Origin of the sequence: Kitasatospora kazusensis (assembly GCF_039529945.1) — a bacterium.
GTDB lineage: Bacteria > Actinomycetota > Actinomycetes > Streptomycetales > Streptomycetaceae > Kitasatospora > Kitasatospora kazusensis.
Genome location: NZ_BAAANT010000014.1, coordinates 54,557 through 108,965, shown reverse-complemented (window position 1 = coordinate 108,965; position 54,409 = coordinate 54,557). Strand labels below are relative to the sequence as shown.

Genomic DNA, 54,409 nt, shown 5'->3' with positions numbered 1-54,409 from the left:
CGGAGCAGAGTCCGGGCGAGCGCCCCGGTGGTGAGGCTCCGCCGTCCTACGACGAGGCGACTTCGGGTTCGTCCGCCGGCGCGGGTGCGTCCGGTTCCGGTGCTGCGCCGGGTCTGGGTGCCGTGGCCGGCGCGCACCTGCCCGGTGCGGTACCGGGTGGCGGGGGTATTCATCTCGACGGGGCGCGCCTGGCGGGCGGACCCGCCCCCAGCAGGACGCCCTCCGCAGACCACGCCCCCGGTTCCCCCGACGACCTGTCGGGCGGACAGGCGCCCGGTACCGACACTCCGCCCGCCGCCGCACCGTCCGCCGGCGGGGCGGTTCCGCCGATGATGTCCGGCGCTGGCGGCGGTTTCACCCCCGGCCCGGTCCGTTCCGGCGGGCGCCCCGGCGCCGAACCGCACCAGTCCCCGCCGCCCGCGCCCGCCGGCAAGCCCGCCCACAGCCCCTCGTCCGTCTCGACCCCGGCCACCGGCGGCGCCAAGCTCGGCCCGGTGCGCCCGCGCGGCGAACGCGCAGGCACGGGTGCCGGTGACGGCGTCCACCCTGCCCCCAAGCCTTCCGAGTTCAGCGGTGCCGGTCGCGAGGAGGCGCCGCCTGCGTACACGCCGACGGATGAGCCTGCCCCGGTGGAGAAGCCCGGGCACGACGGCGCGTCCGCTCCTGAGCACCGGACCGAAACCGAGAGCGGCGACAAGAGCGGCATCGCAGCCCCGCACGACCACGACCCGTCCACGGCCCACGACCAGGACACCCCCCACACCGCCCCCGACGACACCCCGCACCACGAGAACGACAACACGTCCGGGCCGCACCACGACCAGGACACCTCCCCGCACCACGAACCCGAACCCGAACCCCGCCCGGAGGCGGAACCCCACCGCCCCGCCACCGACGACCGCCCGCTGGGCACCGAAGGCGGCCTCACCGAACCCACCCCCGAAGACCACGAACGCATCAAGCTCGCCGTCCCCCTCAACGAGGACGGCACCCCCCAGCGCCACCCCGACCCGACCGAGGGCAAATGGCTCGCCGCCATCAACGGCGACGGCCCGGGCACCTCCGGCCGCAACAACAACTGCGTCGACGCGACCCTCGCCCTTCTCGACACCTTCCACGGCCACCCCACCGCGGCCGCCGCCCGCACCCCCGACCACGACGCCAACGGCAACCCCTCCGACCTGGGCGAACTCGGCGGACGCGACCGCATGGAGAACAACCTCGGCGCGAAGTTCTCCGACCTCGGCGACGGCCCCGCCGCCTTCGACCGCCTGGAGGACACCCTCCGCCGGAACGGCCACGGCTCCTCCGCCGCCATCACCACCAGCGACGCCGACGGCCGCTCCCACTCCTGGGGCGCCGTCAACCACAACGGCAAGATCACCTACGTCGACGGCCAGACCGGCGAGAGCAGCGACAAGCCCCTCCACAACGGCGACAACGGCGTCTTCGCCATCCCTCTCACCCCCGACCGCCTCCCCACCGAGCCCACCCCCCACGCCGACCCCAACCACGACCCCGCCAACGACCGCCGCGCCCCCGAACGCCCCGGTACGGCGGAGCGCCGCCCCGGCTGGAACGTACCTGTCGATCCGGCGTACGAGCGGACACCTCAGGACTACCTTGCTGACGGCGGAGAACGCTATCTCTATCGGGCGATCAGGATCGAGCCGCAGTGGAAGAAGAGCTACGACGGTCTGAAACTCGTCGAGGCGGACGGTTCCGTGGGTACTCCGGAGGCATATCAGCGGCTGACGGGATGGGACGGCCAGACGAACATCGGTCCGGGCGATATGGCGGCCACCGCGACAGTCGCCTTCCATGTGTCCGGCGAGAATGCCGCCACGCAGTACATCTCGTTCAGCCCCAATCTGGAAAAGTCCCTCTACTATTCGGCGAACGATTTCAAGAAGGGGATGGACGGGGAATCCGGAAATACGGTTCGGCCGCTCGACAAATGGGCGCCGGTCATCAAGATCGATGTCAACCAGTTGAATGCCGGGAACAAGTTGATCGATCTTTCGAGGGATGATATCCGCAACCTCACGGATCTTGCGGAGAAGCCGTTGATCGCAGAATTGGCGAAGGGGGACCGGGAAGTCCTGGTCGTCGGGGAGATCCCGGGCGCCGCCGTGGTCGAAGTGCACGGCGTTGAGCCGCGAATCGAGGGAATGACCGCCGCGGAAAAGGGCCGCTTTCTCGGTGATCTCAGGAGTAGGCCGCACGCCGAAGATCCGCGCCGGGCGGCTTGGGAAGCCGCGTTCGCCGAAAAGGTGCCGCCGCATTTCGCCAGGCACTTCGAACCCGTGATTGTCGACGAGCCGCCCTATGTGCCCTATGTTCCGCTGGCCGAGAAGAGGAAGGCCGCGAGGCAGGAAGCCGAAATGCGCAATGCCGGGGCTCAAGGCGGCTCGGCTTCCAAGGCCAAGAAGGCGAAGAAGGCCAATACCTCCATGCTGAGCTTTGACTTCGACGAGTGATTTCCCGGCATGCCGATCGGATGTGTCCGGGCCCGGTGTGCGCAGATGTCACCCCGGGGTCCGGCGCCCGACGTTGGGTCCCGGGGTGCGCATCAGCGGCCCGGCGCACGGACATGCGTAGGCGACTCCTGATGATCAAGGTCCTTGATCATCAGGAGTCGCATCCGTCCGAAATCATCCCTGATCGACGCTCTGACGCGACAGCTGCGAAAGGTCGAGGCTAGGCTTCCAGGCGGCCCTCGGGGCCGTCCTTGCCTTCACCCATGATCCTGGCGCCGACAAAAACCGCGCCAAGGGCGATTGCGGCACCAGCGATCCCAAGCGCCCGCTTGATCTCGGCTTCGTCCTCGTTGGCCATGCCCTGGCTCCGGTCCGCCCGCGCATCGGTTGGTGGATGCCGTCCCGGGGCAGAGCGCACGTCCTCAGTTCACCCACAGCACCATGCACCGCTTGAGCGCGTCCCGCTCCAGTTCCAACTCCTCGATGCGCTTGGCCTGTTCGGTGTCGCGGCGACGGAGGCGGAGGAGTTCCTCGCGTTCCGAGGTGCCCAGGGTGCCGTCGCCGGCCGCCTTTCGGGCTCGGGAGACCCAGGTGGCCAGGGTGGTTTCGTTGATCCCCAGTTCGCGGGCGACCTCTGCGGCCGGTCTGCCGGAATCGCTGACGATCCGTACGGCTCCCTCGCGGAACTCGGCGTCGAACTTCCGCTTCTTCTCAGCCATGACTCCCAATTTCCCCTCCAGTCATGGCCCTATGCTACGAGGAGAAGCCTCTTCCACACCGGCTGTCCGCCAGACTGCCTCCGGTGATCCGTGCTGTTGCCGGGTTGCCCGGTTACCGGGGGAAGGCGCGCCGGGCTCGCCAGGTGGTGTGCTCCCGGGAGACGGTGTCCTCGGCGTCGCCCGCCAGTGCGGCCCAACGGGCCTCCGCCTCGGGGCCGCCGAGGTCGAGGTCGGACAGTCGCCTTTCGACCAGGTCGAGTTCCTTGGCCGCCAGCAGGTAGGTCGAGGCCAGCGGCCGGAGTTGCTTCAGCTGGGTCCAGGCGATGACGGCCGCCGCCGCGGCGGCGCAGACGCCGAACAGGTGGACGGAGAGGGCGCCGCTGGCCTGGGCGACGGCCGCCGCCCCGCCGACGATGATCAGGGCCGCCGTGCCGAGCCCCCAGGACGCCGACTGCGACTCGTACGCGGCGGCCCGGTCGCGGTACCAGTTGCGCTGGCCCTCGACCCGGGAGCGCAGGTAGAGGTTGCGGCGGACGGACAGCGTGGCGGTCCGGAGCCGGCGCATCTCCCGGGTGATCTCGGGGACGGTTCCGGGCGGCAGGACCGCCTCGTCCTCGAAGGCGGCCAGGACCTCGCCCACCTGCCGCAGGTAGTCCTCGTCCGCGTAGGCGGAGTCCGCCTCGCCCTCGAACGGCCGCGCCCGGACGGCGTACTTCCAGGCCAGTGCTTTCACCGACTCGGCCGCCGCCCGGGCCTCGTGCCAGCGCCGCTGCGGGTTGACCTGCCGCAGCCGGTACCAGTAGTACCCGGCGGCCAGGAAGGCCGCCACCGACAACAGCGGTGTGACGTCGCCGTCGCCGCTGTGCCGGGGGCCTGGGACGGCGGCGACGGCCGCCGCCAGCACCAGCAGGGCGATCTGCCCCCGGTACCAGCGCACGGTCAGCCGCTGCCCCTGCACCGACGCCCGGTCCGCCGTCCAGAACGGTTCGGGCAGCAGCTCTGCCTCGTCGACTCCCGGTGGATCCTCTCGTACCATCTGCCAACGCCCCCTCGCATCAGACCCGGACAGTATGCCCACCGTCAACTGCCTTACGCGGGTCGCTGGTTGCCAATCCTGGTCCGGGCGAAATCCGCGGGGGTCAGTCCACGCAGGGGATGCCGTTCCCGGCCTTCACGGCGGGCCCCTGCATCGGCAGCGTGGCGGCCGGGTCCGGGGCGCTGTCGGACGAGGAGCCGCTCTGCCCGCCCGAGGGCGCGGAGCCGCCGCTCGTCTCGGGACCGGTGTACCCGGTGCCCAGGGTCACCACGATGTGGCCGGCCGGGACGGCGGCGGAGGCGGTCGCCGTCACCCCGTACCGGGTGGCGGCCAGCTCGGCGCCGCTCTTCGCCCCGGCGCCGTACGTCACGGTGGTGGACTTGGGATGCCCGGCCGGCGGTCCGACCCGCCCCTCCTTGAAGCCCAGCGCGATCAGCGCCTTGGACTCCTCGGCCGCGGCGCCCTGCACGGTCGAGGCGTTGTACACGTCGACCGTCCCGGAGGGCTTGTCGGCCGGGGCGGCGGGTGCGGGGGAGTCCGGGCTGCCGGAGGGGGCGGCCGCCGGAGCGGCCGGGGTCTCGTGGCCGAACAGTTGCTGGACGATCCGCTTGATCAGGTCGGGATTGACCGTGTTGACGGCCTCGCCGCCGATCGTCTTGAAGCCGGAGATCGGCAGGGTGTTGAACTCGACGTTGCCACCGGTCAGGTTGGGCGCCTGCTGGGCGAAGTCCAGGATGTTCCACTGGTTGTCGATCACCACGTCCTTCTGCACCACCCCGAACAGCTTCTGCATCTGGCCGAGGTCGTTGAAGACCCCCTGCTGCTTGAGCTTGTACTCGACCGAGGAGATGAAGGCCTGCTGGCGGTGCGTCCGGTCGAGGTCCCCGTTGGTGAGGTTGTGCCGCTGCCGGACGAAGGAGAGCGCGTCGGCGGCGTTGAGGGAGTTCATCCCGGCGGGCAGCTTGAGCCCGGTGCCGCCGCCCTCGTGGTTGGCCGTCCGGGAGACGATCGGGTCGCTGACCGGGTGGTTCAGGCAGACCTGGATCGGCTCCAGCGCCTTGGCGATGTCGTAGAAGCCGATCAGGTTCACCTCGGCGAAGTGGTCGATCGGGATGTCGAGGAACTGCTGAACGGTGGCCAGCGTGGACTTGCGGCCCGCCTCCCGGCTCTGCCGTTCCAGCTCGGCGTGCGAGAGCTTCTTCCCGGCGAGCTTCTGCTCGGCGGTGTCCTTGGCGATCCCGTACGCCTCCTTGATCTTGTGCATCCTCCCGTCGGCGCCGGCGGTCTGCACGTAGTCGTCGCGCGGGATGGAGAGCGCGGTGACCTTGCCGCCGTTCGCCGGGATGTGCATCACCATCAGGGTGTTGGTGTTGTAGCCGCCGATGTCGCTGCTGCTGCCCGCGTGCAGCTCGTCCGAGACGACGTTGTCGGGCAGCGGGTTGCCGTTCATGTCGTTGCGGCTGTCCAGGCCGATCAGCAGCAGGTTGACCGACTTGTCCAGGTGCGGCGGTGCGCTCTTCTTGGCGGTGTCCAGGGCGCTCGACGTCGTCAGACCGTCGTTCAGGCTCTTGTACGCGTACCAGGTGAAGCCGGTGGTGCCGAGCACCGCCAGCGAGACGCCGCAGGCCACCGTCCGCCCGGCCAGCACGATCGGGGGCGTCCGGCGCTTCGGCGGGCCTCCGGCGGGTCGGGGCCGGCGGGTCGTCCGCCCGCCGTCCGGTCCGGCCGTCCGGTCGCCGCTCCGGCGCTGGTCCGGCCGGTGTTCGTCCCGGTGTTCGTCCTGGTTGTCTCGTCGGTTGTCAGCCACGACGGCCCCGCCCATCCCTTGCGATCCTGATCAGTACGACGAGCAGTGCGGCCGCGACGGCCGCCGCCATCACCGGGAATCCGTGGATCGCCCAGCCGGCCGCGCCGGTGGCCAGTGCCTTGCCCTGGTACTTCGAGCCGTGCACGAGCAGTTCGGCGCCCGCCGTCACGCCCAGTACGACCACCGGCGGCGCCGTCGCCACCCACCACCAGCCCGGCCGGCCGCTCACCAGGGCGGCCAGGGCGCTGCCGAGCACCGCGCACACGGCGAACGCGGTACCGATTCCGGACCCGACGGCCTCGTCCACCGCCGCCCCGAGCAGCGGAAGCCCGACGGCGAAGAGCGCCGCCGTCCCACGGCCCTTGCGCGGCGGCTCGGTACGGCGCTGCGCGCGCCCGTCGCCACGACGGCCCGCCGCGCGGCCGGCTGCCGGGCCGGCCCCCGCCGGCTCGCCGCCCCCGCCGACGGGCCGGTCCCACGACGGGCGGTCGGACCGGCGCTGTGCCGGTGCTGGGAGCGCGCCGTCCGGAGCGCCCCGGCGCCCTGGTTCCGGGCTGCGGTCAGCAGTCCCCGCCCTCTGGCCTGACATGTCGATCACCCTTCGCCGCGGCCGGAACGGCCGTGCCCACTGCGGAGTGGAACCGCCCGGGCAGGTTGCCCGCGGCGCACACAGGAACAGCGCCTCCAGAGCCGCTGCCCTCGCACGGGTGCCCTGAAAGCTATTTACTTTCTACATGAGTGTAGAGACTAGCCCGATCATGCCGAAGGCATCCCCCTGTCGTCACCAGCGAGTCTCTACAGCACTGTAGAGGCTGGGAAGTCCCAGGGTAGACTCGCGCCTCGGCGAACGGGAACCAGAACGGGAACCACCAGGAACCGCCCGGGAGCCGGCACGGCCTCCGGAGCGGGTCCCGGGGCGCGCGGCGGCCACCGTTCGGTGAGCGGCGGCCGGGCGTAGGCAGCCGGTGGCCGGACGCCGCATGCCGGAAGTCGGCACGACCGAGAGGAGACGCCCCCATGGGCGAGGACACGGACGGTGCGCAGCAGCGGCCGCGCACTCGCAGGCGAGGGCAGGGCGAACTCGAGTCCCAGGTGCTCGCGCTGCTCCAGCGGGCCGAGGCCCCCACCACGGCGGGGTGGCTGCAACAGCACCTCGACGGCGATCTCGCCTACACCACGGTGGTGACCATCCTCTCCCGGCTGCACGCCAAGGGAGCCGTCCACCGCAACCGGGCCGGCCGCTCGTACGTCTGGCTGGCCGCCGCGGACGAGGCCGGACTCGCCGCCCTGCGGATGCGCCGCGTGCTCGACAGCGGCACCAACCGGGACGCGGTGCTGGCCAGCTTCGTGTCGACCCTGTCGCCGCACGACGAGCAACTGCTGCGCACGCTGCTCAACGAGGCCGGGCCGCAGAGCGACGACCACCCGCCGCGCACCCCGAAGGACTGAGCCGATGGGTGTCTTCTTCTTCCTCCCGCTCGTCCTGCCGCTGACCGTCCTGCCGATCGCCCGGCTGGCCGGAGCGCACCTGCACCCCCGCAGCGTCACCAGGCTGCTGGCCGTCGTCGGCGGTGTCCTCGCCGTGTGCAGCACGCTCTGCCTGGTGATGCTCGTGGTCGTCGGCACCGCCCAGATCCCCGGCAACCCGCTGCCCGACGGCTGGTCGGACCCGGACGTACGGGCGGCCGTGCCGTACGCCGAGTTCTCCGGAACGCTGGCGACCGCCGCGCTCGCCGTCGTCGTGGTCGGGTGCGCGCGAGTCCTCGCGCAGCACATCCGGATCAGGCGCCAGGCACGCCGGGCACTCGGCGAGCTGTCGGCGGTGCCGGAACTCGCCGTGCTGCCCGACGCGATCCCCTACGCGTACGCGCTGCCCGGCGCACCCGGCCGGATCGTGGTCTCGACCGGCATGCTCGCCTGCCTGGACCCGGACGAGCGGCGGGTGCTCGTCGCCCACGAGCGCGCCCATCTGACCGGTCGGCACCACCGCTTCCTGCTCACCACCCAGGTCGCCGCCAGCCTGAACCCCTTCCTCCGGCCGCTGCGCGCCGCCGTCGCCTTCAGCACCGAACGGTGGGCCGACGAGGAAGCCGCCCAGGTGGTCGGCGACCGCCGGCTGACGGCCCGGGCGGTCGGCAAGGCGGCGCTCGGCTCGCACAGCGGGCACCCCACCGGCGTGCCCGGCTTCGCCACGACCGGTCCGGTACCGCGCAGGATCGCCGCCCTGCTGGACCCGGCACCGCCGACCCGCCGCTGGCCCCCGGCCGGGACCCCGGCGGGCCTGGCCGCGTTGGTCGCCGCCGCCGGGACCACCGCATCCGCGCTCTCCGCGCTCAACGCCGCCGTCGCGCTGCTGCTCGTCCTGCGGGAGGCCACGCCGCTCTGACGGCATGCGCTGTCGCCGCGCCGGCAGCCGGCCCGCCGGCGCCGGCCCCGAGCAGCTCAGACCCGGGCGAGGAGGGCGTACCGCTCGTCGGTGACCGGGCCGCCCCACAGCTCCGGGTCCTCGCCGAGCAGCTCGATCCTGAGCTCGGCGACCAGCGGCCGCAGCACCGCCGACAGATCCTCGGCCCCCACCCCGCCCAGCCACGGCAGGACCTCGGCCCCGGCCACGTACGGGTCGCCCTGGCCGGACTCGCGCCAGCGGCCCTCCACCAGGACCAGCCGCCCGCCCGGGCGCAGGCGGCCGATCCACTCGCGCAGCGCGGCTTCGGGCTCCGGCAGGGTCCAGAGCAGATGACGGGCCAGCAGCACGTCGAACCGTTCGCCGCCGGTCGGGGGCGATGCGGCGTCACCCACCAGGAACCGGGCCGGCCGGTTCGCCTCGGCCAGCTTGGCCCGGGCCCGCCGCACCATCTCCGGCGCCAGGTCGACGCCTGTCACCCGGTGGCCCGACCGCGCCAGCAGCAGCGACAGCGAACCGGTGCCGCAGCCGACGTCGAGCACGTCGAGCGGCCCGGACGGCACCCAGGAGCCGAGCCGCCGCTCCCAGGCGAGCCGGGTACGGTCGGCCCGCAGACCGTGGTCGGGCTCCTCGTCGAAGGACGGCGCGGCCGCGTCCCAGTACCCGGCGATGCCGGCCGCGGTCCCGGTGGTGGCGGTGAGGTCAGGGGTATCGCTCATGCGAGAACTCTGGCAGCCGCCACTGACAGGCCCGGGTCAGGCCCGGGTCAGGTCCGGGCCAGGCCCTGGCGGCCCGGCCGGGACCGAGAGCGGCGAGGATGCGCCGGAGCCGCAGGGCGGCGTCCAGCCCGGCCGTGGGCCGTTGCGCGCCGAAGCGATCTTCAGCCGCCCGGCTCCCTCGGTAGAGTGGCCCGACACCCGCAGCGAGAGGCACCCGTCCATGGCCAAGAAGCCCACCGAGCCGCGCAAGGCTCTGCTCCAGCTGACCGGGGTGAGCCGTACCTACGGCGAACGGCAGGTGCTGCAACCCGTCACGCTGAAGCTCTCGGCGGGGGAGTGCGTCGCGCTGCTCGGCCACAACGGCTCCGGCAAGTCGACCCTGCTGCGGATTGCGGCCGGCCGGGAGCTGCCGACCAGCGGGAAGGTCACCTTCGACGGCCTCCCGATGGACGAGGGCGACCCCCGGATCCGGGCCAGGGTGGCGGTGGTCGGCGACACCGTGGCCTGCTACCCCGACCTCTCGGTGCGTGAGCACCTGCTGCTGGTCGCCGTCGCCCACGGGGTCGCGGACGCGCGGGCGTGGATCGAGCACGTGCTGGCCGACCGGAACCTGGCGGACCGGGCCGACGCCCTCCCCTCCGCCCTCTCCTCCGGTCAGATGCAGGCGCTCCTGCTGGCCTGCGCGATGGTCCGGCCGCGCGACCTGCTGCTGCTCGACGAGCCGGAGCAGCGGCTGGACCCGGACGCCCGGCGCCGCCTCGCCGAGCTGCTCAAGGCCGAGCTCGCCGACGGCGTCGCCGTCCTGCTCGTCACCCACCACACCGACCTCGCGCTGGAGGTGGCCGACCGGGTGGTGGTGCTGGAGGACGGCCAGGTGGTGGCCAAGGGCGCCCCGCACACCGTCCTCGCCGAGGGCGCCCGCGGAGGCGTCCGGTGACCGGCACCCCGCTCGGCACCGTGGACCCGGACGGCCCGGACGACGGCCTGCACGACCTCGACCCCGCCGGTCTCGACCCCGACGGCAGCGACCCGGCGGACACCGACCCCGCGCCGGAGTGGACCGAGGACGACGACTGGACCGGCGAAGCGCTGGCCCTGCTGCGGACCCTGCGCGCGCCGCACCGGCGCACCCGCGCCGGCCAGATCGGCTTCACCGTCTACTGCGTGCTGCTCGTCCTGGTGGTCTGGGGCGTGACCCCGAGCCTCGGACTGTTCCTGCAGTCCTCGATGGGCGCCGACTACACCGGGAGCGGCCCGGCCGTGCTCGCCGCCCTCCCCAGCGGCATCGCGGCGGTCGCGCTGGCCGCCGTGCTGCTCGCCGCCCGGGACGGGCTCTGGCGCGGCCCGGTGCTCCCGCCCAGGGCGACGGCCGACTGGCTGCTCCCGCAGCCCGTCCGGCCCGGACGGGTGCTGCGGCCCTGGTTCTGGCTGTCCTGCGGCCTGGCGGTCGCCCCCGGCGTGGTGGCCGCGGCCGCCGGCATGGTCACCCTCGGGCTGACCGTGCGGACCGGTCTGCTCGCCGCCCTCGGCTGGTGCCTGCTCGGCGGGATCTGCGTCCCGCTGCTGGCCACCTGCGCGGGGCTGGCCGTCGAGCTGAACGACCGGGTTGCCGTCCTGGTCCGCCGGCTCACCCCGTATCTGACGCTGGTCGTGCTGCTGCTCGCCGCGCAGAGCGCCCTCGCCGTGCAGGGGCACCGGATCCCCTGGCTGGAGCGTGTCGAACTCTGGTCCGGCCCGTGGGGTTGGGCGGGCCTGGCCGCGCTCGCGCCGACGCCCGCCGCGCAGCCGGGGGCCTGGGCGGGCGCCGTGCTGCTGCTGATCCTCACCGGGGTCTGCGCCGTGCTCGCCGACCGCGCGTGCGGAAACGTCCAGCCGGCCCGGCTCCGGGAGCGCGCCCGGACGGCGGCCGGGGTGCTGGCCGCCCTGCGGACCGTCGAACTGCGGGCCGCCCGTCTCGCCGTCACCGGTTCGGCGCCCGGCGCCGCGCCGCGCCGCCTGCGCCTGCCCGCGCCGCGCGCGCCCTGGCAGGTCGTCCCGTGGCGCGACGCGCTGGCGCTGCTGCGTTCCCCGGCCCGGCTGGGGCGCGCCGTCCTGCTGGCCGTACCCGCGACGCTGCTCGCCTTCCTGGTGCACTCGGCCACCGGTGTGGCCTCCTGGGCCGGCACCGCGCTGGCCCTGGTCTTCGGCTACCTGGCGGTCGCACAACTGCTGGAACCCGCCCGGATCGAGACGGACGACCCCCGGCGCGCCTCCTGGTCGCCCTATCCGTTCGGCGAGCTGATGCTGCGGCACGCGATCGTGCCCATGGTGCTCGGGGTCCTGATCGGCTCGGCCTGCGCGGTGGCCGCCCTGCTCTGCGGCGCGGGGGCGCAGGCCTGGCTCGCGGCGGCGGTCGTGCCCGCCATGGTCGGTGCCGCGCTCGTGAACGCCTGCCGTGGTGTGATCCGGCAGGACCTGATGCTCGGCTCCTCGCAGGCCCCGGGCTCGGGGATCGGGCCGTTCCTGTTCGCCGCCTGGTACGCGGCCGGACCGGCGGTCGCGGTCGCGGTCCTCACGCTGCCGTTCACCCGGGCCTTCACCAGCGGTACGCCGACGGCGACGGTCAGCGCCGCGCTGTGGAGCGTGCTGGTCGGCGCCGCACTGCTCTGGTGGGCCCGGGAGCGCGCGACCAGGATGACGCCTCGGGGCCGGGCCGTCTGACGTCCTGCGGCACGTCCTGCCGTGAGGCGCGGACGGCCCGCCCGGGTCCGCGCTGAGCCGCGGGCCGGCTCAGCGCGGCCGGACCCGCGCGGCCAGCAGGGCGACGTCGTCCTCGGCGGCGTGCGGCGTCACCCCCGCCAGGACAGCGTCGAGCACGCCGTCCAGCGGGCCGTCGGCGGCCAGCCGCAGCGCGGCGAGCCGGGCGAGCGAGACGTCGATGTCCTCGCCGCGCCGCTCGACCAGGCCGTCGGTGTAGAGCAGCAGCACCTGCGCGGGGACCAGCTCGCGGACGGTCTGCTGGTAGCCGCCGAAGCCGGTGCCGAGCGGCGGCCCGGTGGGGACCTCGATCAGCTCGGTCGGCCGGTCGGCGGTGATCAGCGCGGGCGGGAGGTGGCCGGCGCTGGAGAACGTCCACCGGTTGCGGGCCGGATCGGCGAGGGCGAGCAGGCAGGTGGCCGGACGGGCCGAGTCGCTCGCGGAGATCACCTCGTCCAGCTGCCGCAGGATCCGGTGCGGCGGCAGGTCCATGGCGGCGACGTAGCGCAGGTTCGAGCGGTAGGTGCTCATGTCGACGGCGGCCTCGACCCCGTGGCCCATCACGTCGCCCATCACCAGCAGGGTGCGTCCGAACGGCAGGCGGACGGTCTCGTACCAGTCGCCGCCGACCACCGAGCTGGTGCCCGACGGCAGGTAGCGCGAGGCGAGCTCCAGGTTCGGGTGCGGGCTTCCGGGTTCGGCCAGCAGGGCCCGCTGGAGCTCCACGGCGATGCCCTGCGAGCGGGTGAAGCGTCCGGCGTTGTCGATGCTCGTCGCGGCGCGCCGGGCCAGGTCCGCGATCAGCTCGGCGTCGTCCTCGGTGAATCCCCGGGACGGCCCCCGGGCCAGTGACAGCACGCCGACCAGCTGCCCCCGGGCGGTCAGCGGCACCGCCAGGACCGAGCCGATCCGTGCGGACCGGTACACCGCCTCGGTCGCCGCGTGCCCGGCGGCGCGGGCCAGCTCCTCGTCGGACCGGACGTCCGCGATCACCGGTCGGCCCTGCTCCAGGCTGCGTGCCACGGCGGAGCCCTCCCGGTAGCGCACCGGCCCGCCGAGGCCGAACGCCTCGGCGCCCGGACCCGGCCGCGCCGCGCGGGCCGCCGCCCGGCGCAGCCTCGGCAGGCCGGTGCGCGGGCCGCCCGGATGCCCGGCGGAATCGGACGGGAGCACGTCGACGGCTGCCAGGTCGGCGAGTGCGGGGACGGCGAAGCCCGCCAGTTCGGCGCAGGTGGTGTCGATGTCGAGGGTGCTGCCGATCCGCTCCGCCGCGGAATCCAGCAGGGCCAGCCGGGCGTGCGCCCGGGCCAGCTCCTGCCGCTGCCGTTCGAGCGGTCCGGTGGGCGCGGGCAGTACCAGCAGCAGCCCGGCCACCCGTCCGTCCAGCACCAGGCGCCGGACCCGGACCGGGGGCCCGCCCGGAGCGGTGTCCGGCCCGTCCGCGGCCAGCTCGCGCGGACGGCCGTCGGCGAGCACCCGGCCCAGCACCTCCCGGACCGGGGACGTCCGGGCCGGCTCCGCCTCGGGGCCGAGGAGGCCCGCGCGACGGAAGGCCGGGTTGCGGTACCGCCGGCGCAGCTCCGGATCGAGCAGCGCGATGCCGACGGGGAGGTGGTCGGCGACGGCGCGCAGCAGGTCGAGCCGGCCGGTCGCCAGCGCGGCGGCCGCCGGATCGGCCAGGGCGTCGGTGACGGCCTCCCGGTCGGAAGTCTCGGGGTGCACCGCGTCCTCCTCGATCGTGCGCCGGAACCGTGTCCATCCCATGGTCGCCCGGCGGGCGGTGCCGAGGCGATGGTGACACGTCCTGCGTTCTCCGGTGGCGGGTGGGGCCGGGTGCGGCCAAGGTGTTCACCGGGGGTCACCACCTTTGGGAGACGAAATGCCTGAAGTCACCACCGCGTACGCGCCCGGCACGCCCTGCTGGGTCGATCTGATGGCCAAGGACCAGCAGGCCGCGCTGGACCTGTACCGCGACCTGTTCGGCTGGCAGGGGCAGGTCGGCCCGCCGGAGTTCGGCGGGTACGCGGTGTGCGCCCTGAACGAGAAGCCGGTGGCCGGGATCGGCCCGGCGATGGCGCCGGAGGGGCAGCCCACACCGCCCACGGTCTGGACGACCTACCTCTCCACCGACGACGCGGACGCCACCCAGGCCGCGATCACCAAGGCCGGCGGCACCGTGATGGTGCCGGTGATGGACGTCGGGACGACCGGCCGGATGCTGGTCGCGGCCGACCCGACCGGGGCGGTGTTCGGCGTCTGGCAGCCGGGCGACTTCTTCGGCGCGCACGTGGTCAACGAGCCCGGCGCACTCACCTGGAACGAGCTGCACACCGCCGACATCCCGGCGGCCGCCGCCTTCTACCGGGCCGTCTTCGGAGTCGAGATCGCGCCGATGGAGGGCATGGACGAGGAGTACTTCGCGTACAACGTGGACAGCGCCGCCCGCGGCGGGGTGGCGAAGCTGCAGAACGACCCGCCCGGCACCCCGGCCCACTGGCTGACGTACTTCTCGGTGGACGACGCCGACAGCACGGTGGACGCCCTGGTCAAGCGGGGCGGCACGGTGCTCGTGCCGCCGTTCGACATGGTGGCGGGCCGGATGGCCGTCCTCTCCGACCCGCAGGGCGCGATCTTCTCGGTGATCAAGGCGAAGCCGATGTAGCGGCCGCCCTACAGCGACCGGGCTGCGCCCGGCGGGAACCGTCCCGCCGGGCGCAGCCCGCGTGTGCCGTCACCCCGCCGGGGACGGGAGTCAGTTCACCGCGCTGTTGTAGCCGTCCACGGCCGGCTGGAGCCCCTTGGCGGCGTCCGTGAGAGCCTGCTGGGCGGTCTTGGCCCCGCTGACGGTCTGCTCGATCGCAGTCTCCACGCTCTTGCGGGCCTGCGGCATCACGCCGAGCAGGCAGCCCGCCGTGGCCGGGGTGGGCTTGGTGGCGTGGAGTTCGTCGATCGCGGTCTGGAACTGCGGGTACTTGGCCAGCCAGGCCTTGTCGGCGGGCTCGTCCAGCGCCTTGGTGTTGACCGGGAAGTAGCCGGTGCCGGTGTGCCAGGCGGCCTGCTGCTCGGGCGCCGACAGGAACTTGACGAACTCCCAGGAAGCCCGCTGCTCGGCGTCCGAATGGCCGGGGCCGTCGATCCACAGCGAGGCGCCGCCGATCGCCGGGCCGCCCTGGTCGGTGGCGTCGATCTTGGGGAACGGAGCGGTGCCGACGGTGAACTTGGCGGCCTCGGTGTAGCCGCGCAGCACCCCGGTGGACTCCAGGTGCATGGCGACCTTGCCGGACTTGAAGGCCGCCTGCGCGTCGGCCGGGACCCGGCCGGTGTTCGCCGCGTAACCGCCCTTGACCAGGTCGGCCCACCACTGGACGGCCTGCGCGCCCTGGGCGGAGTCGAAGAGCACCTTGCCCGCGTTGCCCGTCCGGCCGTTGCCCTGGTCGCAGTAGAGCGTGCCGGACTCGGCGATCAGCTCCTCGACGAACCAGCCGTAGATCGCCGCGCCGAAGCCGTACCTGACGGTCTGTCCGCTGCCGTCCTTCTTGGTCAGCTTCTTGGCCATCTCGCCGAGTTCGGCCAGGTCCCGCGGCGGCTTGGCCGGGTCGAGCCCGGCCTCCTTGAAGGCGTCCGCGTTGAGGTAGAGCAGCGGCATCGAGGAGTTGAACGGCATCGAGGCGAGCTTGCCGCCGGCCGTGTAGTAGTTGCGGATGTTCGGGTCGATGTCGGCGATCGGGTAGCCGTCCTTGTCGACGAAGGCCTGAGCCGGCACGGTCTGCTTCGAGTCGATCATGAACCGGGTGCCGATGTCGTAGACCTGGACGAGGGAGGGCGTGCCCTTCTGCTGCACCGCGGCCTTGTACTTGGCGATCACGTCGTCGTAGGTGCCCTGGAACAGCGGCTTGACCTCGATCTTCCCCCGGTGGGCGGCGTTGAAGGCGTTCACCAGGGCGGTCAGGGCGGTGGCGTTCTGGCCGGTCATCGAGTGCCAGAAGTCGACGGTGGTCACGCCCTTGGCGTTGTCCAGCGCGGAGGCACCGGGCGCCCCGGCGGCGGGGGTGCCGGACGGGGTGCCGCTCGACGTACAGGCGGTCAGGGTCAGACCGGCGGCCACCAGGGCGGCTGCGCCCCGGATTCCCCATAGCTGCTTGCCCATGCTCGGTTCTCCTTCTCGGTGTCTCGTGGTGGTGCGAGGTCGCTGAGCCGGTGGTGCGAGGTCGTGGAGTCGTCGGTGCCGGGGCGGTGCGGGGCGGGGCCTGGATCGGTGCGGGCGGTGCCGGGCGGTCAGCGGACGGCGCCCGCGGTGAGCCCGCGGACGATGAAGCGCTGGCCGAAGACCACCAGGGCCAGGGTCGGCAGCAGGGTGAGCACCACCCCGGCCAACACCAGTCCGGGGTCGGCCACTTCGGCGTCGCGCAGGCTCTCCAGGCCGATCTGCAGGGTCTGCATCTGCGCGGTGCGGGTGATGATCAGCGGCCAGAAGTACTGGTTCCAGGAGGACAGGAAGACGTACACCGCGATCGCGGCCAGCGAGGGCTTGCTGAGCGGCACCAGGATCCGCCAGAGGAACCGCCAGTGGCCCGCGCCGTCGATCCGCGCGGCGTCGCGCAGTTCGGCCGGGAACTGCCGGAAGGACTGCCGCAGCATGAAGGTGCCGAAGCCCGAGGCCAGGAACGGCAGCACCAGGCCGAAGTAGGTGTTGCCGAGCCCCCAACCGGAGATCGTCAGGTAGTTGGGGATGATGACGGCCTCCCACGGGACCATCAGGGTCAGCAGGAACACCGCGAAGACGGCCGCCCGCGCGCGCAGCGGCAGGAAGACGAAGGCGTACGCGGCGAGCACCGAGGTGAGCAGCTGGGCCAGCGTGATGACGGTCGCGGTGAGGGCCGAGTTGAGGTACTGCCGGCCCAGCGGGATGGCGTGCACGGCCCCGGCGAAGTTCCGTCCGGTGATCGAGTGCGGTACCAACGCGGGCGGGTAGCTCGCGAGTTCGGAGGGGCCCATCAGGGCACCGGCGAACGCGTAGTAGACGGGGAAGGCGACGGTGACCACCGCGAGCGCCAGCAGCAGGTAGACGGCTATCCGGCTCATGCGTAGTGCACCTTCCGTTCCAGGACGCCGAACTGCACACCCGCGCAGGCGAGAACGACCACCAGCAGCACCACGGCCTGGGCGCTCGCGGTCCCGAAGTCGCTGGACCCGTACGCGAAGGCCTTCTCGTAGACCGAGTAGACGAGGGTGCGGGTCGCGCCGTCCGGGCCGCCCTTGGTGAGGATGTGGATCTGCCCGAAGCTCTGTAGGGCGTTGATGGTGGAGACCACGATCAGGAAGAACAGGTGCGGGCCGAGCAGTGGCACCGTCACCGAGCGGGCCAGCCGCCGGCCGGCCGCGCCGTCCAGGCGGGCCGCCTCGGTGATCTCCGGCGGGATGGCGCCGACTCCGGCCGAGAGCACCAGGACGTTGTAGCCGAGCGTCATCCAGACCGTGGCCGCGCCGACCGACAGCAGGGCGTAGCGCTGGTCGGTCAGCCACCCCACGGGTGCGGCGCCGAGGTGTGAGAGCAGGCCGTTGAGTACGCCGCTGGCCGGATTGTAGAGGACCGAGAAGACCACCGAGGCGCTGGCCACCGAGAAGGCGAACGGCAGGGCGAAGGCGGACCTGAGGGCGCGGACACCCCGGATCCGGCTCTCCAGCAGCAGGACCAGCGCGAGCGCCCCGACCACCCCGGGCACGACGGTCAGCAGGACGAAGAGCGCGGTGGTGACCAGGGTCTGGTGGAACTCGGAGGACCCCAGCAGGTCGGTGTAGTGGCGCAGGCCGACGTAGCGGGACGGGGCGCCGAACAGGTCGTTGGCGTGGGTGCTCAGGTACAGGGTGCGGACCAGCGGATAGCCGATGAAGAGGGCGAACACCAGTAACGAGGGCGCCAGGAACGCCCAGGCCAGAGCCTGTTCGCCCCGGTCGCGCCGGGTGTGCCGCACGGTCGGCATCGCGGGGCCGCCTCTCCTGGGAATCACGTACGCCCGAACCGTGTCCGGTCCGGACGGCGCACCGGCTACCTGGTGGCAACCGCGGTGTGGCGCCTGGATTACGCGTTCGCGTCAGGAGCCCCCCGGCCCCGATCCCTACCCGTGAGTACCGTCCCGCACCCTTCGTTCCGTCAGTTCGCGGCCGCCGGTCCGCCGCCGGTCCGCCGCCGGTCCGCTGCCGGCCGGTCGTCGGTCGGCGACCGACCGCCCTGGGGCCGTCAGGCGGCCGTGAGGGTGCGGCGCCGCTCGCGGCCGGACGGGGCGGCGGTGGCCGCCGGGGCGGCGGTCGGCGGGACGGCCAGGACGGTGCAGGCGGCCCGGGCCAGGCAGTACCGGCTCACCGAGCCGCGCAGCAGCCGGGCCAGCCGGCCGCGGCGCCCGGTGCCGACCACCAGCAGGTCGCCGTCCCGGCCGGCGGTCTGCACCAGGACGGGGCCGGTCTCGCCGCGGACCACCAGCGGCTCGATCCAGACGCCCACCGGGTTCTCGCCGAAGGCCTCGGTGAGCGCCGCCTCCAGCCGCTCGCGGGCGGCTTTCTCCCAGAGCTCGGCCAGCGGCGGGCACGGGTGGGTGCGGTAGGCGGTCTCGCCGCCGACGGGCGTCCAGGCCAGCACCGGGACGAGCACGGCGTCACGGCGGACGGCCTCGGCCCACGCCTGTCGCAGCACCGCCGGGCCGTGCTCCGATCCGCTGACTCCGACGACGACCCGGGTGGTGACGGCCATGATGTTTCGCTTCCTTTGAATCGTTGGCTATGGGTTCAATATAGCGCTTGATCTGTTGATCATTGCGCCGCATTCCCTTCGATAAGTAGACATCTGTTGCAGGTGGAGCGCCAGTTCCTTGACGCCCCGATAACGCGGCAGGGCCGGTTCCCTACGGATCCCTGACGCCGGAGCGGTCCTGCGCCTGCCAACGGCCCGCCAACGGCGTCCGCTGGTCCGTCGATGGTGCGCCGTTGGCGCGGCCGAGCAGTCTCGTGGTCGGAGGCGGTCCGGTGGCCGCAGCGCAGAGCGATGGAGGGCTGGATGGAAGCCGATCTGATGGGCAGCAGCACACCCGCTGTCCCGGACGTGGAGCACGACGGGACGGACCTGAGCGTGCCGCGCCTGTTCGAGGAGCGGGCCCGGATCACCCCCGAGGCCGTGGCGGTGAGCGATGCCGCCGGGCCGGTGACGTACGCGGAGCTGAACGCCGCGGCGAACCGGCTGGCCGGCCTGCTGGTGGAGCGGGGCGCGAGGCCCGAGAGCGTGGTCGCGGTCAGCCTGCCGCGCGGCCGGGAGCTGGTCACGGCGGTACTGGCGGTGCTGAAGTCGGGCGCCGGGTACCTGCCGCTGGACCCGGCGCTGCCGGCCGAGCGCCGGGCGTACCTGCTGGAGACCGCAGGGGTGCGGCTGCTGGTCGGCCCCGGCGGCGACGGTCTCGCGGAGGAACTCGACCCGGCGCACCTCGACCTGGTCTCCAGGCCGGACGCGAACCCCGCGCAGGCGCCCTCGGCGGACGACCTGGCCTATCTGATCTTCACCTCCGGCTCGACAGGCCGGCCGAAGCCGGTCGCGGTCACCCACCGTTCGCTGGCCCACCACGCGCGGGCGGTCGGCGCGTCCTTCGGGCTCACCGGGGCCGACCGGGTCCTGCAGTTCGCGAACCCGGGCTTCGACGTGTTCGGCGAGGAGGTCTACCCCACCCTGCTGGCGGGCGCCACCGTGGCCGTACTGCCGGGCCAGGTCCCCACGCCGACCGAGCTGGAGGCGTTCCTGCGCCGCGAGCGGGTCACCGTCGCCAACCTGCCGACGCCGTACTGGGACCAGTGGGTGCAGGACCTGCTGGCGCAGCCCCGGGCCGTCCCCGAGACGCTGCGGCTGCTGGTCGTCGGCAGCGACGCCGGGCACACCCGGACGCTGGACGGCTGGTGGAGCCGCTGCCGGGTGCCGGTCCGCAACGCCTACGGCCTGACCGAGACCACCATCACCGCGACCGTGCACGCCCTCGACCCCGGGCAGCTGCCCGAGGGCGACCGCCTGCCGATCGGCGGGCCGCTGCCCGGCACCGAGGCGTACCTGCTCGACGAGGACCTCGCGCCCGTTCCCGACGGGACACCGGGCGAGCTCCACCTCGGCGGCGCGCTGCTCGCCCGGGGCTACCCCGGCCACCCGGGGCTGACCGCCGAGCGCTTCGTGCCGGACCCGTTCGGCGGCCGGCCCGGGGCCAGGATCTACCGCACCGGCGACGTGGCCCGGCGGCTCCCGGACGGCGGCCTGGAATTCCTCGGCCGGTCCGACGACCAGGTGAAGATCCGTGGCCAGCGGGTCGAGCCCGCCGAGATCGGCGCCGTGCTCCGCGCCCACCCGGCCGTCCGCCAGGCGCACGTCCGGGCGGTCGACGACGCGGTGGCCGGGAAGGCCCTGGTGGCGTACGCGGTCGCGGACGGCGCCTCGGTGGCGGAGCTCCGCGCCCACCTGGCCAGGAGGCTGCCGCCCGCGCTGGTGCCCGCCTCGTACGTCCTGCTCGACGAACTGCCGCTGACCGCCAACGGCAAGATCGACCTCCGGGCACTCCCGGCGCCCCCGGTGCCTCCCACCGCCCCGGCCGCCGCGCCGGCCGACGGCCTGGAGCAGCAGATCGCGGAGATCTGGTGCGAGGTGCTGAAGACCGGCCAGGTCGGGGCCGACGACAGCTTCTTCGAGATCGGCGGCCACTCGCTGCTGCTGGTCCAGGTACAGCGTCGGCTCTCCCAGGTGCTCGGACGGGCCGTCCCCGGGGTCGCCCTGTTCAGCTACCCGACCGTCCGCAAGCTGGCAGCCCACCTCGGCACGGACGGCCCGGGCGCCGCCCCCCAGGACCGCGCGGACGAGCGGGACGCCGGCCGCGCCCGGCTCGCGCAGCGCCGGGCCCGAACCGGGGGCGCACGATGAACGAGAGCGACATCGGACCGGACAGCCCGCTGCTGGCCGTCGTCGGGATGGCGGGCCGGTTCCCCGGCGCGCGGAACCTGGACGAGTTCTGGAGCAACCTGACCAAGGGACAGGAGTCCCTCACCCGCTTCCCCAACACCTCCGAGGACTACCCCGACCACGTGCCCGCGCTGGGCGTGCTGGAGGGCGCGGAGGACTTCGACGCCGAGTTCTTCGGGTACTCGCGGCGCGAGGCGGTGATCCTCGACCCGCAGCACCGCCTCTTCCTGGAGTGCGCCTGGGAGGCACTGGAGGACGCCGGCTACGACCCCAAGGCCTGCCCGGGTCCGGTGGGCGTCTACGCAGGGAGCAGCCAGACCGGGTACTACGAGGCGCTGACCGCCCACCGGGGCAGCCTCGGGCCGGTGAGCGACTGGCAGCTCAGGCTGGCCACCGGCATCGACTTCCTGACCTCGCGGGTCTCCTTCAAGCTCGGCCTCACCGGCCCGGCCGTGACCGTGCAGACCGCCTGCTCCACCTCGCTGGTGGCGATCCACGTCGCCGCGCAGGCGCTGCTCTCCGGGGAGTGCGACCTCGCGCTGGCCGGCGGCGCGGCCGTGCACGTCCCACTGCGGATCGGCGAGTACTCGGAAGGCGGGGTGATCTCGCCGGACGGGCACGTCCGAGCCTTCGACGCCCGGGCCCGGGGCACGGTCGGGGCCAACGGCCTCGGCATCGTGGTCCTCAGGCGCCTCGCCGACGCGCTCGCCGACGGCGACCACGTCCGGGCCGTGCTGCGCGGCACCGCGATCAACAACGACGGTCTCGACAAGGTCGGCTACACCGCACCCGGCGTCACCGGCCAGGCCGAGGTGATCCGGGCCGCACAGCTGGTCGCCGAGGTGGAGCCGGACACGATCGGCTACGTCGAGGCGCACGGGACCGGCACACCGCTGGGCGACCCGATCGAGATCGAGGCGCTCACCCGGGCCTTCCGGGCCGGGACCGACGCCCGGGGCTTCTGCCGGATCGGCTCGCTGAAGACCAATATCGGGCACGCCGACGCGGCCGCCGGCGTGGCCGGCTTCATCAAGGCGACGCTCGCAGTGCAGCACGGGCTGATCCCGCCGAGCCTGCACCACACCGAACCGAACCCCGAGATCCCCTTCGCGCAGAGCCCGTTCGTGGTCAACACCGAGCTGCACAGCTGGCAGCCGGCGGCGCACCCCCGCCGGGCCGGGGTCAGCTCCTTCGGCCTCGGCGGGACCAACGCCCACGTCGTGCTGGAGCAGCCTCCCGCGCGCACTGCCCGGGAGGAGGAGCCGGGCGCCGCCCAGCTGCTGGTGCTTTCGGCCAGGAGCGGCCCGGCCCTGGAGACCGCCGCCACCCGGCTCGCCGAGCACCTCCGCCGCGACACCGCCACGCCGCTCGCCGACGCGGCCTGGACGCTGCAGACGGGCCGGCACGCCTTCGGGCACCGCCGGTTCGTGGTGTCCGCCGGCCACGCGGACGCGGCGGCCGCGCTGTTGGAGCCCGCGACGGGGCCCGGCGCCGCGACGGGGGAGCGCCCGGTGGCGTTCCTCTTCCCCGGCCAGGGCGGCCAGTACGTCGGCATGGGCCGCGAGCTCTACCAGAGCGAGCCGGTCTTCCGCGAGCTGGTGGACGAGTGCTCGGCGCTGCTGGTGCCCTGGCTCGGCCTGCACCTGAGGGCGGTGCTGTACCCGGCGACCGAGCAGGAGACGCGCGCCGCCGAACTCGCCCTGCAGGACATGGCCGTGGCCCAGCCGGCGGTGTTCGTGGTGGAGTACGCCCTGGCCCGGATGTGGATGGCCTGGGGTGTCCGCCCGACCGCCGTGGCGGGACACAGCCTCGGGGCCTTCGCCGCCGCCTGCATCGCCGGGGTGATGAGCCTGCCCGACGCGCTGCGGCTGGTGGTGGCCCGGGGCAAGCTGCTGCGCAGCCTCCCCGCCGGGGCGATGCTCGCCGTGCCGCTGCCGGAGAGCGAACTGGCCGACCTGCTGGTGGACGGCATCGAGCTCGCCGCCGTGAACGGCCCGAGCCAGTGCGTGCTCTCGGGCCCCGCCGCCGCCGTCGGGGAACTGGGCGACCGGCTGACCGGCCGCGGGGTCGACGCGAAGCGGCTGCACATCGCCGCCGCCGGACACAGCGCCCAGGTCGAGCCCGTCCTGGCGGAGTTCGCGGACCGGCTCGCCGAACTCGACCTCCGGCCCCCGGCCCTCCCGTGGGTCGGCGACACGACCGGCGGCTGGGTCTGCGCCGAGCAGCCGCCGGACGTCGACTTCTGGCTCGCGCACATGCGCCGGCCGGTCCGCTTCGGCGCCGCCCTGGAGACCCTGCTCGCCGAACCCGGCCGCGTGCTGCTGGAGGTCGGCCCCGGACGGACGCTGACCACGCTCGCCCTTCGGCACCCGGCGCGCGGCGAGGGGCACCTCGTCCTGCCCAGCCTGCCGCACCCCAGTGACGAGTCGTCGGCACTGACCACCGCGCTGACGGCGGCCGGCCGGCTCTGGCAGGGCGGCGCGGAGCTGGACTGGCCGCGACTGCACGGCGGGCGGGCCCGCCGCCGGACGCCGCTGCCCACCTACCCGTTCGAGCGGCAGCGGTACTCGCCCCTGCCGTCCGGAGCACCGGCGGATCGCGCCGCCGAGGCGCCGAAGGCCCCCGCACCGGCCCCCCTGTCCGAAGGTCCGCTGGAACAGCGGCTGGCCGAGGTGTTCGGCCGGGTGCTCGGCCTGGAGCAGGTCGCGGTGCAGGAGAACTTCTTCGAACTCGGCGGCGACTCCCTGATCGCCGTGCAGCTCGCCTCCGTCGTCCGCGCCGCCTTCGGTACGCGGCTGACGGTCAAGCAGGTGTTCACCGCGCCCACCCCGGCCCGCCTGGCCCGGCTGATCACGGCCGCGCAGGACTGACCTCCCCAGCACGGAACCACGGAACCACGGAAGAAGGACCCACGTGTTCGAGAACGACAGCGACCGCAGCTACGACGTGGTCCGCAACACCGAGGAGCAGTACTCCCTCTGGCCCGAGGGCCGCGAGCTGCCGCCCGGCTGGGAGCGCGAGGGCACCACGGGCACAAAGCAGGTCTGCCTCGCCCGGATCGACACGGTCTGGCCCGACCTGCGCCCGAAGAGCCTGCGCGAGCGGACCCGATGACCTCGACGGTGCCCACGCTGTGGCGGCACCCGGACTTCCTCAGGCTGTGGGCCGCGCAGGCGGTCAGCGTGCTCGGCTCCCAGATCACCGAACTCGCCCTCCCGCTGGCCGCGATCACCGTACTGGGGGCCACCCCCTTCCAGGTGGGCCTGCTGGCCGCGACGCAGTACGTGCCCTTCCTGGTGATCGGCCTTCCGGCCGGGGCCTGGGTGGACCGGCTGCCACGCCGGCCGGTGATGGTCGTGGCGGACCTGGTCCGGTTCGCGGCCCTGCTGGTCGTCCCGCTGGCCTCGCTCGGCGGGGTGCTGCGGCTCTGGATGCTCTACCCGACGGCCTTGGTGGTCGGCGTGATGACGGTCTTCTTCGACCTCGCCGCGCAGTCCTTCCTGCCCACGCTGATCGGCGAGGACCAGCTGGTCGACGGCAACACCAAGCTCCAGATGTCCTCGACCGCAGGCCAGTTGGCCGGCCCCGGCGCCGGCGGTCTCCTGGTCCAGTGGCTGACCGCACCGGTCGCGGTGCTGGCGAACTCGATCGGCTTCGCGCTCTCCGCGCTGCTCCTGCTGCTGCTCCGCGGCCGCGAGGCGCCCAGCCCGCCGAGGGCGGCGGGCAGCCGGCTGACGACGGAGATCCGCGAGGGCCTGCGCTCGGTCCTCGGGCACCCGCTGCTGCGCCCGATCGCGCTGACGGCGGGGTTGGGCAACCTGTTCGGGCTGTTCGGGATGGGCCAGGCGGTGCTGGTCCTCTACGGGGTACGGGACCTGCGGCTCTCCCCGGCGGTGCTGGGGGTGGTGCTGGCCGTCGCCAACGCGGGCATCCTCGCGGGCTCCCTCCTCAACGCCCGCCTGACCCGTCTGCGGGGTGTCGGCCCGGCCCTGGCCGGATCGGCCGCCTTGATGGGCCCGGCCCTGCTGCTGCTTCCGCTCGCCACACCCGGCACCGCCGTACCCGTCCTGGGGCTGGCCATGGGCCTGGCGGGCTTCAGCGCCGCCGTGTTCAACGTGAACCAGGTGAGCCTGCGGCAGTCCGTCACCCCGGCCGCGATGCGCGGGCGGATGACGGCGACGTTCCGCTTCGTCAACTGGGGCGCCGTCCCGGTCGGCACCTTCCTCGGCGGAGCGCTCGCCGGGCCGCTGGGCCTGCGCAACGTGCTCTGGCTGGTCGGCGCCGGCAGCCTGCTGTCCGCTCTGCCGGTCCTCGGCCGCACGGTGCGCTCACTGCGGGAGATCCCCGCCGGTCCCGTCCACCACGACCAGGAGGTCGCCCATGTCTGACCACACCGTGCCCGGCCTGCTGGTCTGCCGACGCCGTCGTCCCGACGCCGCCGTACGGCTGTACTGCTTCGCCCACAGCGGCGGCTCCCCGGGCGAGTTCGTCCGCTGGGGCGACGAACTGCCGGAGGCCGAGATCTGGGGGGTCCAACTCCCCGGACGGGGCTCGCGGATCGACGACCCCGCGCACACCCGGATGGCCGGCCTGGTCGAGGAGCTGGTCGAACACGCCGCCTTCCGGGGGAGGTACGCCTTCTTCGGGCACAGCCTGGGCGCCCTGGCCGCGTTCGAGACCGCGCGCGCCCTGCGGGAACGCGGCCTGCCGCAGCCGGAGCGCCTCTACCTCTCCGCCTGCGTGGCCCCCGACCTGCCCCGGGGGGTGCCGGCCGTCCACCACCTGGGCGACCGGGAGCTGTTCGCCGCGATCCAGGGCCAGTACGGCTCGCTGCCCGCCGAACTCGCCGCCGACGACGAACTGCTGGCCCTCGTCATGGGGACGCACCGGGCGGACTTCGAGATCGTCGACAGCTACCGCTACACCCCGGGCCGGCCACTGGACGTGCCGCTGCACGTCATCGGCGGCACCGAGGACCGCATCCCGGCCGCCGCACTGGAGCACTGGCGCGAGCACTCGCTGGGCCCCTTCGACCTGCGCCTGCTCCCCGGCGGCCACTTCTACCTGCGGGAGCAGCGCGAAGCCCTGCTCCGGTACCTGCGCACCTCGCTCCTCGACACCGACCGCACCTCACCGAAAGCGAGCGCCTGACCATGGCCACCGACGACAAGCAGACCGGCCCGGGCCGCCCGCCGGGATTCCTCGCCGAGCTCCAACTCGGCCGCCTCCGCTGGGACCTGATCCATCCGTTCCCGCAGCAGGACGAGGCCGACCGCAGCCGGGGCGACCAGGTGGTGGCGGAACTGACCGCCTTCCTCCAGGAGTTCGTCGACCCGACCGAGGTCGACGTCACCGGCCGGCTGCCCGAGGGCTACCACCGGGAGCTGGAGGGCCGGGGCTACTTCCGGCTCCAGGACCCGGTCGGGCAGGGCGGCCTCGGACTCTCCGCGCAGAACGCCTTCCGGGTGGTCCAGGCGGCGGCCAGCTGGTCGGTACCCGCCTGCTACGCGATGGCGGTCCACCTCGGCCTCGGCGCCGGGGCCTACCTCACGCTGCTGGGCGAGGAGGACGGGCTCGGCGCCGAGCTGCGCGGACTGCTCGCCGAGGGGCTGATCTCCGGCGACGCGGACACCGAGCCGACGGGCGCGATCAACCGGAGCCGCTCCACGGTGGCCGTCCCGACCGAGGACGGCACCGGGTACCTGATCTCCGGCGAGAAGATCTTCATCCAGAACGGCCCGATCGCCGGTCTGCTGCGGGTCTCGGCGACCGTCCGCGAGGACGGCAAGGAGTACATCGGACTGTTCTTCGTCGACACCCGCGCCCCCGGCTTCCGCGTGAAGTCCTGGCACGAGTACCTCGGCCTGAAGGGCCTGCCGAACGCCGCGCTCACCTTCGACCGGGTCTTCGTCCCGCGCGAGCGGATCTTCAGCCCCAAGAGCTGGACCTCCGAGGAGGAGTGGCGGATCTCGCCGGAGCTCAACGCGGTCAGCGCGTACGGCCGGATGTTCCCGATCTCCGCGCCCGCGACGGCCATCGCCAAGCTCTGCCTGCACTGGTCCCGCGAGTTCGTCCAGCGGCGCACCGCGCACGGGCGCGGTCTGGACCAGTACGACGAGATCCAGCGCACCGTCGCCACCACGGCCGCCGAGGTCTTCGCGATCGAGAGCGTCACCGACTGGTGCCTGCTCGCCGCCGACCGGCACCCCGGCATCGACCTCGTTCCCGAGCGGACCGCCGCCAAGAACATCACCTCGACGACCTGCTGGCAGATCGTGGACCGCACGGTGTCGCTGCTCGCGGGCGAGGGCTTCGAGACCGCCCGCAGCAAGGCCCGGCGCGGCGCCGAGCCGCTGCCCGTCGAGCGCTTCTTCCGCGACGCCCGCGCACTGCGGATCGCCGGCGGCGTCGACTTCATGGTCGACCACTACATCGCCCGGGGCGCGCTGCTGGCCCACTACGCCGCTGACGCGGACGCCGCCACGACGGCCGCCGCTCCCGACGACGCCCGGCTGACCGGCCGCAACCGCGCCCACCTGAGTGCGCTGGCCGAGGAGTCCAGTCGGTTCGCCGGTTTCTGCCGGGAGTTGACGAGTCGTCACGACAATCCGGAGGAGCTCTTCGAGCAGGAGCGGACCCTCATCCTGCTGGGCCGGGTCAGCTCCGACCTGTTCAGCATGGCGGCCGTACTGGCCCGCGCCTCCCGCCTCACCGCACAGGGCACCGACTCGGTCCAGGAACTCGCCGACGTCTTCTGCACGCAGGCCCGCCAGCGGATCGCCGACGCCTGGGGCCGGCTCGCCGCACCCGCCCAGCCCGACCACGCCGGAGCCTGCGCCGCCTGGCTGCACGGCGACGGCCTGGACTTCCTGATCAACGACGTGGTCACCGCCACCCCGCCCGCCACCTTCGAGGGGAACTGCTGAGATGCCGGACACCGAAGACTTCGACCTGTCCCGTTCCCAGGAGATCGTCTGGCTGCACGAGGAGCTCTTCCCCGACAGCCGTGCCTACAACTACACCGCCTCGCTGGAACTGCGCGGCCCGCTCGACGAGGAGGCGCTGAAGCAGAGCCTGCGCGGCGTCCTGGACCGCCACGACGGCCTGCGCCTGGAGCTCGTCCCCGGCGAGTTCCCGCCCAGGCAGCGGGTCGCCGAGAGCTACGAGTTCGACTACCGCACGGCGGACCTGACGGTGGAGGACGACCCGGACGCCGTCTTCGAGCGGATCTGGCGCGAGCAGCACGACGACCCCTTCGACACCGCCCGTGCGGCGATGGCCCGCTGGTGCCTGCTGAGGATCGGCCCCGACCACCACCGGCTGCTGCACACGGAACACCACCTGGTGCACGACGGGAAGTCCTTCAGCCTCATCGCGCGTGACCTCTTCACCCTCTACCGCAGCCACGCCCAAGGCGTCCCGGCCGAGCTGCCGGCACCGCGCTCGTACCGCGACCTGGTGGAGGAGTCGCTCGCCGCACAGGCGGAGCCCGGCTTCCAGCAGGACTCGCTGGCGTACTGGCGTACCACGCTGGCGGGCGCCGAACTGCACGTACCGCTGCGCGGGCGGGCCGACCCCGACCGCGTCCGCGAGGTCCCCGTCGGTGGGCAGCTGCGCCAGCTGCTGCCACCGGAGGTCGCCGAACCGCTGCGCGCCGCCGCCCGCCGGGACGGCCACACGCCGTACTCCATCCTGCTCACCCTCTTCGCGGAGCTGCTGCGGCGGCACACCGGCCGGGAGGAGCTGGTGATCGGCAGTGCCGTCGGCAACCGGCCGCTGGGGTACGACGAGACCGTCGGCATGTTCGTCAACACCGTGCCGCTGCGGCTCCGCCTGGCGCCGCAGGACTCCGCGACCGACGCCGTCGACGAGGTCACCGAGTCGCTGGTGCGCGCGCTGCCGCACCAGGGGATCCCGATCCAGGACCTGGCCCGCGAGCTCGGCCTGCACTCCTCGGCCGGCCTGGACAATCCGATGTTCCGGGTGATGTTCAGCGCGCACGACGCCGCGCTGCCGGTGATCGAGGGCCTGGACATCGACGTGTCCATCCACGAGGGCTACAACACCGGCACCTCCCGCTTCGACCTCGACCTGGTGCTGATCCCGGACTCCCGGCGCACCGTCAACCCCCGGACCGGGCCCGGCGGCATGATCCTGGTCTGGGACTACGCCTCCGACATGTTCGACGGCTCGGAGATCGCCGAGCTCCAGCGCGCGTACCTGGACCTGCTGGACGCCTACCTCGCCGGGGCGACCGGCCCGCTGGCGGAACTCGCCGCGAACATCTGACGCACCGTCCCACCACCTTCCCGAGGACTGACATGCCCACCGATCTGCCCACCGCCCGTACCGTCCACCCCACTGCGAGCACCACCTCCGGCGGCCCGGCGCCGGCTGCCCCCGCCCCCGGCGAGTCCGTGCTCGACTGGTTCGACCACTGGGCCGTGACCCGGCCCGAGGCCCCGGCGGTCGTCGACGGCGACACCACCTGGACGTACCAGGAGCTGGACGCCACCGCCCGCCGGATCGCCGCCGCACTGGCCGGCCGGGTCCGCCCCGGCGACCTGGTCGGCGTCTGCCTGGACCGGTCTCCGGTGCTGGCGGCCGTCGCCGTCGCGCTCGGCCGGCTCGGCGCGGTCTACCTGCCACTGGGCTCCCGTCCGGCGCCCAGCCGCCTGAAGTCGCTCGCCGGGGACGGCGCGGTCAACTGCCTGCTGACCGACGGCTCCACCGCCGCGCCCGAAGGCTGGAGCGTTCGCACCCCGGCCGGGCAGGCGCCCGTCGCGCTCGCGCTGCCCGTCGGTGAAGCCCGCCCGGCCGCCGCGCCGGGAGCCTTCTACGCGGTGACCACCTCGGGCACCACCGGCACCCCCAAGGTCATCCTGGTCCGCGAGGCCGCCCTGGCCAACCTGGTGCGCTGGTACTGCCGGGAACACGAGATGGGCCCGGGCGCCCGGGTCAGCCTGCTGGTCGGCACCACCTTCGACCCGCACCTCAAGGAGCTGTGGTCGGCGCTGTGCTCCGGCTCCGCGCTGCACGTCGCCCCGGACGAGGTGCGGCTCTCGACCGCCGAACTGTTCCAGTGGTGGGGCGAGGCGGGCATCACCAGCTGCATCCTGCCGACCCCGCTCGCCGAACTGGCCTTCGGCCGGCCCTGGCCGGCCGGTCTGGCGCTGCGCCACCTGAGCGTCGGCGGCGACCGGATGCGCACCCGGCCCCCGGCCGGCTGCACCACCACCGTGCACAACATGTACGGCCCCGCCGAGGCGACCTGCGTGATCTCCTCGCACCGGGTCGACCCGGCCCCGGCCGACCCGGACGCCCCGGTGCCGATCGGCGTGCCGATGAGTGGCGTGACGGTCTTCGTCACCGACCGGGACGGCGCCGTCCTGCCCCACGGCGAGGCCGGCGAACTGCGGGTCGGCGGCGCCGGACTGGCCCTCGGCTATCTGGACCCCGCCCTGACGGCCGCCAGGTTCGTGCCCGCCCCGGAGTCGGCGCGGGCCGTGGGGACGGTCTACCGGACGGGTGACAAGGTGCGGATGGACGGGGCCGGGCAACTGGAGTTCCTCGGCCGCCTGGACGACCAGGTCAAGATCAGCGGTGCCAGGATCGAGCCGGCCGAGGTCGAGGCCGCGCTGGAGCAGCACCCGTCGGTACGGCACGCCGTCGTCGTCACCCAGCCCGTCGCCGGCGGCGAACTGCGGCTGGCGGCCTTCGTCCAGCCCGCCGACGGCGCGATCGCCGAGCCCGCCGCCATCCTCAGGACGGCCCGCGAGCACCTGATCGAGCAGGCCGTACCCACCTCCCTGCACCTGGTCGGGGAGTTCCCGCTGAACGCCAACGGCAAGGTCGACCGCGCCGAGCTGGCCCGCCGGGTCGCCACCCCGGCCTCCGGGGCGGCCGCTCCCGAGGCCACCGGTACCCTGCTCGCCGAGACCGAGGCGTTCCTGGTCGCCACCTCCCGCCAGCTGGTCGGCGTCCCCACGCTCGGGCCGGGGGACAACTTCTCGGCTGCCGGCGGTGCCTCGCTGGCCGCCGCCCGGCTGCTCGCCGTGATCGAGGCGACCTACGGCATCCGTGTCAAGGCCACCGAGGTCATGCGCCAGCCCGACCTGCGGGCGCTGGCCGCCCTGGTCGCCGGACGCCGCGAGTCCGCCGCCGCCGTGCACTGACCCGCCGCTCCGGGCCGACGGGCCGTCGGAGTCGGCTCCGCCGACGGCCCGTCACCCCTCCCTGACCCACCCCGACCGAGAGGCGTTCCCCCAGATGGACAGCTCGACACTGACGGCGGACTACCTGGCCCTGGTGCGCGCACACGGCGCCACCGCCCGCGACCTGATCCGCGAGCCCGAATCCGACCTGCCGGCCAAGGCGTACGGCGACAAGCTGCTCTCCCGCCCGCTGTTCCTCGGCCACCAGGAGCAGGTACGGCTCACCGCCGACCTGGAGCTCTTCCGCTCCGCCCTGGACAGCCTGCCCGACCGGCTCTTCGGCGGGGACCTGGCAGCCTTCTGCCGGGCCGTCGGCCTCACCGAGGTCCAGGTCGAGGCGGTCATGCGCAGCCGCAGCGGCTCGGCGGCCAAACCCGCCCGGGTGGACCTCTACCGCGAGGAGTCGGGCTTCCGGCTGCTGGAGATCAACGTCAGCAGCGCGCTCGGCGGCCTGGACAACGCCGACGTCGGCCGGGCACAGCTCGGGCACCCCCTGCTGCGCGAGTTCGCCGACCGGCACGGGCTGGTCTGCGTGGACACCTTCGGCGAGCACATCCGGGACCTGTACGAGGACTGCGGCCTCGTGCCCGGTGACGACGCGGTGGTCGTGGTGGCCGACTGGCCGACCAGCTTCCAGGACCTCGGCCCCTACTGGGAGGCGTACGCGCGCAGGCTGCGCGAGCACGGTGTGAACGCCCGCCACTGCCACCTCGGTGAACTCGACGTGCGGGAAGGGCGGGTGTGGCTCGGCGACCTGGCGGTGGACGTCATCGAGCGCAAGTTCCTGCTGGAGGACCTGCTGGAGTCGCCCGGGGCCCGCGAGCTGATGTTCCCGGTCCTGGACGCCGCCGAGGCCGGCCAGGTGAGGATCTTCACCCCGCTGGACGCCGAGCCGTTCACCAGCAAGGCCGCCCTCGCGATGCTCTCGGACGAGCAGAACCGCCACCTGTTCGGCGCCGACGAACTCGCCGCCCTCGACCGCCTGCTGCCCTGGACCAGGGTGGTCCGCCCGGGCCCGGTGACGCTGGAGAGCGGCGAGCGGGTCGACCTGCTGGAGTACGCGATCCGGCACCAGCGGGAGCTGGCGTTCAAGCCGACCATGGCGGGCGGCGGCGGCCGGGGCATCGTGCTCGGCTGGGAGAAGGCCACCACCCCCGAGCTCTGGCGCGAGCAACTGACCACCGGGCTCGACAGCCCCGCCGTCCTCCAGCGCCGGGTCCGCCCGGTCACGGAGTACTTCCCGGACGAGCAGGGCGAGTTGGTGCCGTACCTGGCCGCCTGGGGTGTCTTCCTGGGCGGCAGCGGCTTCGGCGGCATCTACGCCCGCGCCACGACCCTCGACTCGGACCGCGGCGTGGTCAACGTCACCGGCGGTGCCAGCGCCGGTTCGGGCCTCTGCCAGCTGCCCCGCGCCTGAGAACGTACGGAGGAGACATCATGGACGCACCCCAGACCGGCGCGGTGACGGGCCGGTTCGACCTGGCCGACCCGGCCCGGTTCGCGGACGACGGCTACCTCGCCGAACTCGACCGGCTGCGCGAGGACGACCCGGTCAGCCGGCACCCCGAGGCGGACGGCCCCGGCTTCTGGGTCGTCACCCGGCACGCCGACGTCTGCCAAGTCTACAGCAACGACTCGCTGTTCAGCTCCAACCGGGGCATGCGCCTCGGCGGCGACCCCGACGCCGTCCGGGCGGTCGCCGACCGGATGCTGATCGTCAGCGACCCGCCGCGGCACCAGCGGATCCGAAGGCTGGTCGGCTCGGCCTTCACACCGCGCGCGATGCGTGCCCTGGAGTCGAGCATCCGCACGGTGGTCGGCGAACTCATGGACACCGCCCTGGAGTCGGGCAGCTGCGAGTTCGTCTCCACGGTGGCGCGGCCGCTGCCCACCGACCTGGTCTGCGCCTACATGGGCCTGCCGAGGGCCGACTGGCGGACGGTCGGCGAACTCACCACCGAGGGCATCGACTCCGAGGACGAGGACGACCGGTTCGCCGCCAACACCGAGCTCTTCCTCTACTTCAGCCGGGTCATCGAGCAGCGCAGGCGGCAGCCCGGCGAGGACATGATCAGCTCGATGCTCGCCGCAGCGGACGAGGCGGCCGGCCCGGAGCCGTTCTCGGACGTCGACCTCGTGATGAACTTCGTCGGCATCCTGATCGGAGCCAACGAGACCACCCGCTACACCGTGGCCGGCGGACTGGTCGCGCTGACCGAACACCCCGCGCAGTGGCAGGCGTTGCAACGCGACGCCGGACTGGTCGACACCGCCGTGGACGAGATCCTGCGCTGGGTCGCGCCCGCCGTGCACGCCCTGCGCACGGTGACCTCCGACACCGAGCTGCACGGGCACACCCTGGCGGCCGGTGACCGGGTCACCGTCTGGACGGCCGCCGCCAACCGCGACCCCCGCGTCTTCGAGCAGCCCGAACGCTTCGACCTCGCGCGCACCCCGAACCGGCAGTTGAGCTTCGGGTACGGACGGCACGTCTGCGTCGGCGCGAGGCTCGCCCGGATGCAGATCGCGGCCTTCGTCGAGGAGTTGCGTACCCGGGTCGGGGCGATCGAACTGGATGGGCCCGTCGCATGGAATCCGTCGAACTTCACCCGGGGGCCGATCCGGCTCCCGGTGCGGCTGAGCGCGCGCTGACCGAGCGCCCTGACCGGTGGCAACTGCCGCCTCCCGCAAGACTGTTCGTCGGACGAATGGCCGAACTCCGGTGGCTGGACCAGGTCTTTGCGGCACGGCGGGGCGAACCCGTCGTGGCCGTCCTGGCCGGTGAGCCCGAGGTGGGCAAGAGCGCACTGGCGGTGTACTGGGCGCACCGGGCGGCCCCGCACTACCCGGGCGGCCTGCTCTTCGCGGATCTCGGCGGACCGAGCGCTCCCGGAGCCCCGGCCGAGGTGCTCGGGGGCTTCCTCCGCACACTCGGCGAGCCGGCCGCCGACGTACCGGCCGGTGGCCCGGCCCGATCGGCCCGCTTCGCCGAACTCAGCCGCACCCGGAGGATGCTGGTGGTGGTGGACGGCGTCGCCGAGAGCGACGACGTCCGTCCGCTGCTGCCGGCCGGGCACGGCTGCGCCGCCCTGGTGACCAGCCGCTCGCCGCTCACCCGGCTGGTCGCCCAGGAGGCCGCCGCCTGGCTCGCGGTGGGGCCGCAGGCCGAGCAGGACGCACTCGACCTGCTCGCCGTCGCGATCGGACCGGGCCGGGTGCTGGCCGAACCGGAGATGGCGCGCTGCCTGGTCCTGCTCTGCGGCGGCAGCCCGCCGGCCCTCCTGCGGGCCGCCGCCCGGCTGGCCGGGCAGGCGGACCGGCCGATCGCCGGACTGGTCGCACAGTTCGCCGCGGCGGCCGCGCGGTGATCAGCCCGCCGCGAGGCGCGCCTTCAGCTGCTTGACCTGCCGGGTCAGCCGGCCCTGCTCGGTGGCGATCTCCAGGGCCTGCTCCCACTGTTGCCGGGCCTCGGCGGTCCGGCCCTGGTCGTGCAGGACCTGCCCCATGAAATGCGCGACGTCGAACTCCACGTGGACGTTGCCCTGTTCACGCCCGATCGCCAGCATCCGGCGGATCTGCTCCACCGCTTCGCCGGTCCGGCCCAGCCCGTGCAGGACCTGGGCGTAGGTCTTCGTCGAGATGACCAGAAAGGGATCCGCCCGCTGCCCGTCCAGCAGTCTCAGCGACTCCTCGATCGGCGCCAACGAAGCCTGTGGCCTGCCGAGTTCGCGCCAGCCGTCGGCCAGGTTGTTGAGCGCCTGGGAGAGCAGCCGGCCGTCACCCGCCTCCCGCGCCTCGGCCACCGTCGTCTCCAGGAGCGGCATCGCCTCCCGCCGGTCCATGAAGCTGGCCATCATGCTCCGGTAGCGGTGGCGCAGCACCGGCCTGCTGGCGGGGTCGGCGAGCTGGAAGGCCCGCTCGGACTGGCGGAGTGCCTCGGCCGTCCGCCCCTGCCACCCGAGCGACAGGCTGTGGTTGGAGTACAGGTGCGGCCACTGCTCGGCGATGCCGGCGGAGTCGGCCGCCGCCAGGGCCCGGGCGATCACCTGCTCCCACTCGCGGAACCGCCCCGCGTCGTTGTAGAGGAAACCCGCGTTCTCGGCCAGCCGGCAGCCATGGGCGTGCAGTTGCCGGCCGTGCGCGAGGCCCGCCAGGTCGCGGATGACCGGCTCCTCGCCCCGGAACCAGGCGGCGGCGTCGGCCGCCTTGGCGAACGGCGGCACGCCACCGGTCGGCGGCTGCGGCGGGTGGTGGTAGCGGGCCTCGGGGCGGGTGGTCGCGACCGCGGCGGCGGTGGCCGCGAGGTAGTAGTCCAGCAACCGGGTCAGGGCCTGCTGCCGGTCGGCGGCCGGCAGACTCTCCGCCGCGTGCCGGGCGTAGAGCCGGACCAGGTCGTGGCGGGCGTACCGGCCGGGGGCCGTCTCCTGGACGAGGTGCGCCGAGTCCAGTACGTCCAGCGAGCCGCGAACGGCCCGGCGGTCGGTGCCCACCAGGGCGGCCGCCGCGCAGGGATCGATCTGCTGGCCGGGATGCGTCCCGAGCAGCCGGAACAGCTCCGCCGCCGGCTCCGGCAGCGCCCGGCAGGTGAGTTCGAGCGCGGCCTCGACGCTCAGCGGGCCCTGGGTGGAGAGCGCGGCCAGCCGGGAGCGTTCGTCGGCGAGTTCCCCGGCCAGTGCGGCGACCGACCAGTGCGGCCGGGTCGCCAGCCGCGATCCGGCGATCCGCAGGGCCAGCGGGAGCCGCTCGCACAGCTCCACCACTTGGCGGGCCGCCTCCGGCTCGGCCGTCAGCCGCTGCCGTCCGGCCACCCGGGCCAGCACGTCGAACGCCTCCTCGGCCGAGAGCGCGTCCAGCGGCAGCACGACCGCGCCCTCCTGGGCCACCAGCTCGCAGAGCCGGTGCCGACTGGTCACCAGCGCGACGCAGCCCGGCTCGGCGGGCAGCAGCGGGAGCACCTGCTCGGCACTGCGGGCGTTCTCCAGCACGATCAGGACCCGGCGCCCGGCCAGCGCCGTCCGGTACTGCGCGACGGCGTCCTCCAGCCCGCCCGGGATCGCCGACTCGGCTACCCCGAGTGCGCGCAGCAGGCTCGCCAACGCCTCCTCCGGGCGCAGCGGTTCGGTCTCGTCGAAGCCGCGCAGGTTCACGCCGATCCGGCCGTCCGGGAAGGTGGTCGCGTGCCGGTGCGCCCAGCGCAGCACCAGGGCGGTCTTGCCGACCCCGGCCGGCCCGGTGACCAGGAGCACCCCGTCCCCGTCCGGTCCCGCGTGCTCGCCGAGCCAGGCCAGCTCCGCTTCGCGGCCGATGAACCCACCTGCCTCGCGGGGCAGTTGCGCCGGAGCGCCGACCGGCCCGGACTGCTCGTCGACCACCTGAGCCGCCGGCGCGGCGGGCGCCGGGGCCGGAGCCAGCACCTGCGCGAACGCGGCCTGGAGCTCGGCGCCCGGGTCGACCCCGAGCTCCTCCGCGAGCCGCAGCCGCACCTGGTGGTAGGCCGCCAGCGCCTCCGCCTGCCTGCCCTCCTGCTGGAGGCAGAGCATCGTCAACCGTGCCAGCGACTCCCGCAGGGGATGAGCGGCGAGCGCCTCGGCCAGCTCGGCGCCGGCCAACGGCCCCTGCCCGATCCGCAGCAGCCGCTCGGCCAACTGCTCCAGGGCCTGGAGACGGGTGGACTCGAACCGCTGGGCCGACCCCTCCCGCAGCGCGGTCGATCCGCAGTCGGACAGCGCGGGCCCCCGCCACTGGCCGAGTGCCTGGCGGAGCAGCTGGACGGCCGCCCGGTCGTCCTGGGCCTGGGCCCGTGCCAGCAGGCCCTGCTGGCGGTGCACGTCGATCTGCTCGGGGTCGGCCTGCAGCATGTACCCGGGTTCGCGGGTGACCAGCCGGATACTGTCGTCGAAGATGCCGCGCAGCCCGGCCACGTGCCCCTGCAGGACAGTCTTCGCGGTGGGCGGCGGCGCCTGGTCCCAGACCGTGTCCAGCAGCCGGCCGACCGGGACGACCCGGTTGACGTCCATCGCGAGCGTGGCCAGGACCGCGCGTCGCCGGGCACCCCCGATGTGCACCGACGAGCCGTCGTGGGCCCGGAGTTCCACCGGGCCCAGCAGCAGGATGTTCATGGTGGTTCCTGTCTTCCCCCGCCTCGACCGGGACCCGTTCGGTGCGGACGGGTCTTCGAAGCACGGCGCTCACCGTGGTTGCGGCGCGCGCCGGTTGTCGGGCCGGGCGTTGCCGGGCGGACCCGCCGAACTGGCGGTGGCGGCCCTGACCTGCATCGTTTCGGCTGACGCTGTGAAACATAGCCCAGCTCCGACCGGCGGGGTAGTCCAGTCGGTGAACGAACGGTGTCGTCCCGGCGAAGGGCGGCGGTCAGCCTGCCGGTACCACCGCGACCGGGCACTGCCCGTGCTGGACGACGGCCTGGCTGACCGAACCGAGCCGCCCGAGCGGGCCGCGCGCGGTGCCGTGGCGGCCGACCACGACCAGCTGGTGCGCGGCGGAGAGCGCGACCAGCTCCCGCGCCGCGCCCGAGCGCACGGAGAGCGTCTCCACCTTCACCCCGGGGTACTCCTGCCGGTACCCGGCGAGCACCTCGGCGAGCAGGCGATCCTGCTCCGCCTTGATGTGGCCCTCCTCGAAGACCGGCGGCAGCGCGCGGCCGGCCCCGGCGACCAGCGGATAGCTCCAGGCGTGCACGGCCAGCAGCGGCAGCTCCCGGCGCACCGCGGCCTCGAAGGCGAAGTCGAGCACCGGCTGCTCCGGGTCCCGCCCGTGCACGCCGGCCAGCACGCCGCCGGCCGAGGCGCGGTCGGCCGCCGGATGGACCACGACCACCGGGCATGCGGCCCGGGCGGCGGCGTCCAGGCTGGTCGAACCGACCAGCAGACGCGGGAACCCGCCCGAACCACGCGCTCCGAGCACCAGGAGTTCCGCCTCCCCGGCGGCGGCGAGCACCGCGTCCCGGGCGTGGCCGTCCACCAGCTCGGTGGTGACCGCCAGGTCCGGATGGCGCAACCGGGCCTGCTCGGCGGCCGCACCGAGGGCCTCCTCGCCGGCGTCCCGGCTGAGGTGGGTCGCCCGCCCGGTGAACGCCTGCGCCATCTCGCCGAACCAGGCGTGCAGCAGGTGGAGCGAGCCCCGGCGCTGCCGGGCCTCGTCCGCGGCCCAGTCGACGGCGTCGTGGCTGGCGTCCGTGCCGTCGATGCCGACGACCACTCGGTACCGCATGCTGTGCTCCTCGCAGTGGGCTGGGGTTCTGCTGGCTCCTCCCATGGTCACCGCCCGCCGCCCCGCTGTCCTGGGCCGGTCGGCGGGGCGGGCGCCGCGGGGGCGAGGCGGGTGGCAGGGTGGACGGGTGCGATCCGGCCGCCGGCCCCGTCGGCCCGTCGGCCCGCCGGCCGCCGCCGGTCGCCGCCCGTGCGCCGGGCCCGGTTGCGGGGGAGCCCTCGCGGCCGGCCCCGCGCGGTGGAGCCCCGGCGGCGGGCGCGTGCAACCGGTGGCCGCGCAGCGGCGTCCTGGCTCACAACCTGCCATCGTTTTCGAGTGGCATTCGATCAACTGGGGGAAGTCCATGCGCTCCACCTTCCGTCGTGCCGTTGCCCTGACCGCCGTCACCGGCGGCCTGCTCGCCGTGGCGGCGGGCACCGCCGCCGCCAAGAGCGACATCTCGGTGTCCGTCAGCACCCACGCGCTGCGGGTCGGCCAGTCCGTCCAGGTGACGGCCCGGGGCGGTGACGACGCGGTCCGCGTGACGTACGTCTGCGTCGACCAGCGGCTCGGCTCGGGAGCCTGGCGGCAGGTCGGCTGCTCCGGGACTCCGGGCAGTGCGCTGACCGTCCGGGTGAGCGCCGGGCAGCGCGGCCAGGAGCAGTTCCGCGCCAGGCTGCTCGCCCGCCGGGCCGGTGACGGCAGGCTCGTCACGGACCGGCTCTCCGGCCCGGCCACGGTCCGCGTCGGCTGACGGTCCGTCCGCGCGGGTGCGTGGTCCTGCCCGATCTCCTGGCGGGCGGGACCACGGCCCGCCGCTTCCACGGCCCCACGGCGTGTCGGCCCTGCTGCGGGGGCACCCGTGCGGTGCGGCTCCCGGGCAAAACGATTCGGCATCGGCCGTTTGGCGGAACCGATTGAGCCGATCCGGCCGAAGGTGCCCGTGCGGTGTCTGGCATAGGGCTGGCAGATGCTCCGGGGACGTGCCCTCGCGGGGGCGGGGACGTTGGGCACGGTATGGAAGACACCTCTGCTGAGAACGCCCGTTCGCTCGCCCGCGAGGCGTTGTCGATGCTCGGCCAGCGCAGATGGGACGCCGCCTCGGCGCTCGCCGCGGTCGCCTCCGTCTACGCGCGCATGGCCTCGGCCATGCCCGAACCGAAACCCGCCGTGCTGCCCGGCTCCCGGACCCCCCCGGCCGCCGACAGCGACGTCCCGGACCTGCTGCTGAAGGCACACCGGTCGGTCGAACAGGCGGGCGGCCGGATGTACTGCGCCGACCTCGCCAACGCGCTCGCCCTGGACGCCCAGAGCCTGGCCGCTGAGCTCAGCGCGCTCTTCCGGCGGGTCGGAATCACCCGGCCGGGAGCCGGGACCCTGCCGGTGCCCGGCGGCGCGTCCCGTCCCGGGTACCTCGCCGACACGCTGGCCGCCGCGATCGACGCCTACCGGAGTCTGACGGCGCCGGCCGCCCCGAGCCTGTAGCGGACCCGCCCAGGGGTGAGGTGCCCGAGCCTGGTCCACCTCACCCCGTCACCCGACGGCGGGGTCAGCCGCCCACCGACCCGCCGACCAGCCGGCCGACGCCGAAGGTGACGGCCATGGCCAGTGCGCCGCCGATGACCAGCCGCGCGACCGCCGGTGCCTTCTTCGACCCGCCGAGCTGCGCGCTCAGTGCGCCGGTGAGTGCGAGGGCGACCAGCACCACGGCGAACGTCACGGGCACCCGCCAACCGGCCGGGGGCAGCAGGACGGCCAGCAGCGGCAGCGCCGAACCCAGGGTGAAGGCGATCAGCGAGGCCCATGCGGCATGCCAGGGGTTGGTCAGCTCCTGCGGGTCGATCCCCAGCTCGGCGTCGGCGTGCGCCGCGAACGCGTCGTTGGCCGTCAGCTCCTGGGCCACCTGGAGGGCGGTCGCGGGCTGGAGCCCCTTGGCCTCGTACAGGGCCGCCAGTTCGGCGATCTCCTCCTCGGGGAACTCCTGGAGTTCGGTGCGCTCGATGGCGAGCAGCGTGCGCTCGACGTCCCGCTGGCTGCTGACCGACACGTACTCGCCGAGCGCCATCGACACCGCACCGGCCACCAGCCCCGCGATGCCCGCCGTGAAGACGGGCCCTCTGGAGGACGTCGCACCGGCCACCCCGACCACCAGGCCGGCGGTCGAGACGATGCCGTCGTTGGCGCCGAGCACACCGGCCCACAGGGCGTTGAGCCGGCCGGCGAGTCCCTGCGGGTGGTGCGGTTCCGGCTCGGCCACGGCCTTCCGCCCGGGGCCCGCCGGGCCTTGCCGGTGCGTCCCGGTCTCGCGGTCGGAGACCGGGCCGGCGTTGCCGGTCGAGGTCGGCTCGGTCATGCAAAGCTCCGTTCGAAGCGTGTCGGATCCGACGAGTGCCCTCATCGTGCCCGGCCCGGGGCCGGTCCGCACGAGGTCCGGGCGCGGTTCGGACGAGGTCCGGACGTCGACCGGGTGAGGTCCTGGCGAGTTCGGGAAGTGCGGCCCCGACCTCTCCCGGTCTCTCCTCGCCCGGTCTCCGCGGTACACCCCGCCCGGAGCGGCACGGTCTTGGCGAGGACCCTCGTCATGAGAGTTGACTTGCATCTTGGGGGTTGGCCTTCTACCTTTGTGAGAGCGAACTCTCGTGAGCACTCGAAAATCCTCGACGGCTCCCGACGACCTTTCGCGAACCGAAGGAGCAGACACGCAATGAACGAGGCTTCAGTGGTCACCCCCGGCGGCGGAGAGACGATCCGGCTGGGAACGACGCGGATGCGCATCCTGGAGGACGGGAGCAGCACGGGCCACCGGCTCGGGATCGGCGAGATCACCCTCGCCCCGCACAGCGAGGGACCGCCGCAGCACCGCCACGCCGAGCACGACGAGGGCTTCTACGTCGTCTCGGGCGAGGCCCGCTTCACCGTCGGGGAGACGGTGCACGAGGCACCCGCCGGTACGTTCGTGATGATCCCGCCCGGCGTCCCGCACACCTTCGCCAACCCCGGTGACCGGCCGGCCGTGCTGCTGAACACCTTCACCCCCGATCTGTACGTGCGGTACTTCCGTGACCTGCGGGACATGATCGCCGCCGGCCAGGAGCTCACCCCCGAAGCGACGGTGCACGCCATGAGCCGGTACGCGACCGTCCCGGCCACCGACTTCGCCCGGCCCGGGCCGGCCGGTACGAGCCGCACGCTCGCCCTCGACGGGGTCGAGCTCGACTTCGAGGACCACGGCCAGGGGCGGCTGGTCCTCCTGCTGCACGGTGGCGGCGGCCCGCAGACCGTCGCCCCGTTCGTCCGGCTGCTGGCCGGGCAGCGGCCGGCCCGGGTGATCGCACCCGTCCACCCCGGCTTCGGCGGGACCGGCCGGCCCGACGGCCTGACCAGCCCCGCCGGGCTCGCCCGGCTCTACGCGCGGCTGCTGGAGGAACTCGACCTGACCGGCGTCACGGTGGTCGGCAACTCCCTCGGCGGCTGGGTCGCCGCCGAGCTGGCGCTGCTCGGCAGCGACCGGATCAGCGGTGTGGTGCTCGTCAACGCCGTCGGGATCGTGGTCCCCGGGCACCCCGTCGCCGACGTCTTCGCGCTGTCGCCGCAGGAGCTGTCCCGCCTCAGCTTCCACGATCCGGCGAAGTTCCGGATCGACCCCGGTGCGCTCACCGAGGCCCAGCGGGCTGGCGCCGCCGCCAACCGGGCGGCCCTCGCCGTCTACGGCGGGCCCGCCTCGGCGGGGGACCCGACTCTGCGGGGCCGGCTGGCCGGGGTCGGGCTGCCGACCCTGGTGCTGTGGGGCGAGAGCGACCAGGTCGTCGACCAGGACTACGGCCGGGCCTACGCCGCGGCCGTCCCGAACGCCCGGTTCCAGCTGCTGCGCGGCACCGGTCACGTCCCGCAGATCGAGACGCCCGGGCAACTGCTCCCGGCCGTCTGGGATTTCGTCCACGCGCAGGACGGTGACCGGACGGCGGGTCAGCGGGCCTGACGGCCGCGTCCCGGGGGAGCACCCCGGGACGCGCCTCAGCCGTCGGCGGCGGGGGAGTGGGCCGGGTGCGGCTCGGCCGGCTCGGGGACGATGCGGTGCAGGCCCCGGCGGTCGTAGTAGGAGGTCATGGCGAATCCGAAGGCCAGCGCGGCCACCAGGCCCACGGCCATCATGATCCACGCACGGGTGAGCCCGGCGTCGGCCCGGGCGTCGAAGTAGAGGATCGAGCGGACTCCGCCGGTCAGCTGCCGCATCGGTTCGAACTCGGCCAGCACCCGGTAGAAGCGGGGGAGCGCCTCCAGCGGGATGGTCGCGCCCGAGGAGGGCAGGGCGAGCGCGATGAAGACGAACATGCTGAGCAGTTGGCCGACCCCGCCGAACGCGGCCAGCAGGGCCTGGACGCCCATCCCGACGATCGCGCTGGCACAGAACGAGAACACCCAGAGCAGCGGCAGGTGCGAGGCGTCCATGCCCAGCACGGCGACGCTCGCGAGCATGATCAGACTGGACGTCAGCACCGAGAGCCCGACCGACATCGCCCAGGTGACCAGCAGGGTCTGGGTCCGGCTGATCGGGACGGTCGGGAACTGCCGCCGGATCGGCCCCAGCTCGCTGGCCGCGTAGCCGAGCGCCACGTCGACACCGTTGCTGATCACACTGGCGCCGAGGAACCCGGACAGGACGAGCAGCAGCGTGTAGTAGAAGGCGGTCAGGCCCAGGCCGCTGTGCGTGCCGATCGGGTGGCCGACCACGACGTTGACGGTGACCGGATCCGCGAGCAGCAGCCGCGCGGCGTTGCTCACGGCCGCGCCCTGGGCCGGTGCCTGGGCCTGGAGCCGCGCGGTGAGCGAGCTGCCGAGCTGGACCGAGGCCGCCTTGGCCGCCGCCTGCGCGATCGAGGTGGCCAGCGAGGAGGCCAGGCTCCCGGCCCCCGGGTTGCTGAGGACGGAGACGGTGGGCCGGGCCGGTGCCCGCGGACCGGCGGACCCGAGCGCGGCCACGGCGGCGGTGAAGCCGTCCGGTACCTCCAGGACGGCGTACAGCTTGCCGGCGGCGAGGCCGTCCGCCGCACCGGGCCCGTCCAGCACCCGCCAGTCCACCTGGCCCGCCGGGTCCGGCGCGGTGGCGATCCCCTGGGTGATCTGGGCACCGAGGTTGGCCGGCTGCCCGCCCACCACCGAGCCCCGGTCGAGGTTGACCAGCCCGATCGGCATCCGGCTCAGGTCGCCGCGCGGGTTGAGGATGCCGCCCATGTAGACGAGCGAGAGCAGCAGGGACACCAGGCCGATGATCACGGTCGGCAGCAGCCAGACCCGTGGATTGCGCAGCACCCGGGCGGCCGTCGTCCGGCCGGGCCCGGCGCTCCCGGCGCTTCCGGCGCTTCCGGCCGGTCCTGCGGGGTCTGCCGGTCCTGCGGGGCCTGCGGGACTTCCGGGGTCGCCAGGATCGGTGGGCCCGGCGGGTCCGGTCGGTGGGTCGGTCGAAGGCATCGCTCTCCCCGGAATCGGACCTGCCGTGTCGCCCACAAAATATCTGGTGTGCCCCGGTTTGTGACGTTGCCCCGCCTGGCGAGTCGGCCAGGTCCGGCCTGGTGCGGTCCGCTCCGGCTGTTCCGGAAAGGCCGGTGGGTCGCCGGTCCGGCTGCGATGATCACTGCCATGCAAATGGAGATCGCACCAGCCGAGATGGCCGACCTGCGCCAGGTCCTCGCCGACCATCCGCGCTACTGGGGAGAGCGCGATCTGCGCTCCCTGCACCTGTCGGCGCTGGTGCGGGAGTTCGGCCCGACCTGCCTGGTCGCCCGCGCCGAGGACGGCATCCGCGGGTACGTCCTCGGGTTCACCACCCCGACCGGGACCGGGTACGTGCACCTGATCGCCACCCGGGACGACGCCAGGGGCAGCGGACTCGGCCGCCGGCTGTACGCGGAGTTCGCCGCCGCCGCCCAGCGCTGCGGCGCGGTGCGCCTGAAGGCGGTCACGTCGGTCGGGAACACCGGCTCGATCGCGTTCCACCGCGGACTCGGCTTCACGGCGGAGACCGTCGAGGACTACAACGGCCCCGGCCAGGCGATGGTCGTCTTCCGGCGCGTCCTGCCGTTCGACGCGGCACGGCCCTGACCGGCGGACTCCGGCCGGCGGGTGGTCACGGCCGTCCGCCGGCGGGCGTACCGGCTGTGATCCCGGGTCAGCCCGCCAGGCGGGCCTGGGCCAGCGCGTGGGCGCGGTCGAGCGCGTCGTCGGCGGCGCACGGGACGTCGGGCTGCACGCCGGTGCCCTCCCAGTTGGTCCCGGAGACCGGGTTGACGGAGCGGCCGACCGGGATGTGGGCCTCCAGGTGGGGGTGGAGGGTCCAGCTCTCCCGGGGGTGCGCGCCGCCGCCGGTGCGTTCGCCGACGATGACGGCGCGGCCGAGCTGCTGCAGGTTGTAGCTCAGCTCCTCGCCGCCGGAGAAGGTGCGGCCACTGGTCAGCACGTACAGCGGCTTGCTGCCGCCGAAGCGCGCGCCGGGGACGTGCACCGGGCTCCACGACTGCTCGCGGCGATCGCCCTCGCGCCAGAGCATGGTGTTGAGGTGGGTGCGCTCGTCGAGCAGGTAGCCGCAGACGAAGGCGACGGTGTCCGGGTCGCCGCCCAGGTTCCCGCGGAGATCCAGGATGAGCGCCTCGGCCCGCGAGGCGAGGGTGAACGCCGCGCTGATCGGCTCGGCCGCCCAGGCCAGCGGGAACACCGCCGGGGCGATCTCCAGGACGGCCACCCCGCCCGCCAGCAGCTCGATCCGGGGCACGCCGCCCATCGAGTCGTCGAACTTGCGGCGCATGGCCGCGAGGGTGGCGGCGCCCTGCTCGGAGGGGATCACCTCGGGGTAGTGCTTGAGCCGCAGATGCCCGTCCTGGTTGACGGACTGCAGGTCGGCGGTGACCAGCGCGCCGAGCTCCGCCGGGTCGACCTGGTAGGCGCCCTCGGCGAGCCGTCGGTGCAGCAGGGTGACGATCTGCTCGGCCACCTCCGGGAAGACGTAGTGCTCGGTCACAAGGCGGGTCAGCTCGTCGATGACGGGGGCGGCGGCAAAGGTGGTTTGAGGCTGCGTCAGAGTTGTCATGCCGAGGAGTGAAGCACTGCCCTTGCGAAAGCGTCAAGAGAATTGGACACTTAGCTCATGCCCGAGCAGCCGCAGTCGCAGCACCAGCCGACCCCGCCTCCGCCGGCGGACGTCCAGCAGATCGGATCACCCGAGCAGTACGCGGCGCTGGCCCATCCGCTGCGTCAGCGGCTGCTCTTCGCCCTGGGGTACCAGCAGGCCACCATCCGTCAGCTCGCCGCCCAGCTCGGTGCGTCGAAGGGCACCGTGGCCCACCACCTCAAGGTGCTCCGCGAGGCCGGGATGGTCCGGATCGCCGAGACCCGCCAGGTGCGCGGCGGCACCGAGCAGTACTTCCGGCGCACGGCCCGCCGGATGGCCGTCGCCGACCCCCAGGCGGCCGGCACCGCCGCGATGCTCGGTGCCGTCGCCCAGGAGCTGGACCGCTCGCACGCCGAGACCTGCCTGACCCTGCGCCACCTGCGCCTCGACCCCGCGAAGGCCGACCGGCTCGCCGAACTCCTGGCCCAGCTGGTCGACGAGGCGGAGGACGGCTCCGAGGGCCAGCCCGTGTACGGCGTCCTGGTGGCGATGTACGAGCAGTTCCGCCCGGGCGAGGGCGAGGGCGAGGGCGAGGGCTAGGGCTAGGGTGGCAGCGGCGCCGAAGGCGGTACCGGCGCCGCCGCCCGGCTCACCCCGTGTAGGTGAACTCGTTGGACAGGGCGGTGGGGGTCAGGTAGCCGCCGGTCAGCACCCGGACGTTCACGGTCGCGGGCGCGATCGGGTCCTGGTCCGGCAGCGGCGCCCGGACGGTGATCTCGGTCGGCCCGGCGGAGAGAACGTGAGCGGCCCTGTCCCCGAAGTAGACGACGGGGTCGGCCGCGAAGCCCTGGCCGTTGACGAAGACCTTGGTGTCCACCGTCCCCGAGACTGGAGCGATATCGTTGGTCACCGCCGGCTGGGGCCCGTCGTAGGCGAACCGGAGGAACGCCGAGGCCGGCGAGGTGCCCAGGATGGTGGTCACCTGGACGTCGACCACGCCGACTCCTTCGGGTACGTAGCAGGTGATCTGCGTCCCGTCCCCGTTGACGGTGAACTTCTCGCACGGGACGGTGCCGAAGTCGACCACGGTTTCGGCTGTCGCGGGATCCACGCCGAAGCCGCTGCCGTAGACGGTGATCTCGGTGCCGACGGGCCCGAAGGCCGGGGTCATCGCGGTCACCACCGGGCCGGCGGTCACCACGGGTGCCCCGACCTGGCCCAGGTACGTCGAGTTGGCGTGCTGGAAGGCCACCTGGGCCAGGAAGTCCTCGACCGAGCTCAGGGTCGCGTAGGGGTAGTACGTGCCGGGTTGCCCGTAGTCGGTGTTCATGGCGTACGGGTAGCCCGGCTGGGCGTAGACGTTGATCCCGGTGAGGGAGTCGATCGTGCTGATGAGCGTCTTCACGTCGAAGTTGGCCGCCGGCCCCGGGGCGGGGTACCAGTCCTTGGTGGCGGCGAGGCCCGCCCAGGCCTGCGGGATCAGGTCGTAGGAGTTGTAGCAGTGCTCGTTCGCGGCCCACGGCAGGGAGTCGACGAAGTCGGCGAAGGCCTGGTCGCCGGCGGTGGGCGCGGCGAAGGTCGACAGCGCGAACTGCGGCGCGGCGGGGCTCCAGTCGAACGCCTGGAGGTAGGGCGCGACCATGGTGGCGATGCAGCCGCCCAGGCTGTGGCCGACGACGTAGACCACCGGCTTCGCGGGCAGTACCGCACGGATCACCTCGTCGAGCGCCTGCACCAGGCCGACGCCGTCCGAGCGCATGCCGGCGATCTGGGTGAACGCGGCCATCGCGCCCGACGACACCGAAACGGTCTGCGGCGATCCGCCGGCGGTGAACGGGACGACGGTGCCGACGTCGAGGTCTTCCAGCAGGTCGGCCGCGTTGGCGGCGACCGTACCGCGGATGACGACGGCGAACTCCGGTGTGGTGCCCGGCTTGTAGGCGAGGTACGCCAGGTTCGCGTTGTCCGGAGAGAGTCCGAGCCAGACCAGCTGCCAGACGCCCCCCGTCGCGAGGGAGGTGTCCGCCAGCTGGGCGGCGATGCCCTTCCTGATGCGCGCATGGTGCTCCGGCCGGCTCTCCCCCGACGGACGGGGGGTCGCGCCGGTGGCCGCGATCGCGGCCAGGGTCATGGTCACCTGACGGACGGCCGGATCCAACGGCTGCACGGTCATTCCTACTCCTCGGGTAGTCGCCCAGTGGGTTCGTACCCAATCTATTGATCGGGCCGGGTGCCCGGTGTCCGGTCGGCCGGGTGGCGGAACCGGTTTCAGGCGTTCGGCCCAACGGCGGCCCCGCGTGAACGGCCGTCCCGGCGAACCCGGTGGCGGAACTCCCCGGAACACCGGCGGACCGTGCCCTCTCCCCGAGGGCACGGTCCGCCGGACGCGAGGTCAGGCCTTGCGGGTCTGCGCCCAGTCGTAGAGGTGGCGGGCGCTGTCGCCGAGGCGCGTGGCGTAGAGCGTGCCGGCCGGGCCGCCCGCGAGTTCGTCGGTGGTGGTGGTGACGCCCACGACGGTGCCGATGCCCGTCCGGGTGTCGAACCGCGCGAGGTGGGGGCCGCCGCTCGCCCCGTGCGACATGTCGCAGGGCTCGCCCCACAGCAGGGGGGCCTTGGGGGAGGGCACGGACGGTCCGGCGCAATGGATCATGCGCGATCCGGCGTACTTGGCGCTGGGGTCGTTGAGCCGGTCCTTCGGGTACCCGAAGGTGTGGACGAACTCGTCCTTGGCGGGCTTGGTGAACGCGATCCGCTGGCTTCCCGTGACGTCCGCGATCCGCCGCCCTGCGGCTGACGGGTTCACCACGAGGATCCCCGTGTCGTACCCGGCGAGAGCGACATCGTCCGAGGTCGTCCCGGCCGGGTCGGCGTCCCAGCGGGAGGAGGTGGCCGCGTTCCTGATGCTGAATCCGCCGAGCGGCTTCGTTCCGTTGCGGTAGCCGGGCACGAAGTAGAGGTTGTGGTTCCAGGTGGCGTCGGTGGCGGGAGCCCCGACGGCCCGCAGACAGTGCGCCGCCGTGATGACGGTGCTGCGGTTCGCGCTGTCGACCACCGTCGCGGTGCAACTGCCGTCGTAGCCGTCCGAGAAGGTGAAGAAGAGACGGCCGACGCTCCTGTTCACCGCTCCGCCGTGGGTCCAGGTGGCGCCGGGGTCGAGCGTGTCCGGGGGAAGCGGATTCGGATCGTCCGGCGTGTTGTCGTCCGCGGGCACGGGGGTGATCTCGGGGACCAGGGCGCCCGCCAGCCTCATCCGGTCGGGCGTCCAGTAGGTGTCGATCCGACTGCGCTCCTGCTCGGTGGTGGCGCCGGCATGGGTGCTGAGGGAATCCCGTTCCGCGGCGAGGGCCGCGGTCGGCAGCAGCGCCACCGCCGTGGCCGCACTCAGCAGGAGGGCTCCCGCAGCGGCGAGCTTGCGGGGAAGAGCGAGGTGTTGGGCGGACATCGTTGCCAATCTTCGGTCGGGGGCGGTTCGTTGGGAGGAGTGGTTGTGATCGCGAGGTGAGGGCCGGCCCGGACAGAGCCGCGCACGGATCGGCCGGCCGCCTCAGGAGTGTTCGGCGGCCCGGTACAGCGGTTTCGTGATCGCGGAGGTGAACTGCGGGCCGGCCAGGTGCCGGGTGCAGCCGGCACTGCCGTGGTCGCAGACCCGGCCCGCGGAGTCGAAGAAGGCACCCTGGGTGTCGTCACCCACCACCGTGCCGATCCCGGAGGACGGGTCGAGGCCCGCGATCCGGGGGCCGCCGCTGGAGCCGCCGCCCATCACGCAGGGAGCGCCCCACACGCCCCGGGGCTCCGGGTGGTCCTTGGTGCCGGGGTACTCGCGGGCCCGTCCCGCGCAGTAGGCGAGCCTGGCCCCCGTGTACTCGGGCAGGCCCGCGCGGGCGGGATCGCCCGAGGCCTCGCGCGGATAGCCGAACTCGTGGACCGCCGCACCGCCCGGCCGGTCGAAGCCGATGCGCTGCGCGCCGCCGACGGCGTCCTGCACGCGTCGGCCGGCCGCGTCGGTGTTCAGGACCAGGAACGCCTGGTCGTACGCGTCGTACTTCAGGGCGCTCTGCTCGTCGTTGAGGAGCCAGGTGGCGTCGGCGACCCCGGCGCGGGCGACGAACCGCCCGTACGGTGCGAGACCGTCGTGGTAACCGGGGACGAACATCTCGTTCGACAGCCACTCGTCGTGGTCACCGAGGAGGTCCGGGCTGTTGACGCAGTGCCCCGCCGTGACGACGGTGCTGCGGTTGGCGCTGTCCACGACGGTCGCGGTGCAGCTCTCGTCCTCGCCGTGGTTGGTGAAGAAGAGCCTGCCCACCGTTCTGCTCAGGCCGTCGGCACCGGTCCACGGAGCGCCGTCGGGCGCGCTCCTGGGCGGATTGGCCGACGCCGGCGTGGTCAGGGCGGCTGTCCGTTCGGGCGTCCAGTAGTCCAGCACGGCCTGCTGCTGCGCGGCCGTGACCGCCTCCTGATGGACGGCCACCCGGTTGGCAGCGGCGGCGTCCGTCGGGGTCCCCGCGGGGACGGCGGCCGCGGCGGGCGTGGCGAGCGCCATGCCCGCGGCCAGTACGGCTGTCATCAGGACGGCTTGTCTGCGCGCTCGGCTGCGGATCCGGCTGAGGTGACCGCCGGTCCGGCTGTGTGTCTGTGGCATGTGAGTCACCGTAGGGACGGGACGTCAGGCTCCCGCCTCGGGAGCGTTGCATCCCTTCATCGGTCACCGCGGATTCCTGTAACGAACGTTTCGTCCTCGTATCAGTGTGGCGAGGCCGACGGGCCCGGCGGCGTGGGGGCGGCTGCGGAGGCCCGCGCGGGGTCGGACCGCGCCGCCCGGACGGGTTCGTGCCCTGGTCCGGGCCGATGGTTCGGTGAAAAACCAACGCAAGACGCCGGGGGAGCACCGATGATGGCCTGATGACCACTCCTCACGGCCCGCGTCAGGCGAGCAATGACGCCGCGATGTTCGCCATCTCTCTGCTCAAGGCCCGCGTCGCGGCCGGCTCCGCCGAGGCGGCCACCGTTCCGTTCAGTGAGCTCCTCGACGCGTACGAGCAGAGGTTCGGGGCCGAGGGCCTGCGGCTGTTGGCGGTCCACCTGGCGGAGATGACGGCCTCCTTCGTCGGGGTCGGCGCACATGCCGAGATCCGGCTGGAGGCGTACGAGATGAAGCTGCTGAGCAGCCAGCAGTTCGGTGACCGGCCCGAGGGCTGAACGCGGGCGAGCCCCGGCCACCCGGGTTCGGCCCGCGGGCCGGGCGAGCGGCTCAGGTTCACCCGGCGCGGCGCCCGCGTGTACGGGGTGAGCACCCAACGTCCCGACCAGCTCGCGGCGTTCGCCGCACACGCCCGGATCAGGTTCCCGCTGCTCTCGGACGCCGACCTCCGGCTCAGCGCGGCGCTCCGGCTGCCGACCTTCCGCGCCGCCGGCGTCGACCGGCTCAAGCGCCTCACCCTTCTGGTGGCCGCCGACCGGACCGTCCGGGGCGTCCTCTACCCGCTGGACGACCCGGCCGGGTCGGTCGAGGACGCCCTCGCCCTGATCGACGCCCAATCCACCTGACACTCAAGCGGGCTGACGCACCGTCATTTAGCTTCCGTTCGCGGCCCGCTGTGCCATCCTGGTCACCATGAACGAGGAGATCATCCCCATCCTGCGGGTCGAGGACGCGGCGGCGGCGGTCGCCTGGTACCGGCGCCTGGGCTTCGACCAGGAGTGGGAACACCGCTTCGCGCCGGAACTCCCGGCCTTCGTGGGGATCGCGCGCGGGCCGGTCAGGCTCTTCCTGTCCGAGCACACCGGCGACGCCCGCCCGGACACCCTGGTGTACCTGCGGGTGCGTGATGTCGACGCCGTCGCGGCGGAGTTCGGGGAGCCGGTCGAGGACGCCCCCTGGGCGCGCGAGGTCGAACTCCGCGACCCGGACGGCAACCGCCTGCGGGTGGGTACGCCGAAGAACTGACGGCGAGCTCCGGACAGGCCCGGGCCGGCCGTCGGACCGGACCCGGCCGGCCCGCGGTCGAAGCTGCCCGACCAGTGCCCGAACCGCGCGCAGCGGGCCCGCCGGTCCAGGGCGGGACTCCTCAGGCCCGGACGATCCGGACGTTGTCCAGGACCGACAGGTCGAGCCGCCGGAGGCGGACCGGGTCCGCGATCACCTCGTACGCGGTGATCTGCTCGCCCTCGATCGCGAAGGTGAGGGCGAGCAGGAGCCGTCCGCGCGGGGCCACGACCACGCCCACGACTCCGTTCACCAGCGCCGTCTCGGCGAAGTGCGACCGTCGCCCGAAGACCGCGGTCCCCGCCGCCACGGTCCGCGCGCCGCGTGCCACGGTCGCCGCGCCCGGCGGCAGGGCGGCGGGGTCGGCCCGGCGCACGACGTCGGGGGCCAGTACGGCGAGCAGCGCATCGAGGTCGCCGCCGCGTGCGGCGGCGAGGAAGGCGTCGACGACGTGCCGCTGCCGGGCGAGGTCCGCGGCGGGTGCCGCAGGGGCACCCCGGACCTTGTGGCGGGCGCGGCTGGCGATCTTCTTGGTGGTGACCGGCGAGCGTTCCACGATGGGCGCGATCCGGTCGAACGGCACGGCGAACATGTCGTGCAGCACGAAGGCGACCCGCTCGGCGGGTGCGAGGGTGTCCAGCACGACCAGCAGGGCGCGACCCACCGAGTCGACCATGAGCGCCTCGTGTTCGGGGTCGTGTCCGCCGCCGGTCTCCCAAGCCTGATCGGGGATCCGCTGCCCGATCAGGTCCTCCCGCCGCGAACCGCGAGAACGCAACATGTCGAGGCACAACCGGGAGGCGACCGTCCGCAGCCAGGCGGGCAGGTTCTCGACATCGCCGACGTCGACGCGGCTGAGCCGAAGCCATACCTCCTGCACGGCGTCCTCCGCCTCGCTCAGCGAGCCGAGCATGCGGTACGCGAGTGCCCGCAGGTGGCCGCGCTCCGTCTCGAATCGTTCCGCCAACTGGTCCTGCGTGTTCACTGGGTCACCTTTCCTGGTCCCGCACCGTCGCTCCTATGACGGATACAACCAGGCGGAAGTGACCAGGAGACTCCCATGACGACCCCGACCCCGACTGCGACTGCGGCCACGACCCGGCCCACCGCTCCCGGCCAACCGCTGCTGCGGCGCGCGCATCGGCGGCCTGCGGCTGCCCAACCGGGTGGTGATGGCCCCGACCACACGGGCCCGCGCGGTCAACGCCGGTCTGGTGCCGACGGAACTTCACGCCCTCTACTACGGTCAGCGGGCCGGCGCCGGGCTGATCATCACCGAGGGGGCGTGGGTCAGCGAGCGGGCGATCGGCTTCGTCCATGTCCCCGGTGTCTACAGCGAGGAGCAGGTCGCCGGGTGGCGGCGGGTCACCGAGGTGGTGCACGCCCTCGGCGGCCGGATCGTGCTGCAGCTGTGGCACACCGGTGCCGCCTCCCATCCGGACCACCTCGGCGGGGAACGGCCTGCCGGTCCGTCGGCGATCAATCCGCAGGAACTCTCCTTCACCGCAGGCGGGTTCAAGGAGACCGTCACGCCCAGGGAGATGACCCGCTCGGACATCGCCACCACGATCGCGGACTACCGGGCCGCCTCGGAGAACGCCCGGCGCGCCGGGTTCGACGGGGTCGAGATCCACGCCCTCGGCTCGTTCCTGATACCGCAGTTCCTCAATCCACGGCTGAACCGCCGCTCCGACTCCTACGGCTCGGACCGGACGCGGCTGCTGCTCGACATCATCGACGCGGCCGCGGCCCCCTGGGACGGGCGGTGCCTGGGCGTCCGGCTGTCGCCGTACTGGACGTCCGGTGACCACTTCACCGCCGACGAGCAGACCCTGGCCGACTACGACGGCCTTGTCACGGAACTCAACGCCCACCCGGTGGCCTACCTGCACCTGCGCGGACCGGGCCCGGCCGCTCCCGGCGCCACCCCCGACCTCGACGCCTTCGCGCGCTGGCGACAGCGGTTCGACGGCCCCCTGATCGTCAACCACGGCTTCGACCGCGCGTCCGGGAACGCCGTCATCGAGGCGGGCATCGCCGACGCCGTCTCGTTCGGCACACACTTCATCGCCAACCCCGACCTGGTCACCCGCTTCGCCCTGAACCGCACTCCGGCGACCGGCGACCCCGCTACCTACTACACCGGCGGGGCCGACGGCTATGTCGACTACCCCGTGAGCGACCGGGCAGGCGACACCCCGTCGGTGCGGTGACCGAGACGGTTCCCCGGGCCGCCGTCCGAGGTGACGGCAGTACGACGAGGACCGAGGGGCGGGCAAACCGGTTGCGGACGCGGCCCGACGCCTGAGAGCGTGCGGATTCCCGCAACTGCCACGAGGGCTCGGATGACGATCTTCTTCTACGGTGCCGACGAAATCCCCTACGGCTGCTTCTCCAACTTCTCCGCGCACGACCTGGACCTCGACGGCCACTCGTGGCCGACCTCCGAGCACTACTTCCAGGCCCAGAAGTTCATCGGCACCCGCCACGCCGACCTCATCCGTCGGGCCCGCACGCCGTTGCGCGCCGCCGAGTTGGGCCGTGACCGGTCCGAGCCGCTGCGGCGGGACTGGGACCGTGTCAAGGACGACGTGATGCGTCGTGCCCTGGCGGCCAAGTTCCGTGCGCACGCGGACATCCGGGAGATCCTGCTGTCGACCGCCGACGAAGAGATCGTCGAGGACACCACCACCGACCACTACTGGGGCCGCGGGAGGACGGGAACCGGCAGGAACATGCTCGGCCGGATCCTGATGCGTACGCGCGGCCAACTCCGGGCCGAAGTCCAGGGAAGCCGCTCCGCCCGGGGCGCCGGGGCGGGCCGATGACGGCGGATCTGCGGCTCCACTTCCTCGGCGACTCCTTCACCCAGGGCATCGGCGACCCGGAGTACCGGGGCTGGGTGGGCCGCGTCCTCCAGGCCACCCCCGGCGAGATCACCGCCTTCAACCTGGGGATCCGCCGGAACACCTCCGAGGACGTACTGCGCCGCTGCTGGGCGGAGGTGGACGCCCGGACGGCCCCCG

Annotated in this window: 47 protein-coding genes and 1 pseudogene (1 of these 48 only partly in view); 28 read left to right on the top strand and 20 right to left on the bottom strand. The window is 73.6% G+C overall.

Annotated features, from left to right (window positions below):
• On the top strand, positions 1-2,480 hold a 2,480-nt coding region (locus tag ABD330_RS14920; RefSeq protein ID WP_344464998.1), incomplete at its 5' end, for a toxin glutamine deamidase domain-containing protein.
• 220 nt (positions 2,481-2,700) lie between these two features.
• Here ABD330_RS14920 and ABD330_RS14915 read toward each other — a convergent pair.
• The 5 genes from ABD330_RS14915 to ABD330_RS14895 form a co-directional block, all read right to left on the bottom strand.
• Positions 2,701-2,838, bottom strand: coding sequence for a hypothetical protein (locus ABD330_RS14915; RefSeq protein ID WP_344464996.1), 138 nt, complete (start codon positions 2,836-2,838; stop codon positions 2,701-2,703).
• 64 nt (positions 2,839-2,902) lie between these two features.
• Positions 2,903-3,199 (bottom strand): transposase, encoded by a 297-nt coding sequence (locus ABD330_RS14910; RefSeq protein WP_344464994.1) that lies wholly within the window; start codon positions 3,197-3,199, stop codon positions 2,903-2,905.
• Positions 3,200-3,311: 112 nt separating this feature from the next.
• On the bottom strand, positions 3,312-4,235 hold the full coding sequence (locus ABD330_RS14905) for a DUF4231 domain-containing protein (RefSeq protein WP_344464992.1): 924 nt from the start codon (positions 4,233-4,235) through the stop codon (positions 3,312-3,314).
• 103 nt (positions 4,236-4,338) lie between these two features.
• A complete protein-coding gene (locus tag ABD330_RS14900) occupies positions 4,339-6,042 on the bottom strand; it encodes an LCP family protein (RefSeq protein ID WP_344464990.1) in 1,704 nt (567 codons plus the stop codon).
• Positions 6,035-6,631 (bottom strand): DUF6542 domain-containing protein, encoded by a 597-nt coding sequence (locus ABD330_RS14895; protein ID WP_344464988.1) that lies wholly within the window; start codon positions 6,629-6,631, stop codon positions 6,035-6,037. The genes ABD330_RS14900 and ABD330_RS14895 overlap by 8 nt, the downstream gene beginning before the upstream one ends.
• A gap of 428 nt (positions 6,632-7,059) precedes the next feature.
• Between ABD330_RS14895 and ABD330_RS14890 the strand changes: the two genes are divergently transcribed.
• Together ABD330_RS14890 and ABD330_RS14885 are read left to right on the top strand one after the other, a co-directional pair.
• Positions 7,060-7,491, top strand: coding sequence for a BlaI/MecI/CopY family transcriptional regulator (locus tag ABD330_RS14890; RefSeq protein ID WP_344464986.1), 432 nt, complete (start codon positions 7,060-7,062; stop codon positions 7,489-7,491).
• Positions 7,492-7,495: 4 nt separating this feature from the next.
• Positions 7,496-8,428 carry a M56 family metallopeptidase gene (locus tag ABD330_RS14885; RefSeq protein WP_344464984.1) on the top strand — a complete coding sequence of 311 codons (933 nt, stop codon included), beginning with the start codon at positions 7,496-7,498 and terminating at the stop codon, positions 8,426-8,428.
• A 56-nt stretch (positions 8,429-8,484) separates the two neighbouring features.
• Here the strand turns inward: ABD330_RS14885 and ABD330_RS14880 are convergent, their stop codons facing one another.
• Positions 8,485-9,165: a class I SAM-dependent methyltransferase gene (locus ABD330_RS14880; RefSeq protein WP_344464982.1), complete on the bottom strand. Its 681-nt coding sequence runs from the start codon at positions 9,163-9,165 to the stop codon at positions 8,485-8,487.
• A gap of 220 nt (positions 9,166-9,385) precedes the next feature.
• Between ABD330_RS14880 and ABD330_RS14875 the strand changes: the two genes are divergently transcribed.
• Together ABD330_RS14875 and ABD330_RS14870 are read left to right on the top strand one after the other, a co-directional pair.
• On the top strand, positions 9,386-10,102 hold the full coding sequence (locus tag ABD330_RS14875) for an ABC transporter ATP-binding protein (RefSeq protein ID WP_344464980.1): 717 nt from the start codon (positions 9,386-9,388) through the stop codon (positions 10,100-10,102).
• Positions 10,099-11,865, top strand: a complete 1,767-nt coding sequence (locus ABD330_RS14870) for a hypothetical protein (RefSeq protein ID WP_344464978.1) — start codon at positions 10,099-10,101, stop codon at positions 11,863-11,865. Before ABD330_RS14875 ends, ABD330_RS14870 begins: the two co-directional genes overlap by 4 nt.
• A gap of 69 nt (positions 11,866-11,934) precedes the next feature.
• Here ABD330_RS14870 and ABD330_RS14865 read toward each other — a convergent pair whose 3' ends face one another.
• On the bottom strand, positions 11,935-13,623 hold the full coding sequence (locus ABD330_RS14865) for a SpoIIE family protein phosphatase (protein ID WP_344464976.1): 1,689 nt from the start codon (positions 13,621-13,623) through the stop codon (positions 11,935-11,937).
• Positions 13,624-13,780: 157 nt separating this feature from the next.
• Between ABD330_RS14865 and ABD330_RS14860 the strand changes: the two genes are divergently transcribed.
• Positions 13,781-14,563 carry a VOC family protein gene (locus tag ABD330_RS14860; RefSeq protein WP_344464974.1) on the top strand — a complete coding sequence of 261 codons (783 nt, stop codon included), beginning with the start codon at positions 13,781-13,783 and terminating at the stop codon, positions 14,561-14,563.
• Between the two features lie 90 nt (positions 14,564-14,653).
• On the opposite strand, the gene ABD330_RS14855 is transcribed toward ABD330_RS14860, so the two are convergent.
• From ABD330_RS14855 to ABD330_RS14840, 4 genes are all read right to left on the bottom strand, one after another.
• The gene (locus ABD330_RS14855) at positions 14,654-16,048 is read right to left on the bottom strand and encodes an ABC transporter substrate-binding protein (RefSeq protein WP_344464972.1); all 1,395 of its coding nucleotides are present in this window, start codon (positions 16,046-16,048) and stop codon (positions 14,654-14,656) included.
• Positions 16,049-16,176: 128 nt separating this feature from the next.
• Positions 16,177-16,983, bottom strand: coding sequence for a carbohydrate ABC transporter permease (locus ABD330_RS14850; protein ID WP_344464970.1), 807 nt, complete (start codon positions 16,981-16,983; stop codon positions 16,177-16,179).
• Positions 16,980-17,882 (bottom strand): carbohydrate ABC transporter permease, encoded by a 903-nt coding sequence (locus tag ABD330_RS14845; RefSeq protein ID WP_344464968.1) that lies wholly within the window; start codon positions 17,880-17,882, stop codon positions 16,980-16,982. The genes ABD330_RS14850 and ABD330_RS14845 overlap by 4 nt, the downstream gene beginning before the upstream one ends.
• A 257-nt stretch (positions 17,883-18,139) precedes the next feature.
• Entirely contained in the window at positions 18,140-18,646 is a 507-nt protein-coding gene (locus ABD330_RS14840) for a universal stress protein (protein ID WP_344464966.1), read from the bottom strand.
• Positions 18,647-18,949: 303 nt separating this feature from the next.
• Between ABD330_RS14840 and ABD330_RS14835 the strand changes: the two genes are divergently transcribed.
• The 11 genes from ABD330_RS14835 to ABD330_RS14785 all read left to right on the top strand — a co-directional run bounded on the left by ABD330_RS14835 (position 18,950) and on the right by ABD330_RS14785 (position 34,457).
• The gene (locus tag ABD330_RS14835; RefSeq protein WP_344464964.1) at positions 18,950-20,836 is read left to right on the top strand and encodes a non-ribosomal peptide synthetase; all 1,887 of its coding nucleotides are present in this window, start codon (positions 18,950-18,952) and stop codon (positions 20,834-20,836) included.
• Positions 20,833-23,745 carry a type I polyketide synthase gene (locus ABD330_RS14830; RefSeq protein ID WP_344464962.1) on the top strand — a complete coding sequence of 971 codons (2,913 nt, stop codon included), beginning with the start codon at positions 20,833-20,835 and terminating at the stop codon, positions 23,743-23,745. The genes ABD330_RS14835 and ABD330_RS14830 overlap by 4 nt, the downstream gene beginning before the upstream one ends.
• Before the next feature lie 43 nt (positions 23,746-23,788).
• The gene (locus ABD330_RS14825) at positions 23,789-23,989 is read left to right on the top strand and encodes an MbtH family protein (RefSeq protein ID WP_344464960.1); all 201 of its coding nucleotides are present in this window, start codon (positions 23,789-23,791) and stop codon (positions 23,987-23,989) included.
• Entirely contained in the window at positions 23,986-25,263 is a 1,278-nt protein-coding gene (locus tag ABD330_RS14820) for an MFS transporter (RefSeq protein WP_344464958.1), read from the top strand. Before ABD330_RS14825 ends, ABD330_RS14820 begins: the two co-directional genes overlap by 4 nt.
• Complete coding sequence (locus ABD330_RS14815) at positions 25,256-26,026, top strand: thioesterase II family protein (protein WP_344464956.1); 771 nt, start codon at positions 25,256-25,258, stop codon at positions 26,024-26,026. The genes ABD330_RS14820 and ABD330_RS14815 overlap by 8 nt, the downstream gene beginning before the upstream one ends.
• Positions 26,027-26,028: 2 nt before the next feature.
• A complete protein-coding gene (locus ABD330_RS14810) occupies positions 26,029-27,801 on the top strand; it encodes an acyl-CoA dehydrogenase family protein (protein ID WP_344464954.1) in 1,773 nt (590 codons plus the stop codon).
• 1 nt (position 27,802) lies between these two features.
• Positions 27,803-29,164, top strand: coding sequence for a condensation domain-containing protein (locus ABD330_RS14805; RefSeq protein ID WP_344464952.1), 1,362 nt, complete (start codon positions 27,803-27,805; stop codon positions 29,162-29,164).
• Positions 29,165-29,196: 32 nt separating this feature from the next.
• Positions 29,197-31,050, top strand: coding sequence for an amino acid adenylation domain-containing protein (locus ABD330_RS14800; RefSeq protein ID WP_344464950.1), 1,854 nt, complete (start codon positions 29,197-29,199; stop codon positions 31,048-31,050).
• Positions 31,051-31,144: 94 nt separating this feature from the next.
• Positions 31,145-32,506, top strand: coding sequence for a hypothetical protein (locus tag ABD330_RS14795; RefSeq protein ID WP_344464948.1), 1,362 nt, complete (start codon positions 31,145-31,147; stop codon positions 32,504-32,506).
• Positions 32,507-32,526: 20 nt separating this feature from the next.
• On the top strand, positions 32,527-33,741 hold the full coding sequence (locus ABD330_RS14790; RefSeq protein ID WP_344464946.1) for a cytochrome P450: 1,215 nt from the start codon (positions 32,527-32,529) through the stop codon (positions 33,739-33,741).
• Positions 33,742-33,797: 56 nt separating this feature from the next.
• Positions 33,798-34,457 carry an NB-ARC domain-containing protein gene (locus tag ABD330_RS14785; RefSeq protein WP_344464944.1) on the top strand — a complete coding sequence of 220 codons (660 nt, stop codon included), beginning with the start codon at positions 33,798-33,800 and terminating at the stop codon, positions 34,455-34,457.
• On the opposite strand, the gene ABD330_RS14780 is transcribed toward ABD330_RS14785, so the two are convergent.
• Both ABD330_RS14780 and ABD330_RS14775 read right to left on the bottom strand, forming a co-directional pair.
• Positions 34,458-37,208: an AfsR/SARP family transcriptional regulator gene (locus tag ABD330_RS14780; protein WP_344464942.1), complete on the bottom strand. Its 2,751-nt coding sequence runs from the start codon at positions 37,206-37,208 to the stop codon at positions 34,458-34,460. It lies immediately after the preceding gene.
• Positions 37,209-37,458: 250 nt separating this feature from the next.
• Positions 37,459-38,316 carry a universal stress protein gene (locus ABD330_RS14775; RefSeq protein WP_344464940.1) on the bottom strand — a complete coding sequence of 286 codons (858 nt, stop codon included), beginning with the start codon at positions 38,314-38,316 and terminating at the stop codon, positions 37,459-37,461.
• A 343-nt stretch (positions 38,317-38,659) separates the two neighbouring features.
• Here ABD330_RS14775 and ABD330_RS14770 point away from each other — a divergent pair, with 343 nt between their 5' ends.
• Entirely contained in the window at positions 38,660-39,049 is a 390-nt protein-coding gene (locus ABD330_RS14770; protein WP_344464938.1) for a hypothetical protein, read from the top strand.
• Between the two features lie 263 nt (positions 39,050-39,312).
• Positions 39,313-39,780 carry a hypothetical protein gene (locus ABD330_RS14765; protein ID WP_344464936.1) on the top strand — a complete coding sequence of 156 codons (468 nt, stop codon included), beginning with the start codon at positions 39,313-39,315 and terminating at the stop codon, positions 39,778-39,780.
• A gap of 64 nt (positions 39,781-39,844) precedes the next feature.
• On the opposite strand, the gene ABD330_RS14760 is transcribed toward ABD330_RS14765, so the two are convergent.
• A complete protein-coding gene (locus ABD330_RS14760) occupies positions 39,845-40,648 on the bottom strand; it encodes a VIT1/CCC1 transporter family protein (protein WP_344464934.1) in 804 nt (267 codons plus the stop codon).
• A 351-nt stretch (positions 40,649-40,999) separates the two neighbouring features.
• Between ABD330_RS14760 and ABD330_RS14755 the strand changes: the two genes are divergently transcribed.
• Positions 41,000-42,274, top strand: coding sequence for an alpha/beta fold hydrolase (locus ABD330_RS14755; protein WP_344464932.1), 1,275 nt, complete (start codon positions 41,000-41,002; stop codon positions 42,272-42,274).
• A gap of 35 nt (positions 42,275-42,309) precedes the next feature.
• Here ABD330_RS14755 and ABD330_RS14750 read toward each other — a convergent pair whose 3' ends face one another.
• On the bottom strand, positions 42,310-43,605 hold the full coding sequence (locus tag ABD330_RS14750; RefSeq protein WP_344464930.1) for a YhgE/Pip domain-containing protein: 1,296 nt from the start codon (positions 43,603-43,605) through the stop codon (positions 42,310-42,312).
• 327 nt (positions 43,606-43,932) lie between these two features.
• Here ABD330_RS14750 and ABD330_RS14745 point away from each other — a divergent pair, with 327 nt between their 5' ends.
• Entirely contained in the window at positions 43,933-44,394 is a 462-nt protein-coding gene (locus ABD330_RS14745) for a GNAT family N-acetyltransferase (protein WP_425555533.1), read from the top strand.
• Between the two features lie 67 nt (positions 44,395-44,461).
• Here the strand turns inward: ABD330_RS14745 and ABD330_RS14740 are convergent, their stop codons facing one another.
• Entirely contained in the window at positions 44,462-45,376 is a 915-nt protein-coding gene (locus ABD330_RS14740; RefSeq protein ID WP_344464926.1) for a S41 family peptidase, read from the bottom strand.
• Positions 45,377-45,433: 57 nt separating this feature from the next.
• Here ABD330_RS14740 and ABD330_RS14735 point away from each other — a divergent pair, with 57 nt between their 5' ends.
• The gene (locus ABD330_RS14735) at positions 45,434-45,997 is read left to right on the top strand and encodes an ArsR/SmtB family transcription factor (protein ID WP_344464924.1); all 564 of its coding nucleotides are present in this window, start codon (positions 45,434-45,436) and stop codon (positions 45,995-45,997) included.
• 49 nt (positions 45,998-46,046) lie between these two features.
• Here the strand turns inward: ABD330_RS14735 and ABD330_RS14730 are convergent, their stop codons facing one another.
• From ABD330_RS14730 to ABD330_RS14720, 3 genes are all read right to left on the bottom strand, one after another.
• Complete coding sequence (locus tag ABD330_RS14730) at positions 46,047-47,570, bottom strand: IPT/TIG domain-containing protein (RefSeq protein ID WP_344464922.1); 1,524 nt, start codon at positions 47,568-47,570, stop codon at positions 46,047-46,049.
• A gap of 219 nt (positions 47,571-47,789) precedes the next feature.
• On the bottom strand, positions 47,790-48,839 hold the full coding sequence (locus ABD330_RS14725; protein WP_344464920.1) for a trypsin-like serine peptidase: 1,050 nt from the start codon (positions 48,837-48,839) through the stop codon (positions 47,790-47,792).
• Between the two features lie 102 nt (positions 48,840-48,941).
• Complete coding sequence (locus tag ABD330_RS14720; protein ID WP_344464918.1) at positions 48,942-50,039, bottom strand: trypsin-like serine peptidase; 1,098 nt, start codon at positions 50,037-50,039, stop codon at positions 48,942-48,944.
• 260 nt (positions 50,040-50,299) lie between these two features.
• Between ABD330_RS14720 and ABD330_RS14715 the strand changes: the two genes are divergently transcribed.
• The 3 genes and pseudogenes from ABD330_RS14715 (at position 50,300) to ABD330_RS14705 (ending at position 51,344) form a co-directional block, all read left to right on the top strand.
• Complete coding sequence (locus ABD330_RS14715) at positions 50,300-50,596, top strand: hypothetical protein (protein WP_344464916.1); 297 nt, start codon at positions 50,300-50,302, stop codon at positions 50,594-50,596.
• A 57-nt stretch (positions 50,597-50,653) separates the two neighbouring features.
• Positions 50,654-50,944: pseudogene (locus ABD330_RS14710) on the top strand (redoxin domain-containing protein); the annotation flags it as partial.
• A 67-nt stretch (positions 50,945-51,011) separates the two neighbouring features.
• Positions 51,012-51,344: a glyoxalase superfamily protein gene (locus ABD330_RS14705; protein WP_344464914.1), complete on the top strand. Its 333-nt coding sequence runs from the start codon at positions 51,012-51,014 to the stop codon at positions 51,342-51,344.
• A 121-nt stretch (positions 51,345-51,465) separates the two neighbouring features.
• Here the strand turns inward: ABD330_RS14705 and ABD330_RS14700 are convergent, their stop codons facing one another.
• Positions 51,466-52,368: a sigma-70 family RNA polymerase sigma factor gene (locus ABD330_RS14700; RefSeq protein ID WP_344464912.1), complete on the bottom strand. Its 903-nt coding sequence runs from the start codon at positions 52,366-52,368 to the stop codon at positions 51,466-51,468.
• Between the two features lie 187 nt (positions 52,369-52,555).
• On the opposite strand from ABD330_RS14700, the gene ABD330_RS14695 reads away from it, so the two are divergent.
• From ABD330_RS14695 to ABD330_RS14685, 3 genes are all read left to right on the top strand, one after another.
• Positions 52,556-53,596 carry an alkene reductase gene (locus ABD330_RS14695; protein ID WP_344464910.1) on the top strand — a complete coding sequence of 347 codons (1,041 nt, stop codon included), beginning with the start codon at positions 52,556-52,558 and terminating at the stop codon, positions 53,594-53,596.
• Between the two features lie 132 nt (positions 53,597-53,728).
• Positions 53,729-54,211 carry a riboflavin biosynthesis intermediates N-glycosidase gene (ybiA, locus tag ABD330_RS14690; protein ID WP_344464908.1) on the top strand — a complete coding sequence of 161 codons (483 nt, stop codon included), beginning with the start codon at positions 53,729-53,731 and terminating at the stop codon, positions 54,209-54,211.
• On the top strand, positions 54,208-54,409 hold the beginning of the coding sequence (locus tag ABD330_RS14685; protein WP_344464906.1) for a GDSL-type esterase/lipase family protein. Its footprint extends 404 nt past the window's final position; the window shows 202 of its 606 coding nt (coding positions 1-202); the start codon lies at positions 54,208-54,210; its stop codon lies off the right edge, out of view. The genes ybiA and ABD330_RS14685 overlap by 4 nt, the downstream gene beginning before the upstream one ends.

What these genes read in the sequence shown, in the direction of transcription:
- ABD330_RS14725 (WP_344464920.1), bottom strand. Translation starts at nt 48,839, where the DNA reads ATGTCCGCCCAACACCTCGCTCTTCCCCGCAAGCTCGCCGCTGCGGGA.
- ABD330_RS14740 (WP_344464926.1), bottom strand. Translation starts at nt 45,376, where the DNA reads ATGACAACTCTGACGCAGCCTCAAACCACCTTTGCCGCCGCCCCCGTC.
- ABD330_RS14830 (WP_344464962.1), top strand. Translation starts at nt 20,833, where the DNA reads ATGAACGAGAGCGACATCGGACCGGACAGCCCGCTGCTGGCCGTCGTC.
- ABD330_RS14875 (WP_344464980.1), top strand. Translation starts at nt 9,386, where the DNA reads ATGGCCAAGAAGCCCACCGAGCCGCGCAAGGCTCTGCTCCAGCTGACC.
- ABD330_RS14905 (WP_344464992.1), bottom strand. Translation starts at nt 4,235, where the DNA reads ATGGTACGAGAGGATCCACCGGGAGTCGACGAGGCAGAGCTGCTGCCC.
- ABD330_RS14705 (WP_344464914.1), top strand. Translation starts at nt 51,012, where the DNA reads ATGAACGAGGAGATCATCCCCATCCTGCGGGTCGAGGACGCGGCGGCG.
- ABD330_RS14895 (WP_344464988.1), bottom strand. Translation starts at nt 6,631, where the DNA reads ATGTCAGGCCAGAGGGCGGGGACTGCTGACCGCAGCCCGGAACCAGGG.
- ABD330_RS14730 (WP_344464922.1), bottom strand. Translation starts at nt 47,570, where the DNA reads ATGACCGTGCAGCCGTTGGATCCGGCCGTCCGTCAGGTGACCATGACC.
- ABD330_RS14755 (WP_344464932.1), top strand. Translation starts at nt 41,000, where the DNA reads ATGAACGAGGCTTCAGTGGTCACCCCCGGCGGCGGAGAGACGATCCGG.
- ABD330_RS14915 (WP_344464996.1), bottom strand. Translation starts at nt 2,838, where the DNA reads ATGGCCAACGAGGACGAAGCCGAGATCAAGCGGGCGCTTGGGATCGCT.
- ABD330_RS14760 (WP_344464934.1), bottom strand. Translation starts at nt 40,648, where the DNA reads ATGACCGAGCCGACCTCGACCGGCAACGCCGGCCCGGTCTCCGACCGC.
- ABD330_RS14885 (WP_344464984.1), top strand. Translation starts at nt 7,496, where the DNA reads ATGGGTGTCTTCTTCTTCCTCCCGCTCGTCCTGCCGCTGACCGTCCTG.
- ABD330_RS14805 (WP_344464952.1), top strand. Translation starts at nt 27,803, where the DNA reads ATGCCGGACACCGAAGACTTCGACCTGTCCCGTTCCCAGGAGATCGTC.
- ABD330_RS14745 (WP_425555533.1), top strand. Translation starts at nt 43,933, where the DNA reads ATGCAAATGGAGATCGCACCAGCCGAGATGGCCGACCTGCGCCAGGTC.
- ABD330_RS14835 (WP_344464964.1), top strand. Translation starts at nt 18,950, where the DNA reads ATGGAAGCCGATCTGATGGGCAGCAGCACACCCGCTGTCCCGGACGTG.
- ABD330_RS14795 (WP_344464948.1), top strand. Translation starts at nt 31,145, where the DNA reads ATGGACAGCTCGACACTGACGGCGGACTACCTGGCCCTGGTGCGCGCA.
- ybiA (WP_344464908.1), top strand. Translation starts at nt 53,729, where the DNA reads ATGACGATCTTCTTCTACGGTGCCGACGAAATCCCCTACGGCTGCTTC.
- ABD330_RS14780 (WP_344464942.1), bottom strand. Translation starts at nt 37,208, where the DNA reads ATGAACATCCTGCTGCTGGGCCCGGTGGAACTCCGGGCCCACGACGGC.
- ABD330_RS14735 (WP_344464924.1), top strand. Translation starts at nt 45,434, where the DNA reads ATGCCCGAGCAGCCGCAGTCGCAGCACCAGCCGACCCCGCCTCCGCCG.
- ABD330_RS14890 (WP_344464986.1), top strand. Translation starts at nt 7,060, where the DNA reads ATGGGCGAGGACACGGACGGTGCGCAGCAGCGGCCGCGCACTCGCAGG.
- ABD330_RS14765 (WP_344464936.1), top strand. Translation starts at nt 39,313, where the DNA reads ATGGAAGACACCTCTGCTGAGAACGCCCGTTCGCTCGCCCGCGAGGCG.
- ABD330_RS14840 (WP_344464966.1), bottom strand. Translation starts at nt 18,646, where the DNA reads ATGGCCGTCACCACCCGGGTCGTCGTCGGAGTCAGCGGATCGGAGCAC.
- ABD330_RS14845 (WP_344464968.1), bottom strand. Translation starts at nt 17,882, where the DNA reads ATGCCGACCGTGCGGCACACCCGGCGCGACCGGGGCGAACAGGCTCTG.
- ABD330_RS14785 (WP_344464944.1), top strand. Translation starts at nt 33,798, where the DNA reads ATGGCCGAACTCCGGTGGCTGGACCAGGTCTTTGCGGCACGGCGGGGC.
- ABD330_RS14820 (WP_344464958.1), top strand. Translation starts at nt 23,986, where the DNA reads ATGACCTCGACGGTGCCCACGCTGTGGCGGCACCCGGACTTCCTCAGG.
- ABD330_RS14770 (WP_344464938.1), top strand. Translation starts at nt 38,660, where the DNA reads ATGCGCTCCACCTTCCGTCGTGCCGTTGCCCTGACCGCCGTCACCGGC.
- ABD330_RS14695 (WP_344464910.1), top strand. Translation starts at nt 52,556, where the DNA reads ATGGCCCCGACCACACGGGCCCGCGCGGTCAACGCCGGTCTGGTGCCG.
- ABD330_RS14800 (WP_344464950.1), top strand. Translation starts at nt 29,197, where the DNA reads ATGCCCACCGATCTGCCCACCGCCCGTACCGTCCACCCCACTGCGAGC.
- ABD330_RS14910 (WP_344464994.1), bottom strand. Translation starts at nt 3,199, where the DNA reads ATGGCTGAGAAGAAGCGGAAGTTCGACGCCGAGTTCCGCGAGGGAGCC.
- ABD330_RS14815 (WP_344464956.1), top strand. Translation starts at nt 25,256, where the DNA reads ATGTCTGACCACACCGTGCCCGGCCTGCTGGTCTGCCGACGCCGTCGT.
- ABD330_RS14860 (WP_344464974.1), top strand. Translation starts at nt 13,781, where the DNA reads ATGCCTGAAGTCACCACCGCGTACGCGCCCGGCACGCCCTGCTGGGTC.
- ABD330_RS14810 (WP_344464954.1), top strand. Translation starts at nt 26,029, where the DNA reads ATGGCCACCGACGACAAGCAGACCGGCCCGGGCCGCCCGCCGGGATTC.
- ABD330_RS14775 (WP_344464940.1), bottom strand. Translation starts at nt 38,316, where the DNA reads ATGCGGTACCGAGTGGTCGTCGGCATCGACGGCACGGACGCCAGCCAC.
- ABD330_RS14720 (WP_344464918.1), bottom strand. Translation starts at nt 50,039, where the DNA reads ATGCCACAGACACACAGCCGGACCGGCGGTCACCTCAGCCGGATCCGC.
- ABD330_RS14790 (WP_344464946.1), top strand. Translation starts at nt 32,527, where the DNA reads ATGGACGCACCCCAGACCGGCGCGGTGACGGGCCGGTTCGACCTGGCC.
- ABD330_RS14715 (WP_344464916.1), top strand. Translation starts at nt 50,300, where the DNA reads ATGACCACTCCTCACGGCCCGCGTCAGGCGAGCAATGACGCCGCGATG.
- ABD330_RS14880 (WP_344464982.1), bottom strand. Translation starts at nt 9,165, where the DNA reads ATGAGCGATACCCCTGACCTCACCGCCACCACCGGGACCGCGGCCGGC.
- ABD330_RS14850 (WP_344464970.1), bottom strand. Translation starts at nt 16,983, where the DNA reads ATGAGCCGGATAGCCGTCTACCTGCTGCTGGCGCTCGCGGTGGTCACC.
- ABD330_RS14855 (WP_344464972.1), bottom strand. Translation starts at nt 16,048, where the DNA reads ATGGGCAAGCAGCTATGGGGAATCCGGGGCGCAGCCGCCCTGGTGGCC.